Annotated in this window: 46 protein-coding genes; 19 read left to right on the top strand and 27 right to left on the bottom strand. The window is 71.9% G+C overall.

The genetic code is table 11. The features are described from left to right. Window positions 1–190 precede the first annotated feature (190 nt). Genes NDW01_RS36545 through NDW01_RS36495 form a run of 11 tightly spaced genes read right to left on the bottom strand, consistent with a single transcriptional unit; the run spans window position 191 to window position 11,273 of the window. Window positions 191–814, bottom strand: coding sequence for a LutC/YkgG family protein (locus NDW01_RS36545; RefSeq protein WP_252828932.1), 624 nt, complete (start codon window positions 812–814; stop codon window positions 191–193). Then, window positions 811–2,226 carry a lactate utilization protein B gene (locus NDW01_RS36540; RefSeq protein WP_252828931.1) on the bottom strand — a complete coding sequence of 472 codons (1,416 nt, stop codon included), beginning with the start codon at window positions 2,224–2,226 and terminating at the stop codon, window positions 811–813. Before NDW01_RS36540 ends, NDW01_RS36545 begins: the two co-directional genes overlap by 4 nt. Window positions 2,227–2,228: 2 nt before the next feature. Further along, window positions 2,229–2,927 (bottom strand): (Fe-S)-binding protein, encoded by a 699-nt coding sequence (locus NDW01_RS36535; protein ID WP_252828930.1) that lies wholly within the window; start codon window positions 2,925–2,927, stop codon window positions 2,229–2,231. Between the two features lie 4 nt (window positions 2,928–2,931). Continuing rightward, window positions 2,932–3,816: an amidohydrolase family protein gene (locus NDW01_RS36530; protein ID WP_252828929.1), complete on the bottom strand. Its 885-nt coding sequence runs from the start codon at window positions 3,814–3,816 to the stop codon at window positions 2,932–2,934. Then, window positions 3,813–4,829 carry an aldo/keto reductase gene (locus NDW01_RS36525; protein ID WP_252828928.1) on the bottom strand — a complete coding sequence of 339 codons (1,017 nt, stop codon included), beginning with the start codon at window positions 4,827–4,829 and terminating at the stop codon, window positions 3,813–3,815. Before NDW01_RS36525 ends, NDW01_RS36530 begins: the two co-directional genes overlap by 4 nt. 2 nt (window positions 4,830–4,831) lie before the next feature. Next, window positions 4,832–5,845, bottom strand: coding sequence for an ABC transporter permease (locus NDW01_RS36520; RefSeq protein ID WP_252828927.1), 1,014 nt, complete (start codon window positions 5,843–5,845; stop codon window positions 4,832–4,834). Further along, window positions 5,838–7,355 carry a sugar ABC transporter ATP-binding protein gene (locus NDW01_RS36515; protein WP_252828926.1) on the bottom strand — a complete coding sequence of 506 codons (1,518 nt, stop codon included), beginning with the start codon at window positions 7,353–7,355 and terminating at the stop codon, window positions 5,838–5,840. Before NDW01_RS36515 ends, NDW01_RS36520 begins: the two co-directional genes overlap by 8 nt. Beyond that, window positions 7,352–8,401, bottom strand: coding sequence for a sugar ABC transporter substrate-binding protein (locus tag NDW01_RS36510; protein WP_252828925.1), 1,050 nt, complete (start codon window positions 8,399–8,401; stop codon window positions 7,352–7,354). The genes NDW01_RS36515 and NDW01_RS36510 overlap by 4 nt, the downstream gene beginning before the upstream one ends. Window positions 8,402–8,408: 7 nt before the next feature. Beyond that, entirely contained in the window at window positions 8,409–9,152 is a 744-nt protein-coding gene (locus tag NDW01_RS36505) for an SDR family NAD(P)-dependent oxidoreductase (RefSeq protein ID WP_252828924.1), read from the bottom strand. Window position 9,153: 1 nt separating this feature from the next. After that, complete coding sequence (locus NDW01_RS36500; RefSeq protein WP_252828923.1) at window positions 9,154–10,437, bottom strand: enolase C-terminal domain-like protein; 1,284 nt, start codon at window positions 10,435–10,437, stop codon at window positions 9,154–9,156. Next, complete coding sequence (locus tag NDW01_RS36495) at window positions 10,434–11,273, bottom strand: fumarylacetoacetate hydrolase family protein (protein ID WP_252828922.1); 840 nt, start codon at window positions 11,271–11,273, stop codon at window positions 10,434–10,436. The genes NDW01_RS36500 and NDW01_RS36495 overlap by 4 nt, the downstream gene beginning before the upstream one ends. 190 nt (window positions 11,274–11,463) lie before the next feature. On the opposite strand from NDW01_RS36495, the gene NDW01_RS36490 reads away from it, so the two are divergent. The 3 genes from NDW01_RS36490 to NDW01_RS36480 all read left to right on the top strand — a co-directional run bounded on the left by NDW01_RS36490 (window position 11,464) and on the right by NDW01_RS36480 (window position 13,268). After that, window positions 11,464–12,171 carry a FadR/GntR family transcriptional regulator gene (locus NDW01_RS36490; protein ID WP_252828921.1) on the top strand — a complete coding sequence of 236 codons (708 nt, stop codon included), beginning with the start codon at window positions 11,464–11,466 and terminating at the stop codon, window positions 12,169–12,171. Window positions 12,172–12,173: 2 nt separating this feature from the next. Continuing rightward, on the top strand, window positions 12,174–12,488 hold the full coding sequence (locus tag NDW01_RS36485; RefSeq protein WP_252828920.1) for an L-rhamnose mutarotase: 315 nt from the start codon (window positions 12,174–12,176) through the stop codon (window positions 12,486–12,488). Window positions 12,489–12,662: 174 nt separating this feature from the next. Then, window positions 12,663–13,268 carry a hypothetical protein gene (locus NDW01_RS36480; RefSeq protein WP_252828919.1) on the top strand — a complete coding sequence of 202 codons (606 nt, stop codon included), beginning with the start codon at window positions 12,663–12,665 and terminating at the stop codon, window positions 13,266–13,268. Here NDW01_RS36480 and NDW01_RS36475 read toward each other — a convergent pair. Continuing rightward, window positions 13,249–13,428: a PspC domain-containing protein gene (locus NDW01_RS36475; RefSeq protein WP_252828918.1), complete on the bottom strand. Its 180-nt coding sequence runs from the start codon at window positions 13,426–13,428 to the stop codon at window positions 13,249–13,251. The genes NDW01_RS36480 and NDW01_RS36475 overlap by 20 nt on opposite strands. A 129-nt stretch (window positions 13,429–13,557) precedes the next feature. Next, window positions 13,558–14,196, bottom strand: coding sequence for an MBL fold metallo-hydrolase (locus tag NDW01_RS36470; RefSeq protein ID WP_252828917.1), 639 nt, complete (start codon window positions 14,194–14,196; stop codon window positions 13,558–13,560). Window positions 14,197–14,327: 131 nt separating this feature from the next. On the opposite strand from NDW01_RS36470, the gene NDW01_RS36465 reads away from it, so the two are divergent. The 4 genes from NDW01_RS36465 (at window position 14,328) to NDW01_RS36450 (ending at window position 17,846) form a co-directional block, all read left to right on the top strand. Next, window positions 14,328–15,428 carry a phosphotransferase family protein gene (locus NDW01_RS36465; protein ID WP_252828916.1) on the top strand — a complete coding sequence of 367 codons (1,101 nt, stop codon included), beginning with the start codon at window positions 14,328–14,330 and terminating at the stop codon, window positions 15,426–15,428. Beyond that, complete coding sequence (locus tag NDW01_RS36460; RefSeq protein WP_252828915.1) at window positions 15,425–16,525, top strand: hypothetical protein; 1,101 nt, start codon at window positions 15,425–15,427, stop codon at window positions 16,523–16,525. Before NDW01_RS36465 ends, NDW01_RS36460 begins: the two co-directional genes overlap by 4 nt. A gap of 106 nt (window positions 16,526–16,631) precedes the next feature. After that, complete coding sequence (locus NDW01_RS36455) at window positions 16,632–17,315, top strand: maleylpyruvate isomerase N-terminal domain-containing protein (RefSeq protein ID WP_252828914.1); 684 nt, start codon at window positions 16,632–16,634, stop codon at window positions 17,313–17,315. 135 nt (window positions 17,316–17,450) lie between these two features. Further along, window positions 17,451–17,846, top strand: a complete 396-nt coding sequence (locus tag NDW01_RS36450; RefSeq protein ID WP_252828913.1) for a hypothetical protein — start codon at window positions 17,451–17,453, stop codon at window positions 17,844–17,846. A gap of 57 nt (window positions 17,847–17,903) precedes the next feature. Here the strand turns inward: NDW01_RS36450 and NDW01_RS36445 are convergent, their stop codons facing one another. From NDW01_RS36445 to NDW01_RS36435, 3 genes are all read right to left on the bottom strand, one after another. Beyond that, window positions 17,904–18,194: an iron-sulfur cluster biosynthesis family protein gene (locus tag NDW01_RS36445; RefSeq protein ID WP_252828912.1), complete on the bottom strand. Its 291-nt coding sequence runs from the start codon at window positions 18,192–18,194 to the stop codon at window positions 17,904–17,906. Window positions 18,195–18,315: 121 nt separating this feature from the next. Next, window positions 18,316–19,260 (bottom strand): LLM class F420-dependent oxidoreductase, encoded by a 945-nt coding sequence (locus NDW01_RS36440; protein ID WP_252828911.1) that lies wholly within the window; start codon window positions 19,258–19,260, stop codon window positions 18,316–18,318. Window positions 19,261–19,271: 11 nt separating this feature from the next. Continuing rightward, window positions 19,272–20,045 carry an SDR family oxidoreductase gene (locus NDW01_RS36435; protein WP_252828910.1) on the bottom strand — a complete coding sequence of 258 codons (774 nt, stop codon included), beginning with the start codon at window positions 20,043–20,045 and terminating at the stop codon, window positions 19,272–19,274. 83 nt (window positions 20,046–20,128) lie between these two features. Here NDW01_RS36435 and NDW01_RS36430 point away from each other — a divergent pair, with 83 nt between their 5' ends. Continuing rightward, window positions 20,129–20,911 carry an SDR family oxidoreductase gene (locus tag NDW01_RS36430; RefSeq protein WP_252828909.1) on the top strand — a complete coding sequence of 261 codons (783 nt, stop codon included), beginning with the start codon at window positions 20,129–20,131 and terminating at the stop codon, window positions 20,909–20,911. A gap of 34 nt (window positions 20,912–20,945) precedes the next feature. Here the strand turns inward: NDW01_RS36430 and NDW01_RS36425 are convergent, their stop codons facing one another. Next, the gene (locus NDW01_RS36425; RefSeq protein ID WP_252828908.1) at window positions 20,946–21,806 is read right to left on the bottom strand and encodes a LysR family transcriptional regulator; all 861 of its coding nucleotides are present in this window, start codon (window positions 21,804–21,806) and stop codon (window positions 20,946–20,948) included. Window positions 21,807–21,877: 71 nt separating this feature from the next. On the opposite strand from NDW01_RS36425, the gene NDW01_RS36420 reads away from it, so the two are divergent. From NDW01_RS36420 to menC, 6 genes are all read left to right on the top strand, one after another. Next, window positions 21,878–23,098 carry an MFS transporter gene (locus tag NDW01_RS36420; RefSeq protein WP_252828907.1) on the top strand — a complete coding sequence of 407 codons (1,221 nt, stop codon included), beginning with the start codon at window positions 21,878–21,880 and terminating at the stop codon, window positions 23,096–23,098. A gap of 103 nt (window positions 23,099–23,201) precedes the next feature. Next, a complete protein-coding gene (locus NDW01_RS36415) occupies window positions 23,202–23,615 on the top strand; it encodes a Zn-ribbon domain-containing OB-fold protein (RefSeq protein ID WP_252828906.1) in 414 nt (137 codons plus the stop codon). Between the two features lie 41 nt (window positions 23,616–23,656). Next, window positions 23,657–24,814, top strand: coding sequence for a lipid-transfer protein (locus tag NDW01_RS36410; RefSeq protein WP_252828934.1), 1,158 nt, complete (start codon window positions 23,657–23,659; stop codon window positions 24,812–24,814). A gap of 250 nt (window positions 24,815–25,064) precedes the next feature. Next, window positions 25,065–26,222: an MCE family protein gene (locus NDW01_RS36405; protein ID WP_252828905.1), complete on the top strand. Its 1,158-nt coding sequence runs from the start codon at window positions 25,065–25,067 to the stop codon at window positions 26,220–26,222. Window positions 26,223–26,271: 49 nt separating this feature from the next. Then, complete coding sequence (locus tag NDW01_RS36400) at window positions 26,272–27,039, top strand: GNAT family N-acetyltransferase (protein ID WP_252828904.1); 768 nt, start codon at window positions 26,272–26,274, stop codon at window positions 27,037–27,039. Further along, complete coding sequence (menC, locus tag NDW01_RS36395) at window positions 27,036–28,136, top strand: o-succinylbenzoate synthase (protein ID WP_252828903.1); 1,101 nt, start codon at window positions 27,036–27,038, stop codon at window positions 28,134–28,136. The genes NDW01_RS36400 and menC overlap by 4 nt, the downstream gene beginning before the upstream one ends. 10 nt (window positions 28,137–28,146) lie before the next feature. Here menC and NDW01_RS36390 read toward each other — a convergent pair whose 3' ends face one another. Next, window positions 28,147–28,752, bottom strand: coding sequence for a TetR/AcrR family transcriptional regulator (locus NDW01_RS36390; RefSeq protein WP_252828902.1), 606 nt, complete (start codon window positions 28,750–28,752; stop codon window positions 28,147–28,149). A 65-nt stretch (window positions 28,753–28,817) separates the two neighbouring features. Between NDW01_RS36390 and NDW01_RS36385 the strand changes: the two genes are divergently transcribed. From NDW01_RS36385 to NDW01_RS36375, 3 genes are all read left to right on the top strand, one after another. Next, the gene (locus tag NDW01_RS36385) at window positions 28,818–29,345 is read left to right on the top strand and encodes a hypothetical protein (protein ID WP_252828901.1); all 528 of its coding nucleotides are present in this window, start codon (window positions 28,818–28,820) and stop codon (window positions 29,343–29,345) included. A 442-nt stretch (window positions 29,346–29,787) separates the two neighbouring features. Next, window positions 29,788–31,203 carry a DHA2 family efflux MFS transporter permease subunit gene (locus NDW01_RS36380; RefSeq protein WP_406567796.1) on the top strand — a complete coding sequence of 472 codons (1,416 nt, stop codon included), beginning with the start codon at window positions 29,788–29,790 and terminating at the stop codon, window positions 31,201–31,203. 143 nt (window positions 31,204–31,346) lie between these two features. After that, the gene (locus NDW01_RS36375) at window positions 31,347–31,868 is read left to right on the top strand and encodes a MarR family winged helix-turn-helix transcriptional regulator (RefSeq protein WP_252828899.1); all 522 of its coding nucleotides are present in this window, start codon (window positions 31,347–31,349) and stop codon (window positions 31,866–31,868) included. Window positions 31,869–31,916: 48 nt separating this feature from the next. Here the strand turns inward: NDW01_RS36375 and NDW01_RS36370 are convergent, their stop codons facing one another. Then, window positions 31,917–32,453: a cysteine dioxygenase family protein gene (locus tag NDW01_RS36370; RefSeq protein WP_252828898.1), complete on the bottom strand. Its 537-nt coding sequence runs from the start codon at window positions 32,451–32,453 to the stop codon at window positions 31,917–31,919. Window positions 32,454–32,556: 103 nt separating this feature from the next. On the opposite strand from NDW01_RS36370, the gene NDW01_RS36365 reads away from it, so the two are divergent. Continuing rightward, on the top strand, window positions 32,557–33,456 hold the full coding sequence (locus NDW01_RS36365) for a LysR family transcriptional regulator (RefSeq protein WP_252828897.1): 900 nt from the start codon (window positions 32,557–32,559) through the stop codon (window positions 33,454–33,456). A gap of 114 nt (window positions 33,457–33,570) precedes the next feature. Here NDW01_RS36365 and NDW01_RS36360 read toward each other — a convergent pair whose 3' ends face one another. After that, entirely contained in the window at window positions 33,571–34,149 is a 579-nt protein-coding gene (locus tag NDW01_RS36360) for a TetR family transcriptional regulator (protein WP_252784269.1), read from the bottom strand. A 93-nt stretch (window positions 34,150–34,242) separates the two neighbouring features. Between NDW01_RS36360 and NDW01_RS36355 the strand changes: the two genes are divergently transcribed. Continuing rightward, window positions 34,243–35,292, top strand: coding sequence for an NAD(P)-dependent alcohol dehydrogenase (locus NDW01_RS36355; protein WP_252828896.1), 1,050 nt, complete (start codon window positions 34,243–34,245; stop codon window positions 35,290–35,292). Between the two features lie 178 nt (window positions 35,293–35,470). Here the strand turns inward: NDW01_RS36355 and NDW01_RS36350 are convergent, their stop codons facing one another. From NDW01_RS36350 to NDW01_RS36320, 7 genes are all read right to left on the bottom strand, one after another. Continuing rightward, on the bottom strand, window positions 35,471–35,836 hold the full coding sequence (locus tag NDW01_RS36350) for a hypothetical protein (RefSeq protein ID WP_252828895.1): 366 nt from the start codon (window positions 35,834–35,836) through the stop codon (window positions 35,471–35,473). 308 nt (window positions 35,837–36,144) lie between these two features. Beyond that, the gene (locus NDW01_RS36345) at window positions 36,145–36,618 is read right to left on the bottom strand and encodes a MarR family winged helix-turn-helix transcriptional regulator (protein ID WP_252828894.1); all 474 of its coding nucleotides are present in this window, start codon (window positions 36,616–36,618) and stop codon (window positions 36,145–36,147) included. A 210-nt stretch (window positions 36,619–36,828) separates the two neighbouring features. Continuing rightward, complete coding sequence (locus NDW01_RS36340) at window positions 36,829–38,436, bottom strand: acyl-CoA synthetase (RefSeq protein ID WP_252828893.1); 1,608 nt, start codon at window positions 38,434–38,436, stop codon at window positions 36,829–36,831. A gap of 29 nt (window positions 38,437–38,465) precedes the next feature. Next, window positions 38,466–39,623 (bottom strand): thiolase domain-containing protein, encoded by a 1,158-nt coding sequence (locus NDW01_RS36335; protein WP_252828892.1) that lies wholly within the window; start codon window positions 39,621–39,623, stop codon window positions 38,466–38,468. Window positions 39,624–39,626: 3 nt separating this feature from the next. After that, window positions 39,627–40,652 (bottom strand): thiolase domain-containing protein, encoded by a 1,026-nt coding sequence (locus NDW01_RS36330; protein WP_252828891.1) that lies wholly within the window; start codon window positions 40,650–40,652, stop codon window positions 39,627–39,629. Then, on the bottom strand, window positions 40,649–41,593 hold the full coding sequence (locus NDW01_RS36325; RefSeq protein ID WP_252828890.1) for a Zn-ribbon domain-containing OB-fold protein: 945 nt from the start codon (window positions 41,591–41,593) through the stop codon (window positions 40,649–40,651). The genes NDW01_RS36330 and NDW01_RS36325 overlap by 4 nt, the downstream gene beginning before the upstream one ends. Then, window positions 41,583–43,160, bottom strand: coding sequence for an acyl-CoA synthetase (locus NDW01_RS36320; RefSeq protein ID WP_252828889.1), 1,578 nt, complete (start codon window positions 43,158–43,160; stop codon window positions 41,583–41,585). The genes NDW01_RS36325 and NDW01_RS36320 overlap by 11 nt, the downstream gene beginning before the upstream one ends. Window positions 43,161–43,235 lie beyond the last annotated feature (75 nt).

Raw genomic sequence — 43,235 nt, 5'->3', positions numbered from 1 at the left:
GGCCGCGACCGGCCCGGACGCGCAGGGCGGCCGGTTCTACGGCCCCAAGGGACCGGGCGGCCTCGGCGGCGCTCCCGCACAGCAGGAGCTGTGGGCTCCGCTGCGCGACATGGACGACGCCCGCAGGCTCTGGGAATCCTCCGAGCGGCTGGTCGGCGTGCGCTTCCCCGTGTGAACTCCCCCGCACGTCTCACAGGGCCGGGGTGATGAGGACCTCCAGAGTGCGGGGGCCGTGGACGCCCTCCACGCGGTCGAGTTCGATGTCGCTGGTGGCCGAGGGACCGCTGATCCAGGTCTGCGGGCGGGAGGGGTCGAGGCGCGTCAGCGCCTCGGGGACCGTGCGGACGATCCGGTCCCGGCGGACGACGCACAGGTGGTAGTCGGGGATCAGGGTGAGGGCGCGGCGGCCCTGGTCCTCGGCGCAGTCCAGGACGATCGTGCCGGTCTCGGCGACGGCGACCGCGCAGCCGGTCACCACGCCGTCCAGGGCGTCGAGGTCGGCCGCGGACAGGGCCGGGTCGTCACGGACCGCCTGCACGCCGCCGAGCCACGCGGCGGGGACGCCCGCGGGCGCCGCCACCCGGTGGGCACCGCGCCGGGCCAGCGCGTCCGCGACCGCCGCCACCACGTCGGTGACCTCGCGCACGACCGCCCTGTAGTCGACGAGTCGGTCGATCAGCAGCTCGACGACGTCGGGCCCGGAGCGGCTCCGGTCGTAGGCGCGCGGCACCTCGACGTCCTCCGGCGTCTCCGTACGGGGAACGTCGGCGAGCGCCGCCCGGACGCGGGCCAGGATCCGATCCCGGGAGCTCATCGGCCGCCCTCCTCGCCCGCCCGCCGTGCCCACCAGTCGCGGAACGACTCGCGGGGCGGTACGGGCACCTCGCGCGTGTCGGACCAGGCCGACAGCGGTCCGGGCAGGTGGCGTGGGGTCCAGCGGCGGAGCCGGCCGACCGAGCGCTGGGCCAGGGCGAGCCACTTCGGATGGTCCAGGACACGGCGGGCCGCGCCCATCGCGAGACGCTCGGCCCGATGGTCTCCCGCGACGACCTTGGCGCGCAGGTCGAGCAGCACCTCGGGAATGTTGATCGCGACCGGGCAGACGTCGTAGCAGGCGCCGCACAGCGTCGAGGCGTACGGAAGCGACTCCTCCAGCGGCCCGGTGAGGCCGCGCAGCTGCGGGGTGAGGATCGCGCCGATCGGCCCGGGGTACACCGAGCCGTACGCGTGGCCGCCCGCCCGCTCGTACACGGGACAGACGTTCAGGCAGGCCGAGCAGCGGATGCAGCGCAGCGCCTGGCGGCCGACCCGGTCGGCGAGCACCGAGGTGCGCCCGTTGTCGACGAGGACGAGATGGAACTCCTGCCCCTCCGTCGCGCCGGTCCACATCGAGGTGTACGGGTTCATCCGCTCCCCCGTCGACGAGCGGGGCAGCAGCTGCAGGAAGACCTCGAGATCCCGCCAGGTCGGCACGATCTTCTCGATGCCGACCACCGAGATCAGCGTCTCGGGGAGCGTCACGCACATCCGGCCGTTGCCCTCGGACTCCAGGACCACGAGGGTGCCGGTCTCGGCGACCGCGAAGTTCGCCCCGGAGATGCCGACCTTGGCGCGCAGGAAGCGTTCGCGCAGGTGAAGCCGGGCGGCCTCGGCGAGGGCGCGCGGGTCGTCCGTGAGGCCCTCGGGCGCGGGACGGCCCCAGGAGGCCATCCGGCCGCTGAAGATCTCCCGGATCTCCGCGCGGTTGCGGTGGATCGCCGGTACGAGGATGTGCGAGGGCAGGTCATCACCGAGCTGCACGATCAGCTCCGCGAGGTCGGTCTCGTACGCGCGGATGCCGGCGGCGGCCAGCGCGGCGTTCAGGTCGATCTCCTGGGTGGCCATCGACTTGACCTTGACGACCTCGGTCTCGCCGGTCGCCCTGACCAGGTCGACGACGATCCGATCGGCCTCGGCGGCGTCCTCGGCCCAGTGCACGTGACCGCCGGCGGCCGTGACGGCGGACTCCAGCCGTTCGAGATAGACGTCGAGGTGGCGGAGCGTACGGTCCTTGATCGCCGCACCGGCGGCGCGCAGCCCGGCCCAGTCGGGCTGTTCGGCGACGACGGCGGCGCGCCGGGCGCGGATCGTGTGGGTTGCCTTGCGCAGGTTGTGGCGCAGTTGCGCGTCGCCGACCGCCCGCGCCGACGCCTCCGGGAAGGCCGGCATCCCTATGAAGGTGGCCATGGTCAATCCTCCTCCGTCGAGGCGAGGATCTGGGCGAGGTGGAGGACGCGGACGCCGGCGCGCTGGCGGATCAGCGAGCCGCCGATGTGCATGAGGCAGGAGTTGTCGGCGGCGCACAGCACCTCGGCGCCGGTGTCGAGGACGCCCCGGACCTTGTCGGCGCACATCGCGGCCGACACGGCGGGATTCTTGAGCGCGAAGGTGCCGCCGAACCCGCAGCACTCCTCCGCGCCGCCCAGCGGAACGAGGGTGAGCCCGCGCACCTGGGACAGCAGGTCGAGCGGCCGGGAGCCGACCTTCAGCGCCCGGAGCGAGTGACAGGTCGGGTGGTAGGTCACCGTGTGCGGGAAGTACGCGCCGACGTCGGTGACTCCTAGGACGTCGACCAGGAACTCCGACAGCTCGTGCACCCCGGCCGGCGGCGTGACGCCGAGCGAGGGATACCACTCCCGGACCATCGCGGCGCACGACCCGGACGGCACCACGATCGCGTCGTAGCCGTCGAACGCGGAGATCAAGCGGCGGGCCAGCGCTCGGGCGTCGTCGCGGTAGCCGGTGTTGAAGTGCATCTGCCCGCAGCAGGTCTGTTCCATCGGGAAGTCGACCGTGCAGCCGAGCCGCTCCAGCAGCCGGACCGTCGCCCTCCCGGTGCCCGGGAAGATCGTGTCGTTCACGCAGGTGACGAACAGTGCGACCCGCATGACCTCAACTTAGTCCGTACACGCGGCGGGCCGTTCCGCCGAACACCGCGTCCCGGTCGCCGGCCGGCACCGCCTCCCGGGCGAGGTCGAAAACCTGGCCGTACGACGCGGCGAGCGTGCAGACCGGCCAGTCGGAGCCGTACATCACGCGGTCGGCACCGAAGGAGTCCAGCACGTGGCGGGCGTACGGCAGGATGCCGACCGGTTCCCAGTCCGGCGCCGCCTCGGTGACGAGGCCGGACAGCTTGACCGTCACGTTGGGCAGCGCGGCGAGCGCGGTGATCCAGCCCGCCCATGGCTCCCACGCGCCGCCGGCGATGTCGGGCTTGCCGGCGTGGTCGAGGACGAAGGACACCTCCGGCAGCCGGCGCGCGAGCTCCAGGGCGGCGGTGGCCTGCGGCGGCCGCACCAGCACGTCGTACACCAGGCCGGCGGCTCCGACGGCCTCGACGCCGCGCAGGACGTCCGGGCGCAGCAGCCACGCGGGGTCCGGCTCGTCCTGGGCGAGGTGCCGGATTCCGACGAGCAGCCGGCCGGACGGGCTCGCGCGCACCTCGGCGATCCGGTCGGCGACGTCCGGCGCGGTGAGGTCGACCCAGCCGACCACGCCCGCGACCGGGCCCGGCGCGTCACCCTCGACCGGATCGGCCGCGGCGGAATCCGCCTCGACGGGATCGGCCGCGACGGACAGGAGGTCGTAGGTCTCCGCGACGTCCTGCAGCGCCTGGACGACGATCGAGGTCCGCACGCCGTACGGCCGGATCAGCTCGGTGTAGCGGGCCGCGTCGAAGCGGCCCCGGATGGGGTCGGCCCAGGGCCCGTCCATCCAGGGGTAGTCGCGGACGCCGGTGTCCCACAGGTGGTGATGGGCGTCGACCAGCTCGCTCACAGGGCCTCCCAGAGGGCCTCGGGGATGTCCCGCTCGAACAGGTCGCAGTTGTCGTCGACCTCGGCCGCGCTGCGGCAGCCGACGACGACGCTCGCCACGGCCGGGTGCCGGAGCGGGAACCGCAGCGCCGCCGCGCGCAGCGGCACGCCGTGCTCGGCGCAGATCCGCTCCAGCCGGGCCACGCGCTCCAGCAGCTCCGGCGGAGCCGGCGCGTAGTCGTACGTCGTGCCCCCCGCCAGCAGCCCGGAGTTGTACACGCCACCGGCGACGACCGACGTGCCGCGCCGCGCGCAGGCGGGGAACAGGTCCTCCTCGGCGGACCGGTCGAGGAGGGTGTACCGCCCGGCGCACAGCACGACGTCCAGGTCGAGGCGTTCGACGAACCGCGTCAGCATGGGGGTCTGGTTCATCCCCGCGCCGATCGCGCCGACCACGCCCTCGTCACGGAGCGCGGCCAGCGCCGGGTACGCCGTCGTGTACACCTCCTCCTCGTGCTCGTCCGGGTCGTGCAGGTAGACGACGTCCACGCGGTCGGCGCCGAGGCGTTTCAGCGACTCCTCCAGGGAGCGGCGGACGCCGTCGGCGCTCCAGTCCCAGACCCGCCGGTACGGCGGCGGATCGGCGAACCCCTCCGGCTCGGGCGGCTCCCCCGGCCCGAGGGGGACGAGCAACCGCCCGACCTTGGTCGACAGGACGTACTCGCCGGTCACGACCGCCCCGGCGGACGCACCGGTCACGGCGGACGCGCCGGTCGGTGAGGCACCGGCGGGTGCGCCGCTCCGGTCGGCGCCGGCGGGCGCGTCGGTCAGGGCGGCGCCGAGGCGGCGTTCGCTCCGGCCGGCGCCGTAGTGCGGCGCGGTGTCGAAGTATCCGATGCCGCGCTCGCGGGCACGGCGTACGGCCGCCGTGGCGTCGGCGTCGGAGACCGGGGCGAAGAGCCCGCCGATCGCCGCGCCGCCGAACGACAGCGTCGTCACCTCGACGGGCGACCTTCCGAGTCTGCGGCGTTCCATCGCTACTCCTGTGCCTGACCCGACGTGATCCGGCTGATGATCAGCGCGATGAGGATGATCGCACCGTTCAGCGCGCCGATCCACTGCGCCGGGACGCCGGCGAGCGTGAGCACGTTCTGGATCATGTAGAGCAGCAGGATGCCGGTGAAGGCGCCGAAGATCGTGCCCTTGCCGCCGTTGAGCGAGACGCCGCCGATCACCGCCGCCGCGAACACCGTGAAGATCGCGCCGTTGCCCTGGCTGGCCGCCACGGAGGCGAGCCGCCCGGTCAGCAGCAGGCCGCCGAGGGCGGCGAGGAGGCTCGCCAGCACGAGCGTGCCCCACAGCACCCGGTCGACGCGGATGCCGGCGGCGCGGGCCGCGTCGGCGTTGCCGCCGATGGCGTACAGCGCCCGGCCCCAGCGGGTGTAGCCGGTGACCGCGATGGCCAGGGCGTACAGGACCAGGCAGATCCAGATCGAGGCGGGCAGGCCCAGCCAGACGGCGTTGCCCAGGTAGATCATGGAGGACGGCAGGTTGAAGAACGTCTTGCCGCCGCTGATCCCGGTCAGCAGGCCGCGCAGCACGATCAGCATGCCCAGCGTGACGATGAAGCCGTTCAGGCGGAACCGCACGATGAGCAGGCCGTTGACCCAGCCGATGACGGCACCGATCACCAGCGTGACCGGGATCGACCACGCGCCGGACAGCCAGCCGACGCCGTGCGTGACGCCGGGGGCGAGCACGAGCCAGGCGGCGACGCCCGGCGCGAGGCCGAACGTCGACTCCAGCGACAGGTCCATCCGCCCGCAGATGAGGATGAGCGCCTCGGCCAGGACGAGCAGCGAGATCTCCGACTGCTGCTGCAGGACGTTGACCAGGTTGTCCCAGTGCAGGAACACCGGGTTGACGAAGTAGCCGACGATGGCGATCACGATGATCGCCGGGACCAGCGCGAGGTCGCGCAGGCGCGCCAGCCGTGGCGCGGTGATCCGGCCGCGGGCCGGCGCGGCCATGGCCGTCTGTGTCTCAGTCACGGATGCCCTCCATCGCGGCGATCAGTTCGTGGTCGGCCCAGCCGGTCGGCATCTCGGCGACGACGGCGCCCTTGAACAGGACGATCACCCGGTCGCAGGGGCGGAGGTCGTCGAGGTCGTCGGAGATCACCAGGACGCCCGCGCCTCCGGTGGCCGCCGCGGAGGCCGTGCCGAGCAGCGTCTCCTTCGCCTTGACGTCGACCCCGGCGGTGGGCTGCATGAGCACCAGCACCTTCGGGTCCCCCGCGAGCGCGCGGGCCATGACGACCTTCTGCTGGTTGCCGCCGGACAGCGCGGACACCGGCTGGTCCGGCCCGGCCGCCTTGATGTCCAGGTCGCCGATGGCCTTGGCGCCGAGCTCGTCGCGCCGCCGCGGCCCGACGAACCCGAAGCGGCCGAGCCGCTCGGGGACGGTCAGGGTGGTGTTCTCGGCGATGGACAGACCGGGGACCAGGCCCTCCCGGTGCCGGTCCTGCGGGACGAACCCGAGGCCGGCCCGCAGCGCGGCCGGCACGCTGCCCGGCCGGGGCGTCGTACCGCCGATCTCGACGGTGCCGCGGGCGGCCCGGCGCAGGCCGACGATCGACTCGCCGACGGCCATCTTGCCCGAGCCGCCGGCGCCGGCCAGCCCGACGATCTCGCCGGGCGCGACGGTCAGCGAGACGTCCTCGAAGACGCCCGGGACGCCGAGTCCGGTGACGGTCAGCACGGGCGCGGCGCCGCCCGCCGGCGCGGATCGGGCGGCGCCGAGGGCGATCAGCCCGGTGGCCTCGCCGGTCATCGCGGTGACCAGCGCCTCCTTGCCCAGCTCCGCGACCGGGGAGGTCACGATGTGCCGGGCGTCGCGCATCACGGTGACGGTGTCGCAGACCTCGTACACCTCGTCGAGATGGTGGCTGATGAACAGGAACGTCACCCCCGACTCCCGCAGGGAGCGCATGCGGGCGAACAGCCGCTCGATCGCCTGGCCGTCGAGCTGGGCGGTCGGCTCGTCGAGGATGATGAACCGCGAGCCGTGCGACAGCGCCCGCGCGATCTCCACCAGCTGCCGCTGCTCGACGGTGAGGCGCTCGGCGGGCGCCCGCACGTCGACGTCGACCTCCCAGGCGTCCAGCAGCTCGCGGGCGCGGCGGCGCAGCGAGCCCCAGGAGATCAGGCCACGGCCCTGCCTGTTCAGGAACAGATTCTCGGCCACGGACAGGGAGGGGATGACGGTGAGCTTCTGGTAGACGCAGGCGACCCGCTGCCGCCACGCCTCGCGGTCCGCGAGCGGCGGGGCGGGCTCGCCGCCGAACTCCACCGTTCCGGAGTCCGGGGGGACGAGGCCGGTGAGGATCGACACGAGGGTCGACTTCCCGGCGCCGTTGCGGCCGACGAGGGCGTGGATGTCGCCGTCGTCCACGGCGAGCGACACGTCGTCGAGCGCGACGGTCACGCCGAACCGCTTGCTGATCCTGTGCGCCGCCGCGACCGGCCGTACGCCGGCCGCGGCGCTGGCGGAATGGCTCATTTGACTTGATTGCCCCAGAGCTGGGGGTCCGTCGCCTTCAGCGAGCCCGCGTAGGTGCCGTCCTTGGTGACCAGCGGCGCGGGCAGCTGGTCCTCGAGCAGGCCGGGCCGCGGCGCGACGATCGTCGAGTCGTGGTCGGTCTTGCCCGGGGCGAACTTCTTGCCGTCGAGGGCGGCCTTCACGTAGTACAGCGCGTACTTCGCGTACAGGTCGGCGGGCTGGGAGACGGTCGCGTCGATCTGCCCGGCCCCGATCGCCTTCAACTCCTCCGGGATGCCGTCGTTGGAGATGATCGTGATGTGCTTCGGGTTCCCCGGCGGGAAGATCAGGCCCTTCTGCTTCAGCACGTTGAGCGTCGGGGCGAGGAACGCGCCGCCGGCCTGCATGTAGATCCCGTTCAGGTCCGGGTTCGCGGCGAGCGTGGTCTGCAGCTTGTTCGCGCCGACGTCGCCCTTCCACTCGGTGGGCAGGCCGATGACCTTGATGCCCGGGTAGTTCTGGGACATGCACTGGTCGAACGCCTCGGTGCGGTCCCGGCCGTTGATGGAGGCCAGATCGCCCTCCAGCATCGCGACCTTGCCCTTGCCCTTCAGCGTGTCGCCGAGGAACCTGCAGGCCTTCTCGCCGTACGCGCGGTTGTCGGCGCGGACCACCATGTAGACGTCGCCCTTGTCCGGGCGGGTGTCGACGGTGACCACCGGGATCTTCTTCTGCTTCAGCTGGTTCAGCGTCGGCGCCACCGCGGCGGTGTCCTGCGGCGCCAGGACCATGCCCTTCACGCCCTGGCCCATGAGCGACTGGACGTTGGCGGCGAGCTTGGCGATGTCGTTCTCGGAGTTGGTGGTCTTCAGGTCCAGGCCGTCCTGCTTGCCGTACTGCGGGACGTACTTGATGTAGGAGTTCCAGAAGTCGGTGTCGGACCGGGGGTAGTCCACCCCGACGGCGCCGCCGCCGGCCGAGCCGCCGCCGCTGCTGCTCTTACACCCGGCCGTCAGGCAGGCGGCCGCCGCGATGACGGCACCCGCCGCCAGCATTCCTCGCTTCATCGCGTCCTCATCTCTCTGGGCGAAGTCGCAGGCCGGCCATGCCCCCGTCGACCGCCAGCGCCGTTCCTGTCGTCGCCGACGCCAGCGGGCCGGCCAGGTAGGCGATCGCCGCGGCGACCTCCTCCGGGCTGACCAGCCGGCCGCTCGGCTGCCGGGCCGCAAGGGCGGCCCGCTCCGCCTCCGGATCGCCGGTCGCGGCGAGCAGCCGGCCGATCCAGGGGGTGTCGGCGGTGCCCGGGTTCACGCAGGTCACCCGGATACCGTCGCGCAGGTGATCCGCCGCCATCGCCAGGGTGAGCGACTGCACGGCGCCCTTGGTCGCCGAGTACAGCGCCCGCTGCGGCAGCCCGGCGGTGGCCGCGATCGAGCAGGTGTTGACGATCGCGGCGTGCTCGGATCGGCGCAGGTACGGCAGCGCCGCGCGGGTCACGCGCACCATGCCGAACACGTTCACGTCGAAGACGTCGCGCCACTCGTCGTCGTCGTTGTCCTCGACCGTGCCCTGCGCGCCGATCCCGGCGTTGTTGACCAGCACGTCCAGGCCGCCGAGGTGGCCGGCCGCCGCCGCGACCGCCGCGCGGACGGACGCGTCGTCCCGTACGTCGGCCCGTACCCCGTGCAGGGGCGCGGGCGGTTCGGCCAGGTCGAGACAGGTCACGGTCGCACCGCGCTCGGTGAGCAGCCGGGCGGTGGCGAGGCCGATGCCGGAGGCCCCTCCGGTGACGATCGCCTTGATGCCGTCGAATTCCACGTCAGGACCTCCAGGCGGCACCGTCGGGGTAGGCGTACTCGCGCAGGCTCTCGGGCCTGATCTGCGCCGACATTCCCGGGGCCGTCGGCGCGAGGTAGTGGCCGTCCCGGATGCGCACCGGGTCGGTGAAGTGCTCGTGCAGGTGGTCGACGTACTCGATGACGCGGTCCTCGGTGCTCCCGCTGACGGCGAGGTAGTCGAACATCGACAGGTGCTGCACGACCTCGCACAGCCCGACGCCGCCGGCGTGCGGGCACACCGGGACTCCGTACTTGGCGGCGAGCAGGAGGATCGCGACGTTCTCCGGCACCCCGGCGACGCGGCAGGCGTCGATCTGCAGCACGTCGATCGCCTCGGCCTGCAGCAGCTGCTTGAAGATGACGCGGTTCGCGACGTGCTCGCCGGTCGCCACCCGCACGGGCCGGACGGCCCGGCGCACGGCCGCGTGGCCCAGGATGTCGTCGGGGCTGGTCGGCTCCTCGATCCACCACGGGTCGTACCGCTTGAGCGCCCCGACCCACTCGATCGCCTGACCGACGTCCCACCGCTGGTTGGCGTCGATCGCGACGCGGATGTCCGGCCCGACCGCCTGGCGGGCCAGCTCCATGCGGCGCACGTCGTCGGCCAGGTCGCCGCCGACCTTCAGCTTGATCTGGGTGAAGCCGTCCGCGACGGCCTCCCGGGCGAGGGCCACGAGCTTGTCGTCGGTGTACCCGAGCCAGCCGGGCGTCGTCGTGTACGCGGGGTAGCCGGTGGCCAGCAGGGCGGCCTCCCGTTCCTCCCGGCCCGCGCGGGCCGCCGCCAGCAGGTCGACGGCCTCCTCGGGGCGGAGGGCGTCGGTGAGGTACCTCCAGTCGGCCAGGTCGACGATCTGCTCGGGCGGCAGGTCCGCCAGCAGCCGCCAGACCGGCTTGCCGGCGACGCGCCCGGCGAGGTCGAACGCGGCGTTGATGATCGCGGCGGCGGCCATGTGGACCGCGCCCTTCTCCGGGCCGAGCCAGCGCAGCTGGGAGTCGTGGAGCAGCCGCCGCGCGAATCCGCCCAGGTCGGACAGGTCGAGGTCGAGTCCGACGACCAGCGGCGCGTACGCCTCGATCGCCGCGACGCACACCTCCGTACCGCGTCCGATCGTGAACGTGAACCCGTGGCCCTCGCCGCCCTCGTCCGTGCGCAGCACGACGTAGGCCGCGGAGTAGTCCGGGTCCGGGTTCATCGCGTCCGAGCCGTCGAGCTGCCGGGAGGTCGGGAACCGGATGTCGTGGGCCTCGAGGGCGATGACCTTCATGCGAGCCTCTGCCGCTGCCGGCCGAGCCCGTCGATCTCCAGCTCCATGACGTCCCCGCGGCGCAGGAAGGGGATGCCCGGACCGCCCAGCGCCACGCCGGCCGGGGTTCCGGTGTTGATGACGTCCCCGGGGTCCAGGACCATGAACTGGCTGAGGTACCAGATCAGGTGGTCGACCGGGAAGATCATGTCCTTGGTGGTGCCGTCCTGGCGGAGCTCCCCGTTGACCCAGAGGCGCAGCCCGAGGTCCTGCGGATCGTCGATCTCGTCGGCGGTCACGAGGTGCGGCCCCAGGGGGTTGAAGGTCTCGCAGGACTTGCCCTTGTCCCACTGGCCGCCGCGCTCCAGCTGGAACTCCCGCTCCGAGACGTCGTTGCTGATCGCGTACCCGGCGATGAGCGGGCGGGCGTCCGCCGGCGAGTCCAGGTAGCGGGCGCGGCCGCCCATGACGACGGCCAGTTCCACCTCGTAGTCGGTCTTCTCGCTGCCCCGGGGGATGAGCACGTCGTCGTCCGGGCCGATGACCGTGTTCGACGCCTTCATGAAGATGATCGGCTCGGCCGGGATGTCCGCGCCGGTCTCCGCCGCGTGGTCGCGGTAGTTCAGGCCGATGCACACGACCTTGCCGGGCCGGGCCAGCGGTGCGCCGATCCGCTCGGTCTTCTGGATGGGCGGCAGCTCGCCTGCCGCGTACGCCGCCCCGGCCCGCTCCAGATCCGCGGCGAGGAAGTCGCCGTCGATCTCGCGGGTCAGGCCGGACAGATCGAGGAGCGAGCCGTCCTCTGCCAGGACCGCGGGGCGTTCGGCGCCTTCCGGTCCGACACGCAGCAGCTTCACGTGGTCGCACTCCCTGCTCGTACGGTTGGTCCGACCTCTCCTGCACTCATCGGACCTCTTGTGCGGACATAAGACCATTAAGGGGCAATCTCCTGGCAATACCCCGTTACATAGTTGTTACTTACTGAAAATTGGTACGACCACTCTCCGTCCGGCAGGATGTGACCCACAGTCGGAGGAGGGGGAGCGCGTGACCGACGACGCCGGCGCCAGGACCACCGTCACCCAGCGGGCGATCGAGGAGATCAAGACCCGGATCGCCATGGGTGAGTTCACGCCCGGCCAGCGCCTGCCGACCGAACGCGACCTCGCCGCCGACCTCGGGCTGTCCCGCAGCTCGATGCGCGAGGCCATCCGCGCCCTGACCGTCATGGGGGTCCTGGAGGCGCGCCACGGGGCCGGCATCTACGTCACCCAGCTCCAGCCGGGCGACCTCCTGGAGACCTTCGGCGTCGTCGCGGAGATCTCCCGCGGCGACACCCTGCTGCACCTCGTCCAGGTGCGGAAGATCCTCGAGCCGGCGGCCGCCGCCGCGGCGGCGGCCCGCATCGACGACGAAGGGCTCGCCCGCCTGCGCGCCGAGATGACGGCGATGGAGCGGGGCGCGAACGCCGAGGAGATCGTCGGGCACGACCTGGAGTTCCACCGCATCATCACCGAGGCGGCGGGAAACCCGGTGCTCTCCGCGATCCTCGGCGGGCTGAACAGCCGTACGTTCCGGGCCCGCGTCTGGCGCGGCTACCGCGAGGAGGGCGTCTTCGCGCGCACGTACCGCGAGCACGACGCGATCTACCGCGCGCTCGTCGAGCGGGACCCGGACGGCGCCCGCGTCGCCGCCGCGGTCCACATCGGCGCGGTCGAGGAGTGGGCCCGCCGTCAGCAGGAAGAGGAGGAGTGACGTTGCGCGTCGCACTGCACACCCGGCTCAAGCCCGGCCGCGAGGAGGAGTACGAGCGGGCGCACCGGGAGGTCCCGCCGGACCTCGTCCAGGCGATCAAGGACGCCGGCGCGCACGAGTGGACGATCTGGCGCAGCGGCCTCGACCTGTTCCACGTCATCGACTGCGACGACTACGCCGCCCTGCTGGCCGCCCTGGAGGATCTGCCGGTCAACGTCGCCTGGCAGGCGCGCATGGCCGGCTACCTCGACGTCGTGCACGACTACTCCGGCGACGGCGCCGCCAAGGGCCTCCCCGCCGTCTGGCACCTGGCCTAGAGGGGCGTCCGCCGGCACGGGGCGCACGGGCGGCCCCGGGACTCCGTGGTGGGGATGGCTCCACCGCCGGTTCGGGTGCGGCCCTCAGGGACCCGCCGGAGTCGAATCCGTAGCTTTCCCGGGTATGAACGTTGTCGTCTTCTCACCGTCGCCCGCGCCGCTCATCCTCGAATCATGATGAGTCCGCTGGACGCCGTCGCCTGGGCCCTCGTCGCCGGCTGGGCCTACGCGACCGCCGAGACGTACCTCTTCGCCCTCCGGCGCGGCCGGCGGGCGGTCCTGCGGAGCGCGACGCGAGCACGGGCCGCTGTGATCGCCTGCACGGCGGCGGCCCTGGCCCTGACCGCGGCGCTCGCCGTGCTGTCCCCCTCCCGTTTCCTGGCCGCGGCTCCGCTGATCGTGCTGCCGTCGGCGGCGGCGCTGTGGTGGTCGCTGCCCCCGCTCGGCGGCCTGCTCCGCGTCCTGCGCGCCGACCCGTGGGGTCCCAGCGACCCGCCGATCCGCCGCCGCGGGGCCGAGCCCCGGCTGACCGTCCCCGCCCAGGCGGCCTGCGCCTGCGCGCTGACCGCGATCCCCCTGTCGGCGGAGCGGCCGGTGGCCGTGATCGTCGGGTACGGCCTCACCGGCGCGGTCGTCGGCGGCCTGGCCCGGTACGCCCGGCACCGTCACACCGTGCTGGAGCGCGTCCGGGCCGGCGTGCTCCGGCGCGCGGTCGCGCCCGCGCCGCAGGAGGAACACCCCCGTCGCCGCCTGAGGCGTCTCACTCGCCCGGCATCATGACCCAGAGGATGATGTAGAGCACGAACTGCGGTCCGGGAAGCAGGCAGGACAGGATCGCCAGCAGCCGGACCGTCCAGGCCGACATGCCGTACCGGCGGCCGAGCCCGGCACAGACGCCGGCGATGACACGACCGTGGCGCGGACGGGACAGACCGTTCATTGCGACACTCCTTCGCGGTTGCCTGTCTCCGACGCTAGGCCGCACGCCCGGCGCGTCACATCGCTCCCGGGACCGATCCGTGCTCGTCCCGCAGACCTACGGGTCCTTCCCCTAGGGGGAGTCGGCCTGTTACGGAATGTCGACCGACTCGCCCGGCCGGAGCCGGCGGAACTCCCGCTTCTGGCGCTCGCCCTCCCCGGCGAGCTGGCCGTCCAGCAGCCCCAGTCCGGCGTCGTTGAGCAGGCCGTCGTGGACCGCGAACGCGCGGCGCGGCGCCACCGCCCGCAGGTACTGGATCATCTCCGGAGCCTTCATCCACGGCGCCTGGCCCGGCACGAGGAGCGTCGGCGCCTCGAGGACGGTGAACGCGTCACCCGGGTGGAAGACCTCCCCGTCGATGAGGAAGCCGATGTTCTCCACCGGCGGGACGTCGGGATGGACCACCTCGTGCCGCTGACCGGCCACGGCGACCTCGAACCCCGCGATCGTCAGCGCGTCCCCCTCGCCGACCGTACGGACCCGGTCCCCCAGGTCGTCCAGGTCGGCGGCGACGGCGCGGCAGGTGTAGACGGTGAGGCGCGGGTCGTCCGCGACGGCCTTGCGCAGGCGTTCCGCGGCGTAGTGGTCGAAGTGCTCGTGGGTGATGAGGACGGCCTCCGCGCCCGCGATCGCGTCGCCCTCCGGTGTGAGGGATCCCGGGTCGATGACGATGGTCCGGTCGTCCTTCTGGAGGCGGACACAGGAGTGCCCGAGCTTCGTCAACCTCATCCTCCGATCGTGCCACGCGACCGGCGGGCGTCTCCGCGCCCGGCGCGCCATTGACGGACCAAGTAACAGCTTGGTAAAACCTTGATCGACATCGGAGACACCACGGGCGGGGGCGTACGAGGAGGCCGGACATGCCCGTTCCCGACCAGCGGGATCCCGAGGTGACCAGTGCGGTGCTGAGCCGATGGCTGGCGGACCGGCTGTCCGGCGGCGAGGTGACGCTGTCCGACCTCGAGATACCCGGCACGACCGGGTTCTCCGCCGAGACGCTCCTGTTCGACGTCGCGTGCGGCGGCCGTACCGAGCGGTTAGTCGCCAAGGTGGCGCCGGTCCGCTACCAGGTGTTCCCGGACCCGCTGCCGTACGCCGACCAGTACCGGCTGCTGCGCATCCTCGACGAGCGGACCACGATCCCCGTCCCGCCGATGCGCTGGTACGAGGCCGACACGACGCTTCTCGGCGCGCCGTTCTACGTCATCGACCGGGTGGACGGCCGGGCCCCCGAGGACGACCCGCCGTACCACCAGGCGGGGTGGGTCGCCGAGGCCCCGCCCGAGCGACGGCGCCGGATGTGGACCGCGGGCCTGGAGATCATGGCGGAGGTCCACCGGCTGGACCCGGCGCCCTTCGCGTTCCTCGACCGGACCAGGTACGGGCGCGCCGGACTCGACCAGCGGCTCGGCTACTACACGCACTACATGAGCTGGGCCTACCACCGGCCGCAGCCGACCTGTGCCGCGGCGCTGCGGTGGCTGCGCGAGAACCGCCCGCCCGAGCCCGACCCGCCGGTCCTGCTGTGGGGCGACTCCCGCATCGGGAACATCCTGTACGGCGACGACGGCGAGCCGCTCGCCGCGCTGGACTGGGAGATCGCCACCCTCGGCGCGCCCGAGGAGGACCTCGCCTGGTACATGTTCCTGGACCGGCACCACTCGGAGGGCATCGGCGTGCCCCGCCTCCCCGGCTTCCCGTCCTACGCCGACACCGTCGCGTACTACGAGGAGCTGACCGGCCGGCGGATGCGGCACCTGGCCTACTACGAGATCCTGTCCGCGTTCAAGTTCGCGGTGATCATGGCGCGGATCGGGCAGGCGTTCATCGACTTCGGCCTGGTGCCGCCCGACAGCGACTTCCCCGTCGACAACACCGCCTCGCGGCTCCTGGCCGCGCTCCTCGGCCTCCCCGCACCCCGTCCCCCCGTGACCGGCCCGCCCTCCGGAGGCCCGCGATGACGCTCTCCCCGCTCGACGACCACCCCGTCCACCAGGTCCCCGACGTGATGCGCCACGTGGGCACCTCCGACCGCAACTTCTACGACCGGTACTACTTCAACTGCCACTCCCGGTCGGACGAGCTGATGCTGATCGTCGGACTCGGGCAGTACCCGAACCTCGGCGTCACCGACGCCTTCGCCCTGGTCCGGTACGGCCCGCTGCACCGCGTCGTCCGCGCCTCCCGCGAACTGGGCGCCGACCGGATGGACACGACGGTCGGGCCGTTCCGCGTCGAGGTGCTGGAGGGCCTGAAACGCCTGCGCGTCGTCCTCGGCCCGAACGACCACGGGCTGTCGTTCGACCTGACCTGGGAGGGGGCGATCCCGGCGCAGCTGGAGCCGCCGCACTTCGTCCGCGCCCGGGAACGGGTGGTGTTCGACTCCCGGCGGCTCGCCCAGACCGGCCGGTGGACCGGCTCGATCACCGTGGACGACACGACCCTGCCGGTCACCCCGGACCGCTGGTGGGGCAGCCGCGACCGATCCTGGGGCATCCGCCCGGTCGGCGAGCCCGAGCCGCCGGGCATCCAGGCGAAGGATGCGAATCCGGGTTTCTACTGGGTGTACGCGCCGATGCAGTTCGAGGACCACGCGATCCTGTGCATCCTCCAGGAGGACGCGCAGGGCCGGCGGATCCTGGAGGAGGCCGTACGCGTGTGGCCGGACGGCCGTGAGCCGGAGTACCTCGGCCGCCCCGACTACCGCCCGGCGTACGCCCCGGGCACCCGCGACGTCACCGAGGCGGTGATCGCCTTCGCACCGCCGGGAGGCGAGCCCTTCGACGTGCGCGTCACCCCGCTCCTGCCCGCTCACCTGATGGTCGGCAGCGGCTACGGCCTCGAACCCGACTGGCGGCACGGCATGTACCAGGGCCCCGACCTGAAGGTCCAGGGCGTGACGTACGACCTGCGGCGCACGGAGGACGCCGCCCGGATGTGGGGCATGGTCGACTCCGTCGCCCGCTTCGACTACGAGGGCGGCGTCGGTCACGGCCTCTTCGAATACTGGGCCCTCGGCCCCCACCCCACCTTCGCCGGCGATACCACCGAACCCTGACCCGCTCCCCGGCGAGGTGGCCGCAGCATCACCTGAGTGATTGCCGCCTTCATCGCTCAGCACGGGCGCGCGGATCCACCCCGGCCGCCCCGATAGTTTGGCGATCATGAATCGTGATCGGGTGATGGAGGCGTTCAGAGCGGAGTCGGCGCGCCTGGGCGAGGTGGCCTTGAGCTGGACGGATCGGGATTGGGCCCTGCCCACACGATGCGAGCCGTGGCGGGTCCGCGATCTGTTCGGCCATGTTCGGGTGGCGCTCGCCTGGCTGCCCGGGATGCTCGCCGGAGCATCGCCGGACCAGGCCGAGGTGTCGGCCCGGCAGTACTACCGGCCCGATGAGCGGTTCTCGGCCGCTACGAACGACACGCGTATCGCGCTGGCCCAGGGACATGCCGCCGACTTCCCGGACGGTCGCGCGCTCGCCGAGGACTTCATCGCCACCTGGCAGAACGTTCACCGGCTGTGCAGCGCGGAACCCGCCGGCCGGGTGGTGCGGACGCGGCATGGCGACGCGATGCTGTTGTCCGAGTTCCTGGTCACCCGAGTGGTCGAGGTCGCCGTGCACGGGCTGGACCTGGCCGCCGCGCGGGGAGACACCCCGTGGCTGACCCCCGAGGCGGGCTCCGTGGTGGAGGAACTCCTGACGGGCCGGTCCGAGGGCGCCGACCGGCAGAGGCTGGGATGGGACCAGGCCACCTTCCTGGAGAAGGCGACCGGACGTCAGCCGCTCACCCCGGCCGAGGACCGGCGACTGGCCGACATGAACCTGCAGTGGCTGGCCCTCGGCTGACCCTTGGCGTGCGGACGTTCGAGGCTTGGCTGGAACTCGGGAAAGTCCGCGCAAGGACGCGTCCTGTCGGCACCACATGCTGTAGTCACTTCGTCGCCCATCGTCAGGACGGGCCAAGGGGAAGGTGCTACGGTCATGCTCGTGCCGAGCCTCGAAGAACGGGTCAGCGCGCTCGAGAAAGACGTACAGATCCTGCGCATGGCGACCCACGGGTGGGCGGAGGTGGCGGTGGCCGCCGACCGTAAGGTCGGTGGCGTGCCTGAGCTGCTCAACCTGATCTACGGGGAGATCGCCTCGATCAAGGAGACGCTCGCCCGCCACGAAGAGCGCTTCACCGCCATCGAATCCCGGCTGGAACGGGTCGAATCCCGGGTGGAACGGGTCGAGTCCCGGCTGGACGGGCTCGCGACCGAGATGGCGGACGTCAAGGAGCGGCTCACCCGGGTCGAGACCCGGCTCACCGCCGTCGAGGGCCGGCTCGGCGGTATGGACGCCAAGCTGGACCTGATCCTGGATCGCTTGGCGGCCTGAGGACACCGAAGGCCCCGGGCTCGTCGGTGCGGGCCCGGGGCCGGTCGGTTCACTCGGTCAGGTCTGTTCCGCTAGGCGGAAGGTGACGTCCCCGTTCTCGTCGACACTCGCGTCCAGGGTCATCTCGTCCAGGATCGTCGCCGCATCCGGTTCCAGGTAGACACGGGCGCCATGCTCCTCGACGATCTCATCGCCGGCCTGCGGCCCCTCGGCCACCGCGAGGGAGAGCGTGCCCGTCTCCTCCGTCTGGCCCTGGGTGGCGATCCGCAGGCCGGTCTGCGGTGAAAGCTCGGGCTGGCTGGTGACGGTACGGATCACCTGGACCGCCGAATCGGTCAGCGTCAGCACTGTCGACAGCTCCTTCGGTCTGGATTGCAGGTCAGCACGGCGCACGGGCCCCGTGCATGCGCCCTGCCATGCCCGACGCTCCATGTCGGCAAACATCCGGGATCCAGCCATTGGCCGGAAATCAGGGAGCGAGAGCGGGCACGGCGTCCGGAATCGAGAGCTCGCTGTTCGGCAGGACGGCGAGGATCGGAGTGTCCAGACCGGCCTCGACGTACTCGCGGACGCGTGCCCGGCACGCGTCCGGAGAGCCGTGGACGACGAGCTCGTCGACGACGTCGTCCGGGATCGCGTCCAGGGCGGCCCGGCGGTCTCCGGCGGCCCACGCCTCGTTCATCGCGGCGAGCCGCGCGCCGCGGCCGAGCCACTCGTGGAAGGCCGCGTAGACGGGCACGGTGAGGTACGCCGCGATCAGCCGGCGGCCGAGTGTCCGCGCCTCGTCGGCGTTCGACGTCGGGCAGACGAAGATCCGCGCGATCAGCTCCTTCTCCGTGCCGAACACGCCCCGTACCGTGCGGACGTCCTCCGGCGCCAGCCAGTTGGTGATCGCCCCGTCGGCCTCGCGCGCGGCGAGCCGGAGCATGCCGGGCCGGAGCGCGGCGAGCACGATCGGCGGCGGCGTCTTCGGCGGGTTGTCCAGCCGGAAGCCGGACACGCCGAGCGTCTCGTCGGTGACCTTCTCCCCCGCGAGCGCCCGGCGCAGGAACCGCAGCGTGTCCCGGACCCGCTGGTACGGCTCGGTGAAGGGGATCCCGTTCCAGCGTTCGACGATGACCTGCGAGGACGTGCCGAGGCCGAGCACGAACCGGCCGGGGGCCAGGTCGGCGAGGGTGGCGGCCTGCTGGGCGAGCAGGGCGGGACCGCGGGTGTAGACCGGCACGATCGCCGGTCCGAGCCGCAGGTCGGGGGCCCACTGCGAGGCGAGCGCCAGCGGCGTGAAGCCGTCCACCCCGTTGCTCTCCGCCGACCACGCATCGGTGTATCCGAGGCCGGCCAGGCCCTCCACGACCTTGCGGTGCTCGGCCAGGGGCAGGCCCATGAGCGGGATGGTCATTCCCCATCGGGACATGCGGAGCCTCCTCAGGCGATGGACGGACGGACGGTCGAGCCGCCGTCGACGACGAGGGTCTGCCCGGTCAGCCAGCTCGCCGTGTCCCCGGCGAGGAAGACGACCGCCTTGGCGATGTCCTCGGGTTCGCCGAGACGGCCGAGCGGCATGTACTTGGCGATCTGCTCCTCGTTGTTCTCCCACAGCGCCCGGGCGAGCTGGGTCTTGACGAGTCCGGGGGCGACGGCGTTGACGCGCACGGAGGGCGCCAGCTCGATCGCGAACTGCCGGGTGAGGTGGATGACGGCGGCCTTCGTGGCGTTGTAGTAGCCGATGCCGTGCTCGGTCACCATGCCGCCGACGGAGGAGATGTTGACGATCGCCCCGCCGCGCGCCTGCATGGACAGCTTCCAGGCGAGCTGGGTCCACAGCACGACGGCGAACTGGTTGACCTGCACGGTCTTGTCGGCCCGCGCGGCGTCGAGGTCCACCATCGGGCCGAAGTACGGGCTGGTGCCCGCGTTGTTCACGAGGACGTCCACGCTGCCGAACTCGGCGACGGCGGCCTCGACGCAGGCCCGCGCGGCGTCCTCGTCGCCGACGTGTGCGGCCTTCGGCAGCACGCCGACCTGCGGGTGCGCGGCCCGGATGGCCTGCGCGACCTCATCGAGGGCGTCCTGCTTGCGCGAGGACAGGACGACGTTGCAGCCCTCCGCGGCCAGCGCCTCGGCCGTGGCGCGTCCGATGCCGCGCGACGCGCCGGTGATCAGGGCGGTCTTCCCCGCCAGCCCGGTCTCGAGTCCCATCAGATTCGCCTTTCGTACCGACGCCCGGATCTTTCTGACAACCGAATCAGGTTCAGCCTAGTCTCGGATGTTACGTTCCTGCCATGCAGATCGCCGGGAAGAACATCGTGATCACCGGAGCCGGGAGCGGAATCGGAGCCGCGCTGGCCCGCCGGTTCGCCGCCGAGGGCGCGGCCGCGCTCTGCCTGGCCGACCTCGACGGGGACGCCGTGGAACGGGTCGCCGCCGGGCTGGAGTGCCGCACGCTCGCGCTCCGCGTCGACGTCGGCGACGAGGAGCAGGTCCGGACGATGATCGACCGCGCCGGCGAGGCCGGCCCGATCGACCTGGTGTGCTCGAACGCGGGCATCGGCACCGGCGCCGGGCTGGAGGCCACGCCGGAGCAGTGGGCGGCCGCCTGGGCGGTCAACGTCCAGGCCCACGTGTACGCGGCGCGCGCCGCGCTGCCCGGGATGCTCGAACGCGGCGAGGGTTACTTCCTGAACACGTGCTCGGCCGCGGGCCTGCTCACCCAGCCCGGTGACGCCCCGTACGCGGTGACGAAGCACGCGGCGGTGGCCTTCGCCGAGTGGCTCGCGCTCACGTACGGCGACCAGGGCGTCAAGGTGAGCGCGCTGTGCCCGCAGGGCGTGCGCACCCCGCTGCTCCGCGAGGCCCTGGAGGGCGTGGCGGGCCGGGTCGTGGCCGCGGCGGGCGCCGTCCTCGAACCCGACGACGTCGCCGACGTGGCCGTCGCGGGGCTCGCCGCCGAGAAGTTCCTCATCCTGCCCCACCCCGAGGTGGCCGAGTTCGAACGCCGGAAGGCCGCCGACCGCGACCGCTGGCTCGCCGGACTGCGCCGGATGGTCTCCTCCGTCCGCGCCTGAGCGGGTCAGGCCCGGGTGGTCTCCTCCGTCCGGGTCAGGTCGCCGCGCGGGAGATGACGAAGCGGCGGAAGTCCTCGACGACGGGCGGGCGGGTCCGGCCGTCCACCCAGGCCAGGCCGATCGTCCGCCGGGCCCCCGCGAGGACGACCTCGGCCACGCCGGGGACCGGCTCGCCGGGCGGGACGATGGCGACGCCGAGCCCGGCGGCGACCAGCCCGCGGAGCGTGGCGGCCTCCTCGCCCTCGAACGCGATGTCGGGCCGGACCCCTTCCTCGCGGAAGAGCTCGTCGGTGATGGAGCGCAGCCCGTACCCGGCCCGCATGAGGATGAACGGCTCGCCGGCGGCGTCGGACGGGCGTACGCGGCTGCGCCCCGCGAGCCGGTGCCCGGCGGGGACGGCGAGGCGGAGGCGTTCGGTCGTGAGCGGGTGCCAGGCGAGGTCCGCCGGGCGCGGGCTGGTGATCGCCAGGTCCGCGCGGCCCTCGGTGACGGCGGCCGCGATGTGCTCGCTGCTGCCCTGGCTCAGCCTGAACGTCACGCGCGGGTGCTCGCGCCGGTAGTCGCGGAGCAGCTCCGGGACCAGCGCGGTGCCCTGGGTGTGCAGGAACGCCAGGCCGACCTCGCCCCGCTCGGGGTCCGCGGCCTGGGCGAGGGCGTGGCGGGCCGCCCGTTCCTCGGCGACCAGGCGTTCCGCGTGCCGGCGGAAGATCGCGCCGTACGCGCTGAGCCGGAGCGTCCGGCCTTCCCGGTCGAACAGCCGCACGCCGAGCTCGCGTTCGAGACGGGCGACCGCCCGGGACAGGCCCGGCTGGGAGATCCGCAGCTCGGCCGCGGTCTGGGTGACGTGCCCCTCCTCGGCGAGCGCCAGGAACCAGCGCACCGTCTGCAGGTCCATGACTCATCAGCATAGGTGTCCGCCGAATCGTTCATTGGACGCATCGGTCGGGTACGGCGCAGCCTGGAACGGTGCTCGTCACCTCTCCCCCCGACCTTGACCTACGCCATCGGCGCGGCTCCCGTGGCCTGCGCCGGGTGAACCTCGCGCTGTTCGCGGCGGGCCTGACGACCTTCATGTCGCTGTACTCGACCCAGGCGCTGCTGCCGGTGCTCTCGCGGGTCTTCGGCGTCTCCCCGACGGCGTCCAGCCTGCTGGTCTCGCTGTCGACCGGAGCGCTCGCGCTCGCGGTGATCCCGGTGAGCTCGCTGTCGGAACGCCTCGGCCGTACGCGGGTCATGCTGGTGTCGTCCGTCACGGCGGCGGTCCTCGGCCTGCTGCTGCCGCTCAGCCCGTCGTTCCCCCTGCTCGGCCTGATCCGCGCGGCGCAGGGGATCGCGCTCGCCGGAGTACCGGCCGTGGCGATGGCCTACCTCGCCGACGAGGTGCATCCCGAGGCGCTGGGCGGCGCCATGGGCCGGTACATCGCCGGGAACACGATCGGCGGCCTGCTCGGGCGGCTCATCCCCGGCTTCGTCACCGACCTGGCGGGCTGGCGGTGGGCGCTCGGCGTCACCGCGGCCGGCGCGCTGCTGCTCACGCTCGCCTTCTGGGCCCTGCTCCCCCCGTCGCGCTGCTTCCGTCCCGCACGGGCCGGGCAGGGGTCGCTGCTCCGCCACCTCCGCGACCCCGGTCTGCGGCGGCTGTACCTGATCGGGCTGGTGCTGATGGCGGGGTTCGTCACCGTCTACAACTACCTGGGCTACCGGCTGCTGGCCGCCCCGTTCGGGCTGCCGGAGTGGCTGACCGGCCTCGTGTTCCTGATGTACCTGGCGGGCACGTTCAGCTCTCCGGCGGCGGGGTCGCTGGCCGACCGGATCGGGCGCCGCCCGGTCGTGTACGGCGCGTTCGCCCTGGCGGCCGTGGGGCTGCTGGCGACACTGCCGGACACGCTGCCCGTCATGGGCGCCGGGCTGCTGGTGTTCACGGCGGGTTTCTTCGCCGCGCACTCGGTCGCCAGCGGCTGGGTCGGGCGGCGCGCCGTCGGCGGCAAGGCGCAGGCCTCGGCGCTCTACCTGTTCGCCTACTACGGGGGCAGCAGCCTCGGCGGATCGGCGGGCGGCCTGGCGTACGAGCACGGCCGCTGGCCCGCCACGGTCGGCTACGCCCTGGTCCTGCTCGCGATCGGCGCCCTCGCCGCCCGCCGCCTGACCGAACCCGCCGCCCGACCGGCCGAGCCACCCGCCGCCTGACCGAACCCGCGGCGCACGTGCGGCACCCGGCCGGCGCCCCCTTCCACTCGACTAGAACACGTTATAGATTTGAGCGGTCGCTTGGTCAAATAGGAGGTCGCCGGTGGCGCAGCCCGCACCCGAGCCCGTGGTCGACGGCTGGTTCACCGTCGACCCTCCCCGCCTGACCGGCACCCGCTGCACCGCCTGCGGCACCGTCTACTTCCCGCCGCAGACGCTGACCTGCCGCAACCCCGCCTGCGACGGCGGCGACCTGGTCATCACGCCACTGTCGAGCCGGGGCCGGATCTGGTCGTACACCGACGCGCGTTACCGCCCCCCGCCGCCGTACGTCTCGGGCGAGGACTTCGAACCGTACGCCGTCGCCGCCGTCGAGCTGCCGGCCGAGCGGATCATCGTCCTCGGCCAGGTGGCGCGCGGCGTGAGCATCGAGGACCTGGCCGTCGGGATGGAGGCCGAACTCGTCGTCGAGGAGCTCGACCCGGGCCACCTCGTCTGGAAGTGGCGGCCACTGTGAACCACGGAAACGGCAGAGACGTCGCCGTCCTGGGCGTGGGCATGCATCCGTGGGGCAAGTGGGGGCGGAGCTTCGTCGAGTACGGCCTCGCGGCGGCGCGGGACGCGCTGGACGACGCCGGGCTCGCCTGGACCGACGTTCAGTACGTCGCGGGCGCGGACACGATCCGCAACGGCTATCCGGGGTTCGTCGCGGGCGCGACGTTCGCCCAGGCGCTGGGCTGGTCGGGGGCGCGCGTCTCGAGCTGCTACGCCGCGTGCGCGTCCGGCGCGCAGGCGATGAGCGTGGCACGGGCGCAGATCCTGGCGGGCCTGGTGGACGTCGCCCTCATCGTCGGCGCGGACGCGGCGCCGAAGGGCTTTTTCGCGCCCGTCGGCGGGGACAGGCCCGACGATCCGGACTGGCTGCGGTTCCGGCTGCTCGGCGCGACCAACCCGGTGTACTTCGCGCTGTACGCCCGGCGCCGCATGGCTCTGTACGGCGCGACGCGTGACGACTTCGCCGCCGTGAAGGTGAAGAACGCCCGGCACGGCCGGCACAACCCGTACGCGCGGTACCGCGCGGAGGTCACCGCGGCGGACGTGGCCGCGTCGCCGGTGGTCGCCGACCCGCTGCGGCTGCTGGACATCTGCGCGACCAGCGACGGCGGCGCGGCCGTCGTGCTGTCCAGCGTCGAGTACGCGCGCCGACGCGGGCACGACGCCCCGGTGCGGATCGGCGCGATCGCCACCGTCACCCCGACCTTCCCGAACACCGCCCTCGAACTGCCGGACTTCGCCACCGACTCGAGCCTCGCGGTCGATCCGCCCGAGCGGCCGTTCCGGTCGGCGAACGCGGCGGCGGCGTACGAGGAGGCGGGGCTGGGGCCGGAGGACCTGTCGCTCGCCGAGGTCTACGACCTGTCCACGGCGCTGGAGCTCGACTGGTACGAGGACATCGGCCTGTGCAAGCCGGGCGAGGCGGAAGAGTTGCTGCGCGACGGGGCGACCGCGCTCGGCGGCCGGATCCCGGTGAACCCGAGCGGCGGCCTGGCCAGCTTCGGTGAGGCGATCCCCGCGCAGGCGATCGCCCAGGTCTGCGAGCTGACCTGGCAGTTGCGCGGCCGGGCGGGAGCGCGGCAGGTGGAGGGGGCCCGCGCCGGGATCGCGGTCAACCAGGGGCTGTTCGGGCACGGCTCGGCGATCATCGCCCGAACGTGAATACGCGAGCGACGTGAGTTACGTCACTCACCGCTGCCAGTAAGGCATTGCTGACCTGCGTGGATGCGGCTTCGTGCGCAGGTAGGCGGCGGATCGGGCACAGTGGGTTCTTGTCGGCCACGCTACGCGTCAGTATTTTTCACTGACGCGCCAGGGCTCACTCCGTGTCGCACGCGTGCCGCGTGGACGGCGGCGTTCCACCCTGACCGCGCGCCCAGTCCGCCGAGATTCGACGCGAGGTGCCGCGCTGATGCGTCCATTCCGGGAGCGTAATCCGCTGCCGATCGGCATCGCCGGCCTGGCGACCGCCGGCCTGGCGACACTTCTGGCGTTCAACCTGCAGCACTTCGCCGGTGGCACGACGTACTCCGCGGCGTTCAGCGAGGCGGGCGGCCTGAAGCCCGGCGAAGAGGTGCGGATCGCCGGCGTCAAGGTCGGCAAGGTCGAGAGCGTGGACCTCGACGGCGACCACGTGAAGGTCAAGTTCACCAGCAGCGCGCGCTTCGGGACGCAGACGCGGGCCCAGATCAAGATCAAGACGCTGCTCGGCTCACACTTCCTCTCCCTCGATCCCAAGGGCCCGGGGCAGCAGCCCACGAGCCGGGAGATCCCGATCTCGCGCACCACGGCGCCGTACGAGGTGGTGCCCGCCCTCCAGGACGCCAGCTCCCAGCTCGGCCAGATCGACACCAAGCAGCTGGCCAAGGCGATGAACACCCTGACCCAGACGATGGAGGGCTCGCCGGACAACGTCCGGCGCACGCTGGCGGGCCTGCAGAAGATCTCCCGTGCGGTGTCCTCCCGCGACGACGAGCTGAACGAGCTGCTGAAGCACTCCAGCAACGTCACCTCGCTGCTGGCCTCCCGCAGTGGCGACCTCGCCGTCCTCGTCCAGAACGGCGGCCTGCTGCTCCAGGAGATCAACGACCGGCGGACGGTGATCGACCAGCTGCTGACCGGCACGGTCTCCCTGTCCCAGCAGATCACCGCGACCATCCACGAGAACCAGGCCACCCTCAACCCGGCGCTGCAGAACCTGCAGAAGGTCGAGCAGATCCTGCTGCGCAACCAGAGCAACCTGGAGAAGTCGTTCGAGGCGATGGGGCCGTTCGGCAACGAGCTGACCGACATCACCGGCAGCGGCCGGTGGTTCGACGTCTACATCCAGAACCTCATCCCGCTCCCGGTCTCGATCGCCCCGCCCAGCACCCAGGGCGACGCCCCGCAGCCGACCCCGACGCCGGGGACGAGCAAGAAGTCCGCCGGCGGCACGGACACGGCCGGCCGCAAGGCCGAGACGAAGAAGACCGGCGGCCCGGCTCCGTCGAAGAGCGGAGGCCCGTCCCCGTCCAGGAGTGGCAGCCCCTCCCCGTCCAAGACCGGAAATCCCTTCCCGTTCCTGCCGTGACCGTGACCCCGGTGCGCACGGGCGGCCGGTCCGGGGCCACGATCGGACTATGGACGTACGCGAGCTGACGACTCCGGAGGAGCTCTTCGCCGCATCCTCACTGCTCGCCGAGGTCTGGCGGCCGACCGACCCGATGCCGTACGAGATGCTCCAGGTGACGCGGCACATCGGTGGGTACGTCGCCGGGGCGTTCGACGGGAACACGATGATCGGGGCCTGCGCGGCCTTCCCGACCGCGGACGGCGGCCTGCACTCCCACATCACGGGCGTCGCCGTGCCGGGCCGGGGCGTCGGGTACGCGATCAAGGTGCACCAGCGCGAATGGGCGCTGGCCCGGGGCATCACGACGATCGGCTGGACCTTCGACCCGCTGACCCGGCGCAACGCGTACTTCAACCTGGTCAAGCTGGCGGCGCGCGCCACCGCGTACCTCGAGGACTTCTACGGTGACATGCCCGACGAGCTGAACATGGGCGACCCGAGCGACCGTCTCCTCCTCACCTGGCCGATCGGGAGCCCGGAGGTCGCGGCGGCCATCGCGGGCCGGCCCGCGACGCGGCCGGAGCCCGGCGCGGACACCCCGATCGTGCTGCGCGCGGACGCGGCCGACCGTCCGGAGACGCGCGGCGCGGCGGGCGCCGCGACCCTGGCGGTCGGCACGCCGGCCGACGTGACCGCCCTGCGCGCGGGCGACCCGGACGCGGCCCGCGAGTGGCGCCGGGCGCAGCGGGCGGCGCTCGGCGGCGCGCTCGCCGAGGGGTACCGTGTGAGCGGTTTCACCCGCGCCGGTTATTACCTCCTGGAGCGCCCGAGATGAAGCTCGCCGGAGTGGAGTTGCGGCGGATCCGCATGCCCCTGGTCACGCCGTTCCGCACGTCCTTCGGCACGGAGGTCGACCGGGAGGTCCTGCTCGTCCGGGTCTTCGGCGACGAGGTCGAGGGCTGGGGCGAGTGCGTCGCCGCCGCGGGCCCTCTCTACTCCGCCGAGTACGTGAACGGCGACGAGCAGGTGATCCGTGACTTCCTGCTCCCCCGGCTGCCCGCGGACGTCACCGCCCGCGGACTCGGCGCGGTGTTCGAACCCGTGCGGGGTCACCCGATGGCGAAGGCCGCCGTCGAGATGGCGGTGCTGGACGCCGAGCTGCGCCTGTCAGGGATGTCGTACGCGGCGTACCTGGGCGCGACGCGGACGCGAGTACCGGCCGGGGTGTCCGTCGGGATCATGGACTCGATCCCCGAACTGCTCGACGCCGTGGCCGCCTACCTCCAGCAGGGGTACGCGCGGATCAAGCTGAAGATCGAGCCGGGCTGGGACCTGGAACCGGTGCGCGCGGTACGGGAGCGGTTCGGCGACATCCTTCTGCAGGTGGACGCCAACGCCGCGTACCGCCGGGCGGACCTGCGGCACCTCGCGGCGCTGGACCCCTTCGGCCTGCTGCTGATCGAGCAGCCGCTGCCCGAGGACGACCTGCTCGGCCACGCCCGGCTCGCCCGCGCGCTGACCACCCCGATCTGCCTGGACGAGTCGATCGTCTCGGCGCGGGCCGCCGCCGACGCCATCACCCTGGGCGCGTGCTCGATCGTCAACGTGAAGGCCGGCCGCGTCGGCGGGTACCTGGAGGCCCGGCGGATCCACGACCTGTGCGCGGCGCACGGCGTTCCGGTCTGGTGCGGCGGGATGCTGGAGACCGGGCTGGGCCGGGCCGCCAACCTCGCGTTCGCGGCCCTGCCCGGCTGCACGCTGCCGGGCGACGTCTCCGCGTCCGACCGGTACTACACCCGCGACCTCACCGAGCCGTTCCGGCTGGCGGACGGCCTGATGAGCGTGCCGTCCGGCCCCGGACTCGGCGTGGCGCCGCTCCCGGACATCCTGCACGAGTTCACCGAGCGGACCGACGTCGTACGGCTCCCCTGACGTACGTGAGTCAGCGGGTCCCATCGGTGCCGTGGATGATCTCGCCCAGATAGGCGTCCAGCTGGGTGATCATGCTCTCCGCGGTCAGGTGGCCTGCCAGTCGCTGGATGGACAGACCGTCGACGACCGCGTGCAGGCGCCGGGCGAGGAGCTCGGCCGAGGGGGCCCGGGGCGTCAGGAGGCCCTCGGCGGCCAGGCTCTCGATGAGCCGAAGGCAGAGCCCGTACATGCCGTTGAAGTGGGTGCGCTGGACCTCGGCCAGGCGCGGATCGCTCAGACCGAGCGCCAGGAAGGCGAAGGCGACGGTGGCCTCGGTGTGACGCCGCGCGTCGACCGGCATGGTCTCCAGCAGCATGTCGCGGACCGCCTGCGGGATGGTGCCGGTGTGTCTCAGCTCGGTGATCCGGTCCGTGACCCGCTGTATCACCTGCTCGCAGGCGAAGGACAGCAGCTCGGCACGGGTGGTGAAGTAGTGCCGCAGCGCACCTGGCGACCAGCCGGCCTCGGCGGCGACCGAGCGTATCGAGACCTCGTTCACCCCGTCCCTGGCGATGACCCGGCCGACGGCGTCGGCGAGCTCCGTCCGGCGCGCCTCGTGGTCCACGATCTTCGGCACCTGGCCATTATCGCACGGCCGTGTTAAATACGTTTTCATACAGTCGTGCGAAATAAAGAGGCGCTGTGATCCTTCTGATCGTCGGATGCGAGATCGGTTTCTGGGTGCTGCTGATGACCGGGCTCGCGACCCGCTATCTCCTTCGCGCCCGAAGGCTCGGCAACGTCCTGCTGGTCGGCGTTCCGATGGTCGACGTCGTCCTGCTCGCGGCCTCGGTCGTCGACCTTCGGCGCGGGGCGCCCGCCTCACCCGCCCACGGCCTGGCCGCGATCTACATCGGCGTCTCGCTCGCCTTCGGCCATCAGATGATCCGCTGGGCCGACCAGCGCTTCGCCCATCGCTTCGCAGGCGGCCCCGCTCCCGTGAAGGCGCCCAGGACCGGGCGCGCCCACGCCGCCCATGAACGCGGCCAATGGCTTCGCCACCTCCTCGCCTACGTCGTGGGGGCGGCGGCACTGGGCGTCTTCACCCTGCTGGTCGGCGACGTCCACCGCACCCTGAAGCTGTGGGCGGTGATGGTCCCCTGGGGACTCGTGCTCGCGATCGACTTCGTGATCTCGTTCAGCTACACCGTCGCCCCGCGCAAACGATGAGACGTCCGGCAAGCGCCCCCGGTCAGTTCCGTACGGGCAGGTCGTAGACGCGGCGCACGCTGGACTCGACGCGTGAGATGTTCCCCCGCACACGGCGCACGGTCCCTGCCCGGTGACCCGTCATCGAGGCATGCCTGGCCGGGCTGCTTGACAGGCTCGATGAGCAGATCCAAACTCGGAGGTACCTCAATAAGTAGTACAGGGATAGCCTGTACCTCGCTACCTGGCACCTCTGCTTCGTCGCTCCGACGAAAGGTTTGGGTCAATGTCCAATCCATCTGCCGCACCGGCTGCCGCCGGGCGTGATGCCGCTGGAGGAACTACCGGCGATGGCCGCACAGCCGCGTCGCCTGGTTCGGAAGCGCCGCCCGACTCCACGCGGCCGGCCGCGCACGGCACCCCACTCCCCGCGGGGAGCTCCTTCGCATCCCGCGGACGCTCGATCGTCCTCGGTGTCTGCTGCGTCAGCGTGCTACTCGTCGGCATCGACATGACCGCGGTCAATGTCGCTCTTCCATCGGTCGGCCACGACTTCCACACCAGCGCGAGCAGCCTGACGTGGATCATCGACGCGTACACCCTGGCGCTGGCGACGCTCCTGATGCTGTCCTCGTCGATGGCCGACCGCGCCGGACGCAAGCTCGTCTTCCGCATCGGGCTGAGCACATTCGTCCTCGGCTCGGCCCTCTGCGCCGTCGCACCCGATCTCGGATTCCTCGTCGGCGCCCGCGTCATTCAGGGAGTCGGCGGCTCGATGCTCAACCCCGTCGCCATGGCGATCATCGCCAACGTCTTCAGCGACCGCGCCGAGCGTGCCCGCGCGATCGGCGTCTGGGCAGGCGTGACCGGCCTCTCGCTCGCCATCGGCCCGATCGTCGGCGGAGCACTCGTCGGCTCGTCGTTGGGCTGGCGGTGGATCTTTGTGATCAACGTTCCGATCGGCCTGGCCGCCATCGTGGTCGCCACCAAGGTCATCCCGGAGTCCAAGGCCGCGCGTCCTCGCAAGGTCGACGTCGGCGGCCAGGCGCTGATCGCGCTGATGCTCGCGGCCCTGGTGTTCGGCGTGATCGAAGGCCCGAAGCTGGGATGGGGATCACCCGCGATCATCACCACCCTGGCGGTCGCGCTCCTCGCACTGATCGGATTCATCGCCTATGAGTCCCGTGCGACCGAACCGCTGTTGGACCTGCGGTTCTTCCGCAGCATTCCGTTCTCCGCGGCCAACCTGATCGCCGTGTTCTCATTCGCCTCGCTCGGCTCGTTCCTCTACGTCAACAGCATCTACCTGCAGGACGCACGGGGCTACGGCCCGTTGAAGACCGGCCTGCTGATGGTGCCGCTGGCGATCGTGAGCGTGCTCTGGGGGCCACGGAACGGAAAGATCCTTGGCAGGTTCGGTGCACGGATCCCGTTCGTCATCGCCGGCGTCGCGGTGACAGCGGCGAGCGTGATCCTCGCCCAGGTCACGCTCACCATCCCCATCGTGTGGCTCCTCATCGCCTACGCGCTGATCGGCCTGGGCAACTCGTCCTCGAGCGGGCCGATCACCCAGCTGGCCGTCGCCGGCATGCCGCCCGAACAGGCCGGAGTCGCCGCCGGCGTCAGTGCGACCACCCGTCAGATCGGTCAGACGATCGGGGTCGCCATCGCCGGCGTGACACTCGCCTCCGTAACCGCTGGCAGCCGCGCGCAACTCGCGACGGCCACCCATACCGGCTGGATCCTGATGGGCGCCTACGGCCTCGCCGTTCTCGCCCTGGGCCTGGTCGGGACGACCGGCCACGCCAAGCGCACCGCGGAGAGGGCGCTCCCCACCGCCACGTCATCGCCGACGCCAGGAAGCCCGAGCCAGGAATAGAGGTTGAAGAAGAACACCGGCGGGCGGCGGTGAAGAATGCAAAGGTCCGCACCCCGAGGACCCGAGGATCTTCACCGCCGCCCGCGAACCTTCACGCCCACCAGGACACTCGGGTGAGGCGATCGTCGAAAGGAATCGACACGATGGCCGATCAGGCACCATCCCCGGCAGAGGTCGCCGACGAGTTCTTTTCTCTCTACCACGTGCTCCGACGTTATGTGGATCGTCACGTCGAGGCCGCCATGGGTGACTCCAGCATCCCGATGGCATGCAGCAAACTTCTCGGCATCCTGCACGAACATGGGCCGCGCCGCTTCACCGAACTCGCCGCGCTCACCGGCACCGGGGCTCGTAGCCTTACCCAGACCGTCGACACGTTGGAACGGGATGGGCTCGCCCAGCGGCAACCTGATCCGACCGATCGGCGGGCCACCCTCGTGAAGATCACCGAACTCGGCACCAAGACGTTCGTCAGTTCGGTGGGTCCTAAGCAGGAAGCATTCGGGCACCTGTTCGGTGCGCTGTCGGACGACGAACGCGCGAGCTTCTCGGCGGCTTTGCGTCTGCTGCGCGAACGTGCGGGCAATGGCCGCAGTCCAGACCGAGGGCGGCCTCGAACAGGAGCCAATCCGCCGCAGCCGGTCGATACCCGCCGGCCGCAATGAGGCGTCCTTGACGTCCTGCGCGCCGAACGGCACCTGTCGTCAATACCCCTAGTCCCGCGCGGGCAGGTCGTAGACGCGTCGCACGCTGGACTCGACGCGGGAGATGTCCGTGCCGTAGATGTGCAGGGAGATCGCGATGTCGTCGCCGGAGTTCCGTACGCGATGGATGTCGCCCGGCGGGGCGAAGCCGCTGACCTCGCCGACGTGGTTGTCGTTGACCCCCACGCGGACCAGATGGTCGTCCCGCTGCACGTACAGCTCCTCGTGCTCCACGCCCTGCAGCACGCCGAAGACGCACCACGTGACGTGGTCGTGGATCGGCGTGATCTGCCCGGGCCGCCACACGAGCCCCACCAGCGAGAACGTGCCGCCCGGCTCGACGTACAGCGTGTGGCTGACGTACCGGTCGGGGTCGCCCAGCCGCTCCTCGGCGGTCAGCACGTCCGGCGTGGGCAGGTGACGCCGCAACTCGGCCGCGACGAGCCGCGCGGTCTCCCGCCAGTCGGCGTGGCGGTCCACGGCCGCCCGCACCCCCGTCACCAGATCCTCCAGGCCAGGGCGCATGGTCTCAAGCACGGCTGTCATCTCGGCCACCTCCTCAATCCCCTCCAGGCTGCCGGACGACGCAATCATCGGTCCAATGCCAATACCTGGCCGCTCCCATAGACAGGGTCGATATATTGGCCGCATGCTGGACGTTTCCCGGCTCCGGGTGCTGGTCGCGGTGGCCCGTACGGGCTCGGTGACGGCCGCCGCGAAGGAGCTGCACTACTCCCAGCCGTCGGTCAGCCACCACCTCGCGCGGCTGGAGGCCGAGACCGGCGCCAAGCTGGTGCAACGCGTCGGCCGCGGCATCCGCCTCACCGAGGCGGGCCGGACGCTCGCCGAACGGGGCGCGGAGATCCTCGGCCGGCTCGACGCGGCCGAGGCCGAGCTGTCCGCGCACGTCGGGCTCGACCAGGGCCGGGTGCGCCTGGCCGCCTTCCCCTCGGCGCTCGGCACGTTCGTGCCACGGGCGGCGTCACTGCTGGCCGAGCGCCATCCCGGCCTCCGGGTGAGCCTCACCGAGGCCGAGCCGCCCGAGGCCGTCCGCATGCTCCGCGCCGGTTACGTCGACGTCGCGGTGATCTTCCGGTACGACCCCGGCGCCGAGGAGGACGACATCCGCACGTGGCGGCTGCTGGACGAGCCGAGCCACCTGGTGACGGCCGAGGCCGCCGAGCCGGACCTGGCGGCGTACGCCGACGCCGAGTGGATCGCCGGCTGCGACCGCTGCCGCCTGCACCTGCTGGAGATGTGCGAACGCGCGGGTTTCGAACCCCGCGTGTCGTTCACCACCGACGACTTCGTCGCCGTCCAGGCCCTCGTCGCGGCCGGTCTGGGCGTGACCGCGCTGCCGGCGCTGACGCTCCAGGCGGCCCGCAACCCCGACGTCCACACCGTCGCGCTGCCCGGCTCGACCCGCTACGTCCTCGCCGCCGCGTACGGCGAACCGCCCGAACCTCCGGCCACCACGGCCCTCCTCGACGCGCTCCGCGAGACCACCGACGCGGAGTTCCGTCCCGAGCCCGCCATCGCCGGCACGTAGCGGCCGACCCGGGTGACGAGACCGCCGGCCGCCCCTGCGCTCCGCCGACCCGTCTCCATGTACACCCGCAGTCGGTGATCGCCTGCCCCTCCCGGGCGGTAGGCGGGTGTTCGGTCAGGGAGCGAGGGCGCGGGCGACGCACTCGCGTAGGAGGGCCCGGCGGCGGTCGTGGTCGGTGGCGGGTTCGTCCGCGGTGGCGGCGTAGAAACCGCTGGCCGGGGACCAGGCACAGGCCATGGCGATGACCAGGGCGATCAGGTCGAGGGGGTCGCCCTGGCGGAGCCGTCCGGCGGCCTGGGCGGCGGCGATGGCGGTGATCTTCGGCTCGTCGTCGGGGGTCTCGGTGAGGCGTCCCGCCGGGCGTCGTTCCAGCCGCAGCCAGGCCATGAGGCGGACCAGCTCGGGATGGCGCAGGTTCTCGTCGTACATCCCCACGGCCCAGCCGGGCAGGTCATCGGCGTCGAAGGCGACGGCGCTCATGAGGCGGTCGGCGTGGTCGGCGATCACCGCGTCGAACAGGCCGTCCTTGCTGCCGAAATAGCCGTACACCTGGGCCTTGTTGGTGCGCGCGGCGGCGGTGATGCGGTCGATCCTGGCCCCGGCGATGCCCCACTGCGCGAACTCCTCGGCGGCCGCGTCCAGAATCCGGCGCCTGGTCGCGACGCCCTTCGGGGTGGTCGGCAGCTCGGGCATGATCCCAGCCTAGCAGACAGACTAGTTGGTTTACTTCTGGGTCGAGCGTGGCCTACCGTAGGAACAGACCGAATAGTCTGTTTGGAGGAATCCATGCGTACCACCACCGGCTGGATGAGTGCCAAAGGCACGACCACGCTGCGGCGTGTCCGGATCGAGCGCCGCGACCTGCGCGACGACGACCTCGCGGTCCGCGTCGACTACTGCGGCGTGTGCCACAGCGACCTGCACCGGATCGGCGGCCTTCTCGGCGAGGGCGCTCTGGTGCCCGGCCACGAGTTCACCGGCACGGTCACCGCCGTCGGCGCCGCGGTGACCGCGTTCTCGGCAGGTGACCGGGTCGCGGTCGGGACCATCGTCGATTCGTGCGGGGTCTGCGCGATGTGCCGGATCGGGCAGGAGAACTTCTGCTACGAGGGCCCCGTCACCACCTACGGCGGGACCGACCGCGTCGACGGCACCAAGACCCAGGGCGGCTACAGCCGTGAATACGTGCTGCGCGACCGGTTCGCCTACCGCCTGCCGGGCGGGCTCGACCAGGCCGCCGCCGCCCCGCTGATGTGCGCCGGGATCAGCGTCTGGGAGCCCCTGCGCGCGGCCGGGATCGGACCGGGCAGCCGGGTCGCCGTGGCCGGCCTCGGCGGGCTGGGGCACCTGGGGGTGAAGCTGGCCGCCGCGCTCGGTGCCGAGGTCACCGTCCTCAGCCGCACCCCCGGCAAGGCCGGCGACGCCCACAAGCTCGGAGCAGCCGACACCCTGGTGACCACCGACGACCGGCAGACCCAGCGGGCACGCGGCAGGTTCGACCTCATCCTGGACACCATCCCCGTCGCGCACGACCTGTCCCCGCTACTGCGCATGGCGGCCCTGGACGGCACCCTCGCCCTGCTCGGCTACCCCCTGAAGCAGCCGGTCCAGGTCCTCGACCTGGTGCAGGGCCGCAAGAAGCTGACCTCCTCCGGCACCGGCGGCCGCCGCCACACCGCCGAACTGCTGGACTTCTGCGCCGACCACGCCATCACGGCCGACGTCGAGGTGCTGCCCTCGGCACGCGTCCAGGAGGCACTCGACCGCCTCGGCCGCGGCGACGTCCGCTACCGCTTCGTACTCGACCTGTCCGACCTCGACCAGCCCATCGGCTAAGGAACCGCAGCCCCGGGCTTTCAGCCGGCGGATGGCGGCGTCGAGGTGTCCAACCGTCAGACGTCCGTGCCCGGGGCGCCGGTGCGGCGGGGCCGCGCTGCCGGTGATGGCCCGATACGTGCGCCTGACCATCGTCGAACGCCGACCACGGGACGATGCCCGCGCCCGATCAAGGTCCTCAGCCAAGTGGTTGATCAACGTCGAAGCCGTCCTGACAGAAGGAGTCCTTGTCGTGACTCGGGCCAGGGGTGGGGTGGCCGGGCGGAATCGGCGGGGGCGGGCCTTGCGCGTTCCCGAGGCTCACTTTCCAATGCGTGCTGTCCTTGCCGTTGTTCCCTTTCACCACGAAGAGGTAGAGCTGGTAGGGGTAAGCGGGATAGTTCAAGCAGGCGGTGCGGCCCCGGTTGTCCTTTTCCTCGTCGAAGGTGACGGTGACCGACCCGTTCAACCGGTGCGCGTAATTCCGGACGAGGCTCTGCGCGCTGGCCGCGGCGTCGGTTCCGACGGCCGTCCGCGCGACCGCCGCCGGATCGCGCGCCCGCATCGCGGCGATGAAGCGGATGACCGCTGCCCGACTCCCGGCTATCTCTTTTGCGGACTCGTGGCCGGCAGGTACATGGCGCGCCCCAAAACTGACTCCAGGCGGCGCGGCAGGGGTCGGGGGCTTGGCCCCGCCTCCGCATCCGGCCAGCGCCGCGATGGCGGCGAGTCCGAGTCCGAAGGCGGAGCGACCGGGTTTCCGCACAGTCTCAGGTCCTAGTTCAGGGCTGCGCTCTTTCGCCAAGTCAAGGTGGCGGTGCTCGCGTGGGACATGAGAACAGACCTCGCTCGCATTGGGGACCTGGATCACTGTCAGCCGAGTTGTTTCACCCGCTCGATGACCTCCGGCGAGACCTCGTTGTTCCGGGTGAGGTAGCGGAGGACGACGCGAAGGTCGTCCTCGCTGTAGCCGGTCAGCACCTTCTCGTACAGCTCGGCCACCGGCATGAACCGCCGGCCCAGCTCCGTGAACGGGCCGTCCTCCAGCACCTCGACGAGGACGCGGCGCCGGTCCTTCTCGTCGCGGCGGCGACGCACCATCCCGGCCCGCTCCAGCCGGTCGATCACGGCCGTGATGGCCCCTCCGGTGGTGAGGAACATGGCGTCCGCGAGCTGACCCGGCGTCATCGGGCCCTGCAGCTGCAGCAGGTTGACGCACTGCATGTCGGTGACGTTGATGCCCGACCGGCTGGCGATGGCGTTGTGCAGCAGCACCGTCCACATCGTGCTCACGCGAGCCTGGTGGCTCAACTCCGCGATGAGCTCCGCACGCTCGGACGACGCCATCGAACCTCACTCTCGGCCGGCTGAAGACGCTCTGATTTAGAGCTATCACCCTCAGTCTATCCCTGGCCAAGGGAGACCCGAGCCGCGACGCGACCGTCGGGCGGGCTCAGTCCAGGAAGATCGCGGTGTCCAGCGTGAAGTCGACCGGCTCCGGGATGTAGAGCTTCTCCCCCATGGTGACCTCGGTCTTCTCGGTGTACGTCCCGTTCTTCAGTCGGTTGAAGACGCGTTCTCATGAACGGCGGCCTGTTGGGCGATGTGTTTGGCCCAGCGGTAGTCCGCCTTGCCGGCCGGGGAGCGTTGCATCTCCGGGACGAAGGCGTAGGTGCGGGGGACCTTGTAGCCGGACAGGACGGCGCGGCAGTGGGCGTCGAGGTCGGCGGCGGACGGCGGCTCGCCGTACGGCTGGACGACGGCGGCGACGCGGCTGCCGAAGCGCTCGTCGGGGATGCCCGTGACCAGCGCGTCGAAGACGGCGGGGTGGCGTTTCAGCACCGCCTCGATCTCCTCGGGGTAGACCTTCTCCCCGCCGGTGTTGATGCACTGCGAGCCCCGGCCGAAGATCGCGATCGTGCCGTCGACCTCCACGGTCGCGATGTCGCCGGTCAGGAGCCAGCGCACGCCCTCGACCTCGACGAACGTCTTGGCCGTCTTCGTCGGGTCGTTGTAGTAGCCGAAGGCGATGTGGCCGCTCTTGGCGACCTGGCCGATGACGCCGGAGCCCGGCTCGACCTCCGTGAGCGCGTCGTCCAGCACCCGCAGCCGCGCGTTGTTCGGCCGGTACCGCATGCCCGACTCCGGGGAGGAGCCCTCGACGCCCGAGGCGGTGAACCCCGACTCCGAGGATCCGAAGTTGTCGAGGATCATCACGTTCGGCAGCAGCTCCTGCAGCCGGTCCCGTACGGAGCCCGAGAGGATCGCGCCGGTGGAGCTGAGCACGCCGAGGGAGCTCAGGTCATGCGACCCGGTGGCGATGGCGTCGGCGAGCGGCCGGGCCATCGCGTCGCCGGTGATGTTGACCGTGAAGACCTTCTCGGCCTCGATCGCGGCCAGCACCTCCGCCGCGTCGAAGCGGCGCGTGTAGACGAGCGTCGCGCCCATCCACCAGCCGATGAACGTGGCCATCTGCGCGGCGCCGTGCATGAGCGGCGCGGCCGCCATCATGACGAGCGGCCCGGAGCCCTTGGCGGCCTCGATGACCTCGTCGGGCGTCCGCCGCGGCTCGCCGTACGGGTTGCCGCCGCCGAACGCCATGAACAGGTCCTCGCACCGCCACATGACGCCCTTGGGCATGCCGGTCGTGCCGCCCGTGTAGATGATGTAGACGTCCTGGCCGGACCGCTCCGGGAAGTCGGCGGCGGCCCGCTCCGCCAGGGCGTCGGGGTAGGAGACCGCGTGCGGGGACCGCCCGCCGACGACGATCCGGTGCCGCAGTAACGAGGCGCCGGCGGCCGCCGTCTCGACGCGGTCCTCGAACTCCGCGTCGTACACCAGCGCCACCAGGTCGGCGTCGTCGTAGAGGTAGGCCAGTTCGGCCTCGACGTACCGGTAGTTGACGTTGACCGGCACGGCGCGGATCTTCAGCGCGGCGAGCAGCGCCGCCACGTACTCCACGCCGTTGTACAGCTGGATCCCGACGTGCCCGCCGGGTTCGACGCCCGCCGCCCGCAGGTGGTGCGCCAGCCGGTCCGCCTCGTCGTTCAGCTCGGCGTACGTCCGGCGTTCCGTGCCACCGGCCGAGTCGAAGACGACCACGGCGGTGCGGTCGCCGATCGCGTCCGCGAGTCCCTCGAACAGGTCGGCGTGGTTGAACTCCATCGCGGGCCTCCGTAGGGCCGGTCCGGGTGTCAGGGTCGGTCGGAGCCGACGACCCACATCGCGTAGAACTGCGCGCCGCCGCCGTACGCGTGGCCGAGGGCCCGGCGCGCGCCCTCGACCTGGTGCTCGCCGGCCAGCCCGCGTACCTGCAGGGCCGCCTCGGCGAAGCGGATGAGGCCGGACGCGCCGATCGGGTTGGACGAAAGGACGCCGCCCGAGGGGTTCCAGGGGATGTCGCCGTCGAGGGCGGTCGCGCCGCTCTCGGTGAGCTTCCAGCCCTCGCCCTCGCCGCAGAAGCCGAGGTTCTCCAGCCACATCGGCTCGTACCAGGAGAAGGGGACGTAGACCTCGGCGCAGTCCAGTTCGCGGCGCGGGTCGGTGATGCCCGCCTGCCGGTACACGTCGGCGGCGCAGTCCTTGCCCGCCTGCGGGTTCACGGTGTCGCGGCCCGCGAAGAAGATCGGCTCGGAGCGCATGGCGGTGCCGTGCACCCAGGCGGGCGGGTTCGGGGCGCGCCGGGCGGCGTCCTCGGAGGCGAGCACCATCGCGGCCGCGCCGTCGCTGGACGGGCACGTCTCCAGGTAGCGGATCGGCTCCCACAGCATCGGCGTCGACTCGACCATCTCGCGGGAGATGCCGGGGATGCGCAGGTGGGCGTAGGGGTTCTTCAGGGCGTTCTGCCGGTCCTTGACCGCGACGAGCGTGCCGATGTGGTCGGGCGCGCCGGTGCGCCGCATGTACGCGCGGATGTGCGGGGCGAAGTAGCCGCCCGCGCCGACGACGATCGTCGGGGACAGCGGCGGGTGCGTGGACAGCGCCCAGGTCGCGTTCGACTCGGACTGTTTCTCCCAGGCGACGACGAGGACGCGGTCGTGCACGCCGGCCTGGACGAGGCTCGCCGCGACGAGGGCGGTGGAGCCGCCGACCGACCCGGCGGTGTGCACGCGGATCATCGGCTTGCCGCGCGCGCCGAGCGCGTCCGCGAGGTACGCCTCGGGCATCATGACGCCCTCGAACAGGTCGGGCGCCTTGCCGATGACGACCGCGTCGATGTCCGTGAACGTCAGCCCGGCGTCGTCGAGGGCGCGCAGCGCCGCCTCGCGTACGAGACCGGCGATGGACACGTCGGTGCGCTTGGTGCGGTACTCGGTCTGGCCGACCCCGATCACCGCGCAGGGGTTTCCCATGCCTCAGGCCTCCAGGACGCAGACGAGATTGTGCTGCAGGCACGGCCCGGACGCCGCGTGCCCGAGCGTGCGGCGGGCCTCGCCGCGGTGGATCCACGACGCCGCCTCGCCGATGCGGATCAGGCCGGTGGCCATGACGGGGTTGGCGGCGAGCGGCCCGCCGGACGGGTTGACGCGGACGTCGTCGGCCAGGCCGATCGCCTCCCGCAGGATGAGCTCCTCGTGGCTGAACTGCGCGTGCAGCTCGGCCACCTCGACGTCCCGCGCGCCCGCCTTCCCGGCCGCCAGCGCGGCCGACTCCGAGCGGCTGAGGTCGCGGACGCCGAGGGAGTGCGCCTCGATCCGGTGGTCGATGCCGCGGATCCAGGCCGGGTGCCCGCTCAGCTCACGGGCGCGGTCGCCGGCGGCCAGCACGACCGCCGCCGCGCCGTCGGTGATCGGCGCGCAGTCATGCGGGCGCAGCGGCGCGACCTCGTAGCCCTCATCCGCCGGGTCGGGCAGGTCGAGGGCGTACGGGTTGGCGCGCCCGGCCGCACGGGAGCGGGCGGCCACGGCGCGCAGGTCGTCCTCCTTGTGCCCGGCGTCGAGGAACGCGCGGGCCTGCAGCGCGGCCAGCGACACCTGGTCGGGGCCGAGCGGCGCCAGGTAGTACGGGTCGAGCTGCAGCGTCATGATCTCCCGCAGCGACCCCTGGGAGGTCTTGCCGAAGCCGTACACCAACGCGGTGTCGACGTCGCCGTGCTGCAGCCGGACCCACGCCTCGTACAGCGCCCACGCGCCGTCCATCTCGACGTGGCTCTCCGAGATCGGCGGCCACGCCCCGACCGTGTCCAGCGCGGACACGAACGAGAACGGCGCCCCGGCGAGGTAGTCCAGCGAACCGGAGCAGGTGAACCCGAAGCGGTTCAGCCCGGTGGCCTGCTTGATCTCGGTGATGACCGGGGCGAGCAGCTCCACCTCGGTCAGCCCGGCGTCCTCGCCCGTGTGCTTCGTCTGCGCGAACGCGACGACCGCGACGTCCCTGCTCATAGATAGTCCTTGATCGCGTCGAAGGGGACATCGGGCTCGCCGGTGGGTTCGAACCACCGGATGTTCTCCATGGTCCGGCCCCACTCCTCGCGCGGCTTCCAGGCCGCCTTCACACGCATGCCCATCCGCACCCGGTCGGCGTCGATGCCGGCGACCAGCGCGAGCAGGGAGATGTCGGAGCCGTCGAGCAGGATGTACGCCGAGACGAACGGCACCTGCGGGGCACGCGGGTCCGGGATGTTGTTCACCGCGAACGTCGTGACCGTGCCGGTGTCGGCGACCTCCACCTCGTCGGTCGTGGGCACGCCGTCGACCGGGCACAGCCCGCGCAGCGGCACGTAGACCTTGCCGCAGACGTCACAGCGATGACCGAGCAGGCGCCCCTCGGACACCCCGTCGAGGAACCTGGTCAGCGCCCGGCCCGCGTTCAGGCGGTACTCCGCCCGGCTCGGCACCGTGATCATCGTGACGTCGGGCCGGAAGCACTCGATGTCCCGGATCGAGCCGGTGCGCTCGGCGCGGAACCTCGGCCGTACGCGCATGCCGGTGCGCAGGGACTTCGGCGGATCCGCGCCCGGTTCGAACGTCCCGACATCGAGGGCGTGCAGGAGCGCGGTGTCGGCCCCGTCGGGCCGGATCAGCGCCCAGGCGAACGGCCGGTCCAGCGGGTGGGTCGCGCGCGGGCGCGGCACCCACGACCAGGACGTCACCGTGCCGCCGGGCCCGACCTCGACGTACTCGTCCGTGACCGCCTCGCCGTCGGCGTCGTACTCGGCCGGCGGGAACAGCACCCCACCGGACGCCGTACGGACCCCGACGAGGCGGCCGTCGCGCAGCTCGGTGAGGAACCGGCCGATCACCGGCCCGACCGATCGCGTGTACCCGCCGGGAAACTCCAGGACGTGGTCGGCGACGAGCGGCTCCTTCTCGCTAGATGGCATTCTGGCGGTCCTTCCAGTACGGGTCCCGCAGCTTGCGTTTGAGGAGCTTGCCGTTGGGCTCGCGGGGCATCCGCTCGATGAAGTCGAACGACCGCGGCCACTTCATCCGGGCCAGCTTGCCGTCCAGGGAGGTGAGGATCTCCTCGGCCAGCTCCGGGCCGGGCGCGACGCCCTCGGCGGGCTCGACGACGGCCTTGATCTGTTCGCCCCACTCGTCGTCCGGGATGCCGAAGACGGCGACGTCGGCGACCTTGGGGTGGACGATGATCTCGTTCTCGATCTCGGCGGGGTAGATGTTCGCCCCGCCCGAGATGATCATGTCGGCCTTGCGGTCGGACAGGAACAGGTAACCGTCCTCGGTGAGGTAGCCGACGTCGCCGACGGTGAAGAAGTCCTTGAGCCGGTTCGCCCGCGTCTTCTCCGGGTCGCCCTTGTACTCGAACGTGGCGCTCATCATCTTCATGTAGATGGTGCCGGGCGTGCCCTGGGGGACCTCGTTGCCGTCGTCGTCGACGATCAGCAGCTCGCTGATCGGCCACGCCTTGCCAACGGTCCCGGGGTGCTCCCGCCAGTCCTGCGGGCTCGCGATCGTGCCGCCGCCCTCGGTCGCGGCGTAGTACTCCCAGATGCAGTCGCCCCACCAGTCGAGCATCGCCTGCTTGAGCGGCACCGGGCAGGGCGCGGCCGCGTGGATCGCCCACCGCATCGACGAGACGTCGTACCGCTCGCGCACCTCCTGGGGCAGCGACAGCAGGCGCTTGAAGTGGGTCGGGACCATGTGCGTGTTCGTGATCCGGTACCGCTCGATGAGGCGCAGCGCCTCCTCGGCGTCCCACCGGTCCATGTAGACCAGCGTGTGCCCCATGTGCAGCGCCGACCCGCCGAACTGGGTGACCGCCGTGTGGTAGTTCGGCGAGGTGACGAGGTGGGCGTTCGGCCGGCCCGGCGTGAAGCCGAAGAACGTCAGCAGGAACGTCATCAGCTCCGCGCTGTCGTCCGGGTCGATGCCGGCCAGCGCGCGGCGGACCCCCTTGGGCCGCCCCGTGGTCCCCGAGGTGTAGTGCATGGTCGCGCCGTTCGTACGGTCCTCCGGGAGGGTGTCCGGCCGCCCGGCGACCAGCTCCCCGAAGTCCCGGAACCCCGGCACCGCCCCACGGTGCCCATTCCGCGTCTCCGACACGAGCGAAAACCGCCGCCGCGGGTCGAGCCCGGCCTCCTCCGCGCCTCGGGCGCCCTCGGCCGCGTACCGCTCGTGCACGAAGAATGCCTTGGCCTCACTGTCGGCGACGATGTAGCCGATCTCCGGGCCGGTGAGGTGCCAGTTGATCGGCGTGTAGTACCAGCCGGCCTGCAGCGCGGCGAGGTAGAGGACCAGACCGTCGACGCCGTTGGGCACGAGCCCGCAGATCCCGTCGCCCGACCGCAGCCCGAGGTCGCGCAGCCCGTGCACGACCTGGTTGCAGCGGGCGAGCAACTCCGCCGCGCGGTACTCCGTCCCGTCCGGGTCCACGGCCGCGACCCAGTCCGGGTCCTTGTCCGCCAGCCGCCAAAAGCCCAACGAGCCCATGGACTACTCCCTGTACGTCTCGACACCGGTCGTACGGAGGTTCCGCTCGCAGTAGATCACGTTCTCGTTTTGATC

The organism is Actinoallomurus soli, assembly GCF_024055715.1.
Classification (GTDB): Bacteria; Actinomycetota; Actinomycetes; order Streptosporangiales; family Streptosporangiaceae; genus Actinoallomurus; species Actinoallomurus soli.
The sequence above is the reverse complement of the archived record's forward strand: the minus strand, read 5'-3'. Positions and strand labels throughout refer to the sequence as shown.

Excerpts from the sequence above, each read along its gene's own strand:
- NDW01_RS36435 (WP_252828910.1), bottom strand. The coding sequence starts at position 20,045 with ATGGGACTCGAGACCGGGCTGGCGGGGAAGACCGCCCTGATCACCGGC.
- NDW01_RS36330 (WP_252828891.1), bottom strand. The coding sequence starts at position 40,652 with ATGAGCAGGGACGTCGCGGTCGTCGCGTTCGCGCAGACGAAGCACACG.
- NDW01_RS36545 (WP_252828932.1), bottom strand. The coding sequence starts at position 814 with ATGAGCTCCCGGGATCGGATCCTGGCCCGCGTCCGGGCGGCGCTCGCC.
- NDW01_RS36465 (WP_252828916.1), top strand. The coding sequence starts at position 14,328 with ATGCCCGTTCCCGACCAGCGGGATCCCGAGGTGACCAGTGCGGTGCTG.
- NDW01_RS36405 (WP_252828905.1), top strand. The coding sequence starts at position 25,065 with ATGCGTCCATTCCGGGAGCGTAATCCGCTGCCGATCGGCATCGCCGGC.
- NDW01_RS36370 (WP_252828898.1), bottom strand. The coding sequence starts at position 32,453 with ATGACAGCCGTGCTTGAGACCATGCGCCCTGGCCTGGAGGATCTGGTG.
- NDW01_RS36345 (WP_252828894.1), bottom strand. The coding sequence starts at position 36,618 with ATGGCGTCGTCCGAGCGTGCGGAGCTCATCGCGGAGTTGAGCCACCAG.
- NDW01_RS36460 (WP_252828915.1), top strand. The coding sequence starts at position 15,425 with ATGACGCTCTCCCCGCTCGACGACCACCCCGTCCACCAGGTCCCCGAC.
- NDW01_RS36430 (WP_252828909.1), top strand. The coding sequence starts at position 20,129 with ATGCAGATCGCCGGGAAGAACATCGTGATCACCGGAGCCGGGAGCGGA.
- NDW01_RS36320 (WP_252828889.1), bottom strand. The coding sequence starts at position 43,160 with ATGGGCTCGTTGGGCTTTTGGCGGCTGGCGGACAAGGACCCGGACTGG.
- NDW01_RS36360 (WP_252784269.1), bottom strand. The coding sequence starts at position 34,149 with ATGCCCGAGCTGCCGACCACCCCGAAGGGCGTCGCGACCAGGCGCCGG.
- NDW01_RS36540 (WP_252828931.1), bottom strand. The coding sequence starts at position 2,226 with ATGGCCACCTTCATAGGGATGCCGGCCTTCCCGGAGGCGTCGGCGCGG.
- NDW01_RS36500 (WP_252828923.1), bottom strand. The coding sequence starts at position 10,437 with ATGAAGGTCATCGCCCTCGAGGCCCACGACATCCGGTTCCCGACCTCC.
- NDW01_RS36525 (WP_252828928.1), bottom strand. The coding sequence starts at position 4,829 with ATGGAACGCCGCAGACTCGGAAGGTCGCCCGTCGAGGTGACGACGCTG.
- NDW01_RS36440 (WP_252828911.1), bottom strand. The coding sequence starts at position 19,260 with ATGTCCCGATGGGGAATGACCATCCCGCTCATGGGCCTGCCCCTGGCC.
- NDW01_RS36470 (WP_252828917.1), bottom strand. The coding sequence starts at position 14,196 with ATGAGGTTGACGAAGCTCGGGCACTCCTGTGTCCGCCTCCAGAAGGAC.
- menC (WP_252828903.1), top strand. The coding sequence starts at position 27,036 with ATGAAGCTCGCCGGAGTGGAGTTGCGGCGGATCCGCATGCCCCTGGTC.
- NDW01_RS36510 (WP_252828925.1), bottom strand. The coding sequence starts at position 8,401 with ATGAAGCGAGGAATGCTGGCGGCGGGTGCCGTCATCGCGGCGGCCGCC.
- NDW01_RS36475 (WP_252828918.1), bottom strand. The coding sequence starts at position 13,428 with ATGAACGGTCTGTCCCGTCCGCGCCACGGTCGTGTCATCGCCGGCGTC.
- NDW01_RS36450 (WP_252828913.1), top strand. The coding sequence starts at position 17,451 with ATGCTCGTGCCGAGCCTCGAAGAACGGGTCAGCGCGCTCGAGAAAGAC.
- NDW01_RS36480 (WP_252828919.1), top strand. The coding sequence starts at position 12,663 with ATGATGAGTCCGCTGGACGCCGTCGCCTGGGCCCTCGTCGCCGGCTGG.
- NDW01_RS36515 (WP_252828926.1), bottom strand. The coding sequence starts at position 7,355 with ATGAGCCATTCCGCCAGCGCCGCGGCCGGCGTACGGCCGGTCGCGGCG.
- NDW01_RS36355 (WP_252828896.1), top strand. The coding sequence starts at position 34,243 with ATGCGTACCACCACCGGCTGGATGAGTGCCAAAGGCACGACCACGCTG.
- NDW01_RS36455 (WP_252828914.1), top strand. The coding sequence starts at position 16,632 with ATGAATCGTGATCGGGTGATGGAGGCGTTCAGAGCGGAGTCGGCGCGC.
- NDW01_RS36425 (WP_252828908.1), bottom strand. The coding sequence starts at position 21,806 with ATGGACCTGCAGACGGTGCGCTGGTTCCTGGCGCTCGCCGAGGAGGGG.
- NDW01_RS36535 (WP_252828930.1), bottom strand. The coding sequence starts at position 2,927 with ATGCGGGTCGCACTGTTCGTCACCTGCGTGAACGACACGATCTTCCCG.
- NDW01_RS36340 (WP_252828893.1), bottom strand. The coding sequence starts at position 38,436 with ATGGAGTTCAACCACGCCGACCTGTTCGAGGGACTCGCGGACGCGATC.
- NDW01_RS36335 (WP_252828892.1), bottom strand. The coding sequence starts at position 39,623 with ATGGGAAACCCCTGCGCGGTGATCGGGGTCGGCCAGACCGAGTACCGC.
- NDW01_RS36365 (WP_252828897.1), top strand. The coding sequence starts at position 32,557 with ATGCTGGACGTTTCCCGGCTCCGGGTGCTGGTCGCGGTGGCCCGTACG.
- NDW01_RS36400 (WP_252828904.1), top strand. The coding sequence starts at position 26,272 with ATGGACGTACGCGAGCTGACGACTCCGGAGGAGCTCTTCGCCGCATCC.
- NDW01_RS36375 (WP_252828899.1), top strand. The coding sequence starts at position 31,347 with ATGGCCGATCAGGCACCATCCCCGGCAGAGGTCGCCGACGAGTTCTTT.
- NDW01_RS36350 (WP_252828895.1), bottom strand. The coding sequence starts at position 35,836 with ATGCGGGCGCGCGATCCGGCGGCGGTCGCGCGGACGGCCGTCGGAACC.
- NDW01_RS36325 (WP_252828890.1), bottom strand. The coding sequence starts at position 41,593 with ATGCCATCTAGCGAGAAGGAGCCGCTCGTCGCCGACCACGTCCTGGAG.
- NDW01_RS36410 (WP_252828934.1), top strand. The coding sequence starts at position 23,657 with ATGCATCCGTGGGGCAAGTGGGGGCGGAGCTTCGTCGAGTACGGCCTC.